Origin of the sequence: Pseudomonas sp. 22072 (genome assembly GCF_052046095.1) — a bacterium.
Classification (GTDB): Bacteria; Pseudomonadota; Gammaproteobacteria; order Pseudomonadales; family Pseudomonadaceae; genus Aquipseudomonas; species Aquipseudomonas paracarnis.
Map to the genome: position 1 here is coordinate 225,597 of NZ_JBQEQE010000005.1, position 57,671 is coordinate 283,267.

Annotated in this window: 51 protein-coding genes (2 of these 51 cut by a window edge); 27 read left to right on the plus strand and 24 right to left on the minus strand. The window is 60.7% G+C overall.

Translation table 11 applies throughout. The annotated features are described in order from the left end of the window. The 3 genes from ACTJLA_RS07700 to ACTJLA_RS07710 all read left to right on the plus strand — a co-directional run. On the plus strand, positions 1-761 hold the 3' portion of the coding sequence (locus ACTJLA_RS07700; RefSeq protein WP_034128672.1) for an L-serine ammonia-lyase. The gene continues 616 nt to the left of window position 1, outside the view; only the last 761 of its 1,377 coding nucleotides appear in the window; its start codon lies beyond the left edge, outside the window; it ends in the stop codon at positions 759-761. Positions 762-822: 61 nt separating this feature from the next. Continuing rightward, entirely contained in the window at positions 823-2,112 is a 1,290-nt protein-coding gene (locus ACTJLA_RS07705) for a serine/threonine transporter (protein WP_314547896.1), read from the plus strand. Between the two features lie 265 nt (positions 2,113-2,377). Then, positions 2,378-2,695: a DUF3509 domain-containing protein gene (locus tag ACTJLA_RS07710; RefSeq protein WP_034128674.1), complete on the plus strand. Its 318-nt coding sequence runs from the start codon at positions 2,378-2,380 to the stop codon at positions 2,693-2,695. On the opposite strand, the gene ACTJLA_RS07715 is transcribed toward ACTJLA_RS07710, so the two are convergent. Further along, positions 2,692-3,180, minus strand: a complete 489-nt coding sequence (locus tag ACTJLA_RS07715) for a phosphate-starvation-inducible protein PsiE (protein ID WP_014717052.1) — start codon at positions 3,178-3,180, stop codon at positions 2,692-2,694. The genes ACTJLA_RS07710 and ACTJLA_RS07715 overlap by 4 nt on opposite strands. Positions 3,181-3,597: 417 nt before the next feature. Between ACTJLA_RS07715 and ACTJLA_RS07720 the strand changes: the two genes are divergently transcribed. Further along, positions 3,598-3,858: a YebG family protein gene (locus tag ACTJLA_RS07720; protein ID WP_003188807.1), complete on the plus strand. Its 261-nt coding sequence runs from the start codon at positions 3,598-3,600 to the stop codon at positions 3,856-3,858. Between the two features lie 55 nt (positions 3,859-3,913). Here the strand turns inward: ACTJLA_RS07720 and ACTJLA_RS07725 are convergent, their stop codons facing one another. Further along, the gene (locus tag ACTJLA_RS07725; RefSeq protein ID WP_034128675.1) at positions 3,914-4,933 is read right to left on the minus strand and encodes a Glu/Leu/Phe/Val dehydrogenase family protein; all 1,020 of its coding nucleotides are present in this window, start codon (positions 4,931-4,933) and stop codon (positions 3,914-3,916) included. A gap of 187 nt (positions 4,934-5,120) precedes the next feature. Between ACTJLA_RS07725 and ACTJLA_RS07730 the strand changes: the two genes are divergently transcribed. Next, complete coding sequence (locus ACTJLA_RS07730; protein WP_054921083.1) at positions 5,121-5,924, plus strand: SirB1 family protein; 804 nt, start codon at positions 5,121-5,123, stop codon at positions 5,922-5,924. A 99-nt stretch (positions 5,925-6,023) separates the two neighbouring features. On the opposite strand, the gene ACTJLA_RS07735 is transcribed toward ACTJLA_RS07730, so the two are convergent. The 4 genes from ACTJLA_RS07735 to hmgA all read right to left on the minus strand — a co-directional run bounded on the left by ACTJLA_RS07735 (position 6,024) and on the right by hmgA (position 10,709). Beyond that, the gene (locus ACTJLA_RS07735; protein ID WP_252950688.1) at positions 6,024-7,340 is read right to left on the minus strand and encodes an MFS transporter; all 1,317 of its coding nucleotides are present in this window, start codon (positions 7,338-7,340) and stop codon (positions 6,024-6,026) included. 147 nt (positions 7,341-7,487) lie between these two features. Further along, the gene (maiA, locus tag ACTJLA_RS07740; protein WP_072447553.1) at positions 7,488-8,123 is read right to left on the minus strand and encodes a maleylacetoacetate isomerase; all 636 of its coding nucleotides are present in this window, start codon (positions 8,121-8,123) and stop codon (positions 7,488-7,490) included. A 12-nt stretch (positions 8,124-8,135) separates the two neighbouring features. Continuing rightward, on the minus strand, positions 8,136-9,422 hold the full coding sequence (fahA, locus tag ACTJLA_RS07745; protein WP_072447551.1) for a fumarylacetoacetase: 1,287 nt from the start codon (positions 9,420-9,422) through the stop codon (positions 8,136-8,138). 3 nt (positions 9,423-9,425) lie between these two features. Then, complete coding sequence (hmgA, locus tag ACTJLA_RS07750; RefSeq protein ID WP_054897734.1) at positions 9,426-10,709, minus strand: homogentisate 1,2-dioxygenase; 1,284 nt, start codon at positions 10,707-10,709, stop codon at positions 9,426-9,428. 120 nt (positions 10,710-10,829) lie between these two features. Between hmgA and ACTJLA_RS07755 the strand changes: the two genes are divergently transcribed. Beyond that, positions 10,830-11,609 (plus strand): IclR family transcriptional regulator, encoded by a 780-nt coding sequence (locus tag ACTJLA_RS07755; RefSeq protein WP_054897733.1) that lies wholly within the window; start codon positions 10,830-10,832, stop codon positions 11,607-11,609. A 1-nt stretch (position 11,610) separates the two neighbouring features. Here ACTJLA_RS07755 and dacB read toward each other — a convergent pair whose 3' ends face one another. From dacB to ACTJLA_RS07785, 6 genes are all read right to left on the minus strand, one after another. Further along, positions 11,611-13,068 (minus strand): D-alanyl-D-alanine carboxypeptidase/D-alanyl-D-alanine endopeptidase, encoded by a 1,458-nt coding sequence (gene dacB / locus ACTJLA_RS07760; RefSeq protein ID WP_314547880.1) that lies wholly within the window; start codon positions 13,066-13,068, stop codon positions 11,611-11,613. Positions 13,069-13,225: 157 nt separating this feature from the next. Further along, complete coding sequence (locus ACTJLA_RS07765) at positions 13,226-15,640, minus strand: TonB-dependent receptor (protein WP_314547878.1); 2,415 nt, start codon at positions 15,638-15,640, stop codon at positions 13,226-13,228. An 83-nt stretch (positions 15,641-15,723) separates the two neighbouring features. Next, positions 15,724-16,029, minus strand: coding sequence for a GIY-YIG nuclease family protein (locus ACTJLA_RS07770; protein ID WP_314547876.1), 306 nt, complete (start codon positions 16,027-16,029; stop codon positions 15,724-15,726). Positions 16,030-16,066: 37 nt separating this feature from the next. Then, a complete protein-coding gene (locus tag ACTJLA_RS07775) occupies positions 16,067-16,537 on the minus strand; it encodes a nuclear transport factor 2 family protein (RefSeq protein ID WP_314547874.1) in 471 nt (156 codons plus the stop codon). Between the two features lie 422 nt (positions 16,538-16,959). Beyond that, complete coding sequence (locus tag ACTJLA_RS07780) at positions 16,960-17,595, minus strand: response regulator transcription factor (protein ID WP_034128686.1); 636 nt, start codon at positions 17,593-17,595, stop codon at positions 16,960-16,962. Positions 17,596-17,791: 196 nt separating this feature from the next. Continuing rightward, positions 17,792-18,610: a response regulator gene (locus ACTJLA_RS07785; protein WP_314547871.1), complete on the minus strand. Its 819-nt coding sequence runs from the start codon at positions 18,608-18,610 to the stop codon at positions 17,792-17,794. A gap of 269 nt (positions 18,611-18,879) precedes the next feature. Here ACTJLA_RS07785 and ACTJLA_RS07790 point away from each other — a divergent pair, with 269 nt between their 5' ends. The 8 genes from ACTJLA_RS07790 (at position 18,880) to ACTJLA_RS07825 (ending at position 26,726) form a co-directional block, all read left to right on the plus strand. Further along, entirely contained in the window at positions 18,880-19,635 is a 756-nt protein-coding gene (locus ACTJLA_RS07790) for a DUF1120 domain-containing protein (protein WP_314547868.1), read from the plus strand. A gap of 34 nt (positions 19,636-19,669) precedes the next feature. After that, the gene (locus ACTJLA_RS07795; RefSeq protein WP_057976150.1) at positions 19,670-20,284 is read left to right on the plus strand and encodes a DUF1120 domain-containing protein; all 615 of its coding nucleotides are present in this window, start codon (positions 19,670-19,672) and stop codon (positions 20,282-20,284) included. A gap of 12 nt (positions 20,285-20,296) precedes the next feature. Next, the gene (locus ACTJLA_RS07800) at positions 20,297-20,920 is read left to right on the plus strand and encodes a DUF1120 domain-containing protein (protein WP_054897725.1); all 624 of its coding nucleotides are present in this window, start codon (positions 20,297-20,299) and stop codon (positions 20,918-20,920) included. An 80-nt stretch (positions 20,921-21,000) separates the two neighbouring features. Further along, on the plus strand, positions 21,001-21,630 hold the full coding sequence (locus tag ACTJLA_RS07805) for a DUF1120 domain-containing protein (protein WP_314547864.1): 630 nt from the start codon (positions 21,001-21,003) through the stop codon (positions 21,628-21,630). 31 nt (positions 21,631-21,661) lie between these two features. Then, positions 21,662-22,366 (plus strand): fimbria/pilus chaperone family protein, encoded by a 705-nt coding sequence (locus ACTJLA_RS07810; RefSeq protein ID WP_197901194.1) that lies wholly within the window; start codon positions 21,662-21,664, stop codon positions 22,364-22,366. 138 nt (positions 22,367-22,504) lie between these two features. After that, positions 22,505-24,919: a fimbria/pilus outer membrane usher protein gene (locus ACTJLA_RS07815; RefSeq protein ID WP_440840954.1), complete on the plus strand. Its 2,415-nt coding sequence runs from the start codon at positions 22,505-22,507 to the stop codon at positions 24,917-24,919. An 11-nt stretch (positions 24,920-24,930) separates the two neighbouring features. After that, positions 24,931-26,070 carry a DUF1120 domain-containing protein gene (locus ACTJLA_RS07820; protein WP_198848418.1) on the plus strand — a complete coding sequence of 380 codons (1,140 nt, stop codon included), beginning with the start codon at positions 24,931-24,933 and terminating at the stop codon, positions 26,068-26,070. Between the two features lie 11 nt (positions 26,071-26,081). After that, on the plus strand, positions 26,082-26,726 hold the full coding sequence (locus tag ACTJLA_RS07825) for a DUF1120 domain-containing protein (protein WP_034128692.1): 645 nt from the start codon (positions 26,082-26,084) through the stop codon (positions 26,724-26,726). Here the strand turns inward: ACTJLA_RS07825 and ACTJLA_RS07830 are convergent. Together ACTJLA_RS07830 and ACTJLA_RS07835 are read right to left on the minus strand one after the other, a co-directional pair. After that, complete coding sequence (locus ACTJLA_RS07830) at positions 26,723-27,988, minus strand: CynX/NimT family MFS transporter (RefSeq protein ID WP_057976154.1); 1,266 nt, start codon at positions 27,986-27,988, stop codon at positions 26,723-26,725. The genes ACTJLA_RS07825 and ACTJLA_RS07830 overlap by 4 nt on opposite strands. Further along, entirely contained in the window at positions 27,978-28,637 is a 660-nt protein-coding gene (locus ACTJLA_RS07835) for a FadR/GntR family transcriptional regulator (RefSeq protein WP_314547853.1), read from the minus strand. The genes ACTJLA_RS07830 and ACTJLA_RS07835 overlap by 11 nt, the downstream gene beginning before the upstream one ends. 159 nt (positions 28,638-28,796) lie before the next feature. On the opposite strand from ACTJLA_RS07835, the gene ACTJLA_RS07840 reads away from it, so the two are divergent. Beyond that, positions 28,797-29,108 carry a type II toxin-antitoxin system MqsR family toxin gene (locus tag ACTJLA_RS07840; RefSeq protein WP_054897719.1) on the plus strand — a complete coding sequence of 104 codons (312 nt, stop codon included), beginning with the start codon at positions 28,797-28,799 and terminating at the stop codon, positions 29,106-29,108. Continuing rightward, a complete protein-coding gene (locus tag ACTJLA_RS07845) occupies positions 29,105-29,593 on the plus strand; it encodes a type II toxin-antitoxin system MqsA family antitoxin (RefSeq protein WP_105225838.1) in 489 nt (162 codons plus the stop codon). Before ACTJLA_RS07840 ends, ACTJLA_RS07845 begins: the two co-directional genes overlap by 4 nt. A 61-nt stretch (positions 29,594-29,654) precedes the next feature. On the opposite strand, the gene ACTJLA_RS07850 is transcribed toward ACTJLA_RS07845, so the two are convergent. From ACTJLA_RS07850 to ACTJLA_RS07865, 4 genes are all read right to left on the minus strand, one after another. Continuing rightward, the gene (locus ACTJLA_RS07850; protein ID WP_010444394.1) at positions 29,655-30,419 is read right to left on the minus strand and encodes an amino acid ABC transporter ATP-binding protein; all 765 of its coding nucleotides are present in this window, start codon (positions 30,417-30,419) and stop codon (positions 29,655-29,657) included. A 10-nt stretch (positions 30,420-30,429) separates the two neighbouring features. Next, a complete protein-coding gene (locus ACTJLA_RS07855) occupies positions 30,430-31,527 on the minus strand; it encodes an amino acid ABC transporter permease (protein WP_314547840.1) in 1,098 nt (365 codons plus the stop codon). 10 nt (positions 31,528-31,537) lie between these two features. Beyond that, entirely contained in the window at positions 31,538-32,719 is a 1,182-nt protein-coding gene (locus ACTJLA_RS07860) for an amino acid ABC transporter permease (protein ID WP_105225837.1), read from the minus strand. Positions 32,720-32,791: 72 nt separating this feature from the next. After that, entirely contained in the window at positions 32,792-33,823 is a 1,032-nt protein-coding gene (locus ACTJLA_RS07865; RefSeq protein WP_034128697.1) for an amino acid ABC transporter substrate-binding protein, read from the minus strand. A 346-nt stretch (positions 33,824-34,169) separates the two neighbouring features. Between ACTJLA_RS07865 and ACTJLA_RS07870 the strand changes: the two genes are divergently transcribed. Further along, positions 34,170-34,826, plus strand: coding sequence for an alpha/beta hydrolase (locus tag ACTJLA_RS07870; protein ID WP_054921054.1), 657 nt, complete (start codon positions 34,170-34,172; stop codon positions 34,824-34,826). A gap of 95 nt (positions 34,827-34,921) precedes the next feature. Then, positions 34,922-36,388: an ATP-dependent RNA helicase RhlB gene (rhlB, locus tag ACTJLA_RS07875; protein ID WP_034128699.1), complete on the plus strand. Its 1,467-nt coding sequence runs from the start codon at positions 34,922-34,924 to the stop codon at positions 36,386-36,388. A 128-nt stretch (positions 36,389-36,516) separates the two neighbouring features. On the opposite strand, the gene moaE is transcribed toward rhlB, so the two are convergent. From moaE to ACTJLA_RS07905, 6 genes are all read right to left on the minus strand, one after another. Further along, positions 36,517-36,966 (minus strand): molybdopterin synthase catalytic subunit MoaE, encoded by a 450-nt coding sequence (gene moaE / locus ACTJLA_RS07880; RefSeq protein ID WP_054921052.1) that lies wholly within the window; start codon positions 36,964-36,966, stop codon positions 36,517-36,519. 2 nt (positions 36,967-36,968) lie between these two features. After that, positions 36,969-37,211 carry a molybdopterin converting factor subunit 1 gene (gene moaD, locus ACTJLA_RS07885; protein WP_032903342.1) on the minus strand — a complete coding sequence of 81 codons (243 nt, stop codon included), beginning with the start codon at positions 37,209-37,211 and terminating at the stop codon, positions 36,969-36,971. Then, on the minus strand, positions 37,208-37,681 hold the full coding sequence (gene moaC, locus ACTJLA_RS07890) for a cyclic pyranopterin monophosphate synthase MoaC (protein WP_034128701.1): 474 nt from the start codon (positions 37,679-37,681) through the stop codon (positions 37,208-37,210). The genes moaD and moaC overlap by 4 nt, the downstream gene beginning before the upstream one ends. 181 nt (positions 37,682-37,862) lie before the next feature. Next, positions 37,863-41,591, minus strand: a complete 3,729-nt coding sequence (locus ACTJLA_RS07895) for an autotransporter domain-containing protein (protein WP_314547821.1) — start codon at positions 41,589-41,591, stop codon at positions 37,863-37,865. Positions 41,592-41,887: 296 nt separating this feature from the next. After that, positions 41,888-43,282, minus strand: a complete 1,395-nt coding sequence (locus ACTJLA_RS07900; protein WP_005785025.1) for a PhoH family protein — start codon at positions 43,280-43,282, stop codon at positions 41,888-41,890. Between the two features lie 339 nt (positions 43,283-43,621). Further along, complete coding sequence (locus ACTJLA_RS07905; protein WP_181123771.1) at positions 43,622-44,746, minus strand: polysaccharide deacetylase family protein; 1,125 nt, start codon at positions 44,744-44,746, stop codon at positions 43,622-43,624. A 241-nt stretch (positions 44,747-44,987) separates the two neighbouring features. Here ACTJLA_RS07905 and yaaA point away from each other — a divergent pair, with 241 nt between their 5' ends. From yaaA to ACTJLA_RS07950, 9 genes are all read left to right on the plus strand, one after another. Further along, complete coding sequence (gene yaaA, locus ACTJLA_RS07910) at positions 44,988-45,767, plus strand: peroxide stress protein YaaA (RefSeq protein WP_314547815.1); 780 nt, start codon at positions 44,988-44,990, stop codon at positions 45,765-45,767. 862 nt (positions 45,768-46,629) lie between these two features. Next, positions 46,630-47,946, plus strand: a complete 1,317-nt coding sequence (locus ACTJLA_RS07915) for a nucleotide sugar dehydrogenase (RefSeq protein ID WP_034128705.1) — start codon at positions 46,630-46,632, stop codon at positions 47,944-47,946. Between the two features lie 103 nt (positions 47,947-48,049). Beyond that, positions 48,050-49,519, plus strand: coding sequence for a mannuronan synthase (alg8, locus tag ACTJLA_RS07920; protein WP_034128706.1), 1,470 nt, complete (start codon positions 48,050-48,052; stop codon positions 49,517-49,519). Between the two features lie 37 nt (positions 49,520-49,556). Continuing rightward, positions 49,557-50,723: an alginate biosynthesis protein Alg44 gene (locus tag ACTJLA_RS07925; RefSeq protein WP_034128707.1), complete on the plus strand. Its 1,167-nt coding sequence runs from the start codon at positions 49,557-49,559 to the stop codon at positions 50,721-50,723. Positions 50,724-50,854: 131 nt separating this feature from the next. Then, complete coding sequence (algK, locus tag ACTJLA_RS07930) at positions 50,855-52,234, plus strand: alginate biosynthesis TPR repeat lipoprotein AlgK (protein ID WP_057976185.1); 1,380 nt, start codon at positions 50,855-50,857, stop codon at positions 52,232-52,234. Further along, positions 52,231-53,721, plus strand: a complete 1,491-nt coding sequence (locus tag ACTJLA_RS07935) for an alginate export family protein (RefSeq protein ID WP_034128776.1) — start codon at positions 52,231-52,233, stop codon at positions 53,719-53,721. Before algK ends, ACTJLA_RS07935 begins: the two co-directional genes overlap by 4 nt. Further along, entirely contained in the window at positions 53,721-55,289 is a 1,569-nt protein-coding gene (gene algG / locus ACTJLA_RS07940) for a mannuronan 5-epimerase AlgG (protein ID WP_034128775.1), read from the plus strand. Before ACTJLA_RS07935 ends, algG begins: the two co-directional genes overlap by 1 nt. Before the next feature lie 11 nt (positions 55,290-55,300). Continuing rightward, the gene (locus ACTJLA_RS07945) at positions 55,301-56,749 is read left to right on the plus strand and encodes an alginate O-acetyltransferase (RefSeq protein WP_314547807.1); all 1,449 of its coding nucleotides are present in this window, start codon (positions 55,301-55,303) and stop codon (positions 56,747-56,749) included. Positions 56,750-56,757: 8 nt separating this feature from the next. After that, positions 56,758-57,671 carry the 5' portion of a mannuronate-specific alginate lyase gene (locus ACTJLA_RS07950; RefSeq protein ID WP_054898941.1) on the plus strand. Its footprint extends 196 nt past the window's final position, so 914 of the gene's 1,110 nt are visible here — the first part of the coding sequence; it begins with the start codon at positions 56,758-56,760; the stop codon falls past the right edge of the window.

Here is a 57,671-nt window from a genome sequence, read left to right on the forward strand (position 1 = left end):
AGATCCGCAGCGGCCTGCTGCATATCTGGTCGGTGATGCGCGAGTGCGTGGAACAGGGCCTGCGCGATGAAGGCATCCTGCCCGGTGGCCTGGATGTGCCCCGTCGCGCCGCGAAGTTGCATCGCAACCTGTTGGAAATCGGCAAGCCTAACGTGATCACCTCGACCTTGTCGGCGATGGAATGGGTCAACCTGTTCGCCCTCGCCGTCAACGAAGAAAACGCCGCCGGCGGGCGCATGGTCACCGCCCCGACCAATGGCGCGGCCGGAATTATCCCGGCAGTGCTGCATTACTACATGAAATTCAACGCCGACGCGTCTGACGACGACGTGGTCAATTTCTTCCTGGCCGCCGCTGCCGTCGGCATCCTCTGCAAGAAAAACGCCTCCATCTCCGGCGCCGAAGTCGGCTGCCAGGGCGAGGTGGGCTCGGCCTGCGCCATGGCCGCTGCCGGCCTGGCCGATATCCTCGGGGCCACCCCGGAGCAACTGGAAAACGCCGCCGAAATCGGCCTGGAACACAACCTCGGCCTGACCTGCGACCCGGTCGGTGGCCTGGTACAGGTGCCCTGCATCGAGCGCAATGCCATTGCGGCGGTCAAGGCGATCAACGCCACGCAGATGGCCCTGCGCGGCGACGGCAAACACTTCATCTCCCTCGACCGGGTCATCCGCACCATGCGCGATACCGGCGCCGATATGCATGACAAATACAAAGAAACTTCACGGGGCGGCCTGGCGGTCAGCTGGGTGGAGTGCTGATCGGAGCACTGCTACCCGCCCCAACGTGAGCCCGCGCAAAAATAATAACGAGGCAATACCGATGAATGATGTACGTACACCTGCTGCCGAAAATCCCGATGTCAGAGAAAGCACAGTAACCACCGGCTGGACCAAACACGATACCACCTGGATGCTCGGCCTCTATGGCACCGCCATCGGCGCGGGCACCCTGTTCCTGCCGATCAATGCCGGCGTAGGCGGCTTCTGGCCTCTGATCGTGCTGGCATTGCTGGCATTTCCGATGACCTTCTTCGCCCACCGTGGGCTGACGCGCTTTGTGCTGTCGGGCAAATCCGGCGACATCACCGAAGTGGTCGAGGAACACTTTGGTGTCGGCGCCGGCAAGCTGATCACCCTGCTGTATTTCTTTGCGATCTTCCCGATCCTGCTGGTGTACAGCGTGGCGCTGACCAACACCCTGGGCAGTTTCATGGAGCACCAATTGCACATGGCGCCGCCGCCACGGGCGATTCTGTCGCTGGTGCTGATCCTCGGCCTGATGGCCATTGTGCGCTGTGGCCAGGGCGTGATCGTCAAGGCCATGAGCGTGCTGGTGTACCCCTTCGTTGCCGCCTTGCTGCTGCTGGCATTCAGCCTGATTCCCAACTGGAACGGCGCGTTCTTCGCCTCGGCCAGCGAAGGCATGCCGCTGCCGCTGTTCTTCAAAACGCTGTGGCTGGCGATCCCGGTGATGGTGTTCTCGTTCAACCATTCGCCGATCATCTCCGCCTTTGCCGTGGACCAGAAGCGCGTCTACGGCGCCCAGGCCGAGCGCAAAAGCAGCGGCATCCTGGCCACCGCCCACGGCATGATGGTGCTGACCGTGATGTTCTTCTGCTTCAGCTGCGTGCTGGCGCTGTCACCGGCTGACCTGGCCGCTGCCAAGGCGCAGAACATCTCGATCCTGTCGTACCTGGCCAACCACTTCCAGACGCCGGTGATTGCCTACGCCGCACCGTTGATCGCGCTGGTGGCGATTACCAAGTCCTTCCTGGGTCACTACATTGGTGCCAGCGAAGGCTTCCAGGGGCTGATCGTCAAATCCCTGCGTGGGCGCAACCGTTCGATGTCGGCGAAATGGCTGGAACGCTGCACCGCGTTGTTCATGGTGCTGACCTGCTGGGCCGTGGCCACCTTCAACCCGAGCATCCTGGGCATGATCGAAACCATGGGCGGGCCGATCATCGCGTGCCTGCTGTTCCTGATGCCGATGTACGCCATCCGCCGAGTGCCATCTTTGCGCCAGTATTCAGGCCAGGCATCCAATGTATTTGTGGTGGTGATCGGGCTGATTGCGCTGTCTGCGATCGTTTTTTCCGTAATGCCCTGAATTAGCTCACGACATACATCCAATGTGGGAGCGGGCTTGCCCGCGATAGCGATCATTCAGCCAACTATTGATTGGCTGATACACCGCAATCGCGGGCAAGCCCGCTCCCAGATTTGGATTTCTGTGCCGGGTAAATCGCTGTACGGCACGGCCTTTGCTGTAGAACTTTTGAGGAAAACGGAATTTGGCCAGTGGTCAGGCGATGCGAACTAATCCCGACACCGGCCGTCAATGACTGCATGTTCTTATCAGGCGGTAACGCACCATGGACAATCCTTTTCAGATCATCACCGACACGTTCAGCCCCCAATACCGCGTCAACCTGAGCATCCAACGGCTGGACGGCAGCATCATGCTCACCCTCTCTGACGAGACTGGCGTAGTGGCCAAGCGCATGATCAGCGCCGAACAACGCAACGACCCGCAACGCCTCAGGCGCCTGGTGCAAAGCATCCAGTTCGGCATCGCCATCGAACAGGGCCACAGCGCCGTGGAAATCCTGGAGCTGATGACGGACGGCGACAGCCACAAACTCCTGCAGCGACCGCCCGCCCGTACCCTGCCCTTCAGCGTCGGGCTTTAAAGCTCGCCTTTCTCGGTCTCAAGGCTCGCTTCGCCCTTGCGACGCGGGCTTTCGACCTTCACCGAAGGGAAGGCCGACGACGCATAGCGCACCACCAGGATCGCAAACGCCAACAGCAAAATACCGCCGCACAGGTAGATGATGCCCAGGTCCGGCGGGTTGTGGTGGGACACGTTGGAGATCAGCAAACGCGTGAGCGCGGTGATTGCCACGTAGATCAGAAAGCGCACCGGCATGTGGTTGGTCTTGAAGTAAATCCCGACCATCGCGCCCAATTCCAGGTAGATGAACAACAGCAAGATGTCATCGATCTTGATGTGCCCGTTCTCCAGCATCCCCAGAAATTCCATCACCGCCGCCCAGGCGGTCACCGCACCAATGGCGAACAGCGCCAGGTAATGGAACGACTCGACAAACAGATTACCCAGCGACTCGGCCAGCCCGTGTACTTGCTGACGCAGCCTTTCGGCCCAATTGATTTTCACGATGATGCTTCCTTAGGTCGGCTCGACCGGATAATGCGGGGTGGACGTGACGGTTGTTCTGCATGCAGAAAAAAGGCCAGGGCTGGGAAATAAGATGGTGGCCGTGTGACACGAGGCACTTAAATTACCCCCCGATCGTTCCCACGCTCCGGGTGGGAACCCCGCCTGGGACGCTCCGCGTCCCTCAGACCTGCTCGTGGGTGACGCGGAGCGTCATGGGATGCATTCCCACGCGGAGCGTGGGAACGATCGACCATCGACCTCAGCGTGCCGTGCGAAATTTCCGGTTCAGCCCCCTATTTCCCAACTACATTAAAAACCTACTACCCAAACCCCGACGTTTGGCTTATCCTTTTCGCTGTATATAAATACAGTAGTCGCAAAAGACAACTATCGTGAAGGCATGTGAGGTGGTGAATGGCCGTCGAAGTGGTATACCGCAGCAGCCGAGATCTGGAGCGTTTGTTCATGGATAAAGCCGAAGCTGACCGTCATGACAAGATGCTTGAACTCGCTGAGTTGCTGGCAGAGGTGTTGCAAAAAGCCGTGCCGTCGTTGAGCGAGCAGCAGGTGGAAGAAGCCGGGATCTACATGGCGAAGAACCGTGATGTATTTGCCAAGGCGTTCAAGAGCCAACCGGACGCATTGTCCGAGTTGCTGAACCCGGCGGCGGAGTAAAGCCCGAATTGAACAGGCCCTGAATCATGGATTCAGGGCCTTTTTAATGCCTGGCCTATTTGTACAGCAAGCGTTCGGCCAGTTCATCGGCCACCCGCGCGGGGGAGCGTTTTTCGGCTTGGGCGTGGGCAAAGATTTCGGTCAGGCGGCTGCCGATGTTCGACAGGTGCGCGGTGATGCCTGGCAGGTCGGTACCGGCGTGTTTGAGGGCGACGTAGATCAGCCCGCCAGAGTTGATCACATAGTCCGGTGCGTAGAGGATGCCGCGGCCTTCCAATTGGTCGGCGATGTCCAGGTTGGTCAGTTGAGCGCTGGCCGAACCCGCCACGGCGGCGCAACGCAACTGGCCGACGCTGTTACGGTTGAATACGGCGCCCACGCCGCACGGTGCGAGGATGTCGCAGGGCGTGCTGAGCAAGGCGTCGTTGGCAATCGGGTGGGCACCCAGTTGCTCCATGGCCAGTTGCACCTTGCCGTGGTCGATGTCGCTGACCAGCAGCTCGGCACCGGCGGCGTGCAATTGTTCGGCCAGGGCATAACCGACATTCCCCAGGCCTTGCACCGCGACGCGCAGGCCCTCGAGGTTGTCGCTGCCCAGGCGCGCCATGGCGGTAGTGCGGATACCGGCAAACACCCCCATGGCAGCATGAGGTGCAGGGTCTCCGGCGGCGGTGGTGCTGGTGACAAAGCGAGTGTTCTGGGCAATGCAGTCCATGTCGGCGACCGAGGTACCGCTGTCGATCGAGGTGATGAAGCGGCCGTCGAGTTTTTCCACACAACGGCCAAACGCCTCGAACAGCGCCGCACGGCTTTCCACGTGCACGGGGCGGATGATCACCGCCGTGCCGCCGCCCACCGGCAGTCCGGCCAGCGCGGCTTTGTAGCTCATACCTTGGGCCAGCCGCGCAGCATCGGCCACGGCGGTTTCATCATTAGGGTAAGCCAGGTAGCGACAGCCACCCAACGCTGGGCCCAGGCGACTGTTGTGGATGGCGATGATCGCCTTCAAGCCGGTCACCGGATCAACGCTCAGGTGCAGCGATTCAAGGCGGGTGCTGTGCATGAGCGCAAACATCAATGGGCTCCCGAATCACTTCTGGTAGTGGGCCAAGTATAGGCTTGCGGCAGAAAACTGCTGGATTGCGCTGGAATAAGCCGCGCGTTTTCGTGGGATCTACGACATAAGAGCGTGGGATATCTCTCAAGATGCTGGACGAAAATTCGCAGCAAGGCTAAAACGGGGGCATATGCCGGAGAACTCAATGAATCCCCGCACCGCCTTTTTCGCCTGCCTGGACCGTTCACCCCCCGCGCTGTTTGAGGCCGCGCTGTGGATTGCTGCCGAGCATGACGCCAGCGTGCAGCCGGCGTTGATCCTGCACGACCTTGGCGCGCTACAACAACAGGTCAGCCTGGGCATGCCCCTGCTACCGGCGGATGAACTCGGCCAGCCGCTGCTGCGGCGCATGAATGACCTGGGGTTTGCCCAGGATGACCACACGCCGTTGCGCCCCGCCGCCGCGCTGCTGGACAAAGTGCTGCAACGCAAACGCGGGCAACCCTTGGCCATGGGCCTGATCGCACTGGAGATGGCACGGCGCCTGGATATCCCCCTGGTCGGCGTGAACTTCCCTGGGCACTTCCTGCTGCGGGTACCGGGAGCCGACCACCTGTTGGACCCTTGCGGCGGCCGGCGCCTGTACCCCAACGACTGTCGCGAGTTGCTGGCGCGCCAGTACGGGGCGAAGCTGAAATTGCAGGCCGATCACCTGCTGACCGCCGAGCCACGGGCCATCCTGCAACGGCTGTCGCGCAACCTGCGCCAACTCTACCTTGCCAACGACGAGCCACTGGCCGCCCTGGTGGACGCCGAGCGCGTACTGGAACTGGGCAACGCCAGCGCCTCCGACTACCTGGCGCGGGCCAGCCTGTATCAACGCCTGGACTGCCCCAGCGCCGAACGCTTCGACCTGGAACACGCCCTGCTGCTCAGCGACGACCCGATTCAGCGCCTGCGCCTGACCGAGCGGCTGGGGCACCTGCCGCCCAACTCAGTGGTGCACTGACCCCTGTAGGAGCGAGCTTGCTCGCGAAGAACGTGAACGATAACGCAGGCATCCTGGTTTAACGCGCTGTCCTTGCGGCCTTCGCGAGCAAGCTCGCTCCTACAGTGAAGGCGCCCGCACCTGAATAATCAACAACGCTGCAATCACCGCCGGAATCGCGCAGAAGAAGAAAATCTGCTCGACCGGTATATGCATCGCCAGCAGCAGGCTGCCAAACAGCGGTCCCAGAATCGATCCGAATCGCCCCACACCCAACGCCCAACCCGTGCCGGTGGCGCGCACGTGCGCCGGGTAGAAGTTGCTCGCGAAGGCATTGAGGGTCAGTTGCCCGCCGATGATGCAGAACCCTGCTGCAAACACGCAGGCCACCAGGTAGCGTGGGTTGTCGTGGTTCAAGCCCAGCAGGATGGTGCACAGCGCTGCCGCCGCCAGCACGCCGGACAGCAACCGCACTTTGCTTTTCAGACGGTCGGCAAACCAGGCCATGAGGATGGCGCCCAAGGTGCCAGCGAACAGGAACATGGAGGTGACCAGGTTGGCTTCGTTCAACGCCAGGCCGCTTTCGAGCAATAGCGACGGCAACCAACTGATCATGAAATACAGCAGGATCAGGCTGACAAAGAAAGTCGCCCAGATCAGCAGCGTCGGGCGCGCGTAGCCGTTGCGAAACAGCTCCACCACCGTCAGTTTGCTGCCCTGCTCCTGCAAGTTTTCAGCTTCGGTCGCCGGTGGCGGTTGCCAATCGGGCAGCATCCGCGCCGTGACTTTGCGCAAACGCAGATACGGCGGCGCATCGCGCAACAGGCGCGGCAAGGATTCGGGCAACAGCCACACCAGGAACGGGAACAGCAGCAGCGGCGTCACACCACCCGCCAGGAACACAGCCTGCCAACCAAAACCATCGATAAACCCGGCCGCCACAAAGCCGCCTGCTGCGCCGCCGAACGAGAAGCCGCAGGCCGCCAGGGTCACCATCAAGGTGCGCATCCGCGGCGGCGAGTATTCAGACATCAATGCCATGGCACTGGGCATCGCACCGCCCATGCCAATGCCGCAGATAAACCGCGCCGCCATCAACGTGGTCAGGGAATTGGCGAACACCATCAGTACCGTGAGGCTGGCGTAGATCAGCACGCATGCCAGCAGGATACGTCGCACGCCGAACCGATCCGCCAGCGGTGTCACCAACAGCGAGCCCAGGGTGAGGCCCAGCAGGTTGGCGCTGAACACGGGGCCAAACGCGGACTTTTCCAGGCCCCAATCCTGGGCCAGCGCCGGCACTACATAGCCCAGCACCTGGGCGTCATAGCCATCGGTGACCAGTAACAGTGCCAGCAGCAGGAGAATCAACCATTGGTAGCGCGACACCGGACGGGCGTCGAGTGCCGCACGAAAGCTGGCAATCTGATTGTGCATCGCTAGGTACCTGTTTTTTTATGATTGTTCCCACGCTCTGCGTGGGCATACAGCCCTGGATGCTCCGCGTCCGTTTTTAGAGCCGTGACGCAGAGCGCCACATGAGGCGTTCCCACGCTGAGCGTAGGAACGATCATTACAGGGGGTTCAGGGGGTGTCAGGTTGATTGGCGGGGTGGGCCTGCATGAAGGCTGGATGTTGGGCCGCCAACGCCGCCACCCGCCCAATGCGTGGGTATGCCGCCAAGGGCACCTTGAAGCGCTCGGCCGCATACAACTGCGGGATCAGAAACGCATCGGCCAAGCCCGGCTGCTCGCCAAAGCAAAACCCTGTGTCGCCAATCAACTGCTCCACAGCGCCCAGGCCCTGGCTGATCCAGTGCCCGATCCACTCCAGCAATTGCGCCTCATCGTGCCCCCACTTGCGCAGCAAGTTCTGGGTGCTGGAGTTATGCAACGGGTGGATATCACAGGCGATGATCGACGCCACCGCCCGCTCATGAGCCCTGGCGAGCAAATCCCTGGAGAACATCGGCACCTGGGGATAACGCTCTTCCAGGTACTCGATGATCGCCTGTGACTGGATCAACAACGCCCCTTCATCAGTACGCAACGCCGGCACGCGCCCTTGGGGGTTGATCGCCAGGTATTCAGGCTGGCGGTTGGCGCCGCCTGCCGGCACCAGCAGGTTGACCGGCAGCGCGGTGAAATCCAGGCCTTTGAGGGCCAGGGCAATACGTACTCGATACGACGCGGTGGAACGGTAGTAAGTATAGAGTTCCATGGCCCTGCCCTCTCAGCGCGCCGCGACCACGGTACCGCGGCATTCGCCGAAGCCGATGGAGGCAAAGCCCTCGCGGCTGCAACGGGCACGCAGAATGATTTCGTCGCCGTCTTCAAGGAATTTACGTACCTCGCCGGAGGCCAATTCAATCGGCTTCTTGCCGCCTTCGGTAATTTCCAACAGGCTGCCGAACTGCCCCGGCTGCGGGCCAGACAACGTGCCCGAACCAAACAGGTCACCCGCCTGCAACTGGCAGCCATTGACGCTGTGGTGCGCCACCATTTGCGCCACGGTCCAGTACATATGCTCGGTGTTGCTCAGGGTCAGGCGATGGGCGGGCAGGTTTTGCTCACGCATCGAGGCCGTGGTGAGCAGCACTTCCAGTTCGATATCAAAAGCGCCCGCGTTCTGATCGCGCTTATCCAGCAGGTAAGGCAGCGGTTGCGGATCACCTTCAGGGCGCGGCGGCTGGGCTTTGCGGAAAGGCTCCAAGGCTTCGGCAGTCACCACCCACGGCGAGATGCTGGTGATAAAGCTTTTCGACAAGAACGGCCCCAGCGGCTGGTACTCCCAGGCCTGGATATCCCGCGCCGACCAGTCGTTGAGCAGGCAGAAACCGGCGATATGCTCGGCGGCATCACCAATGGCAATCGCATCGCCCATGGCATTGCCCTGGCCGATCCAGATGCCCAGCTCCAACTCATAGTCCAGGCGCGCGCATGGGCCAAAGGTCGGCTCGGACTGACCGGCTGGCAAGGTCTGGCCCTTAGGGCGTCGCACCTCTGTACCCGAGGGACGAATGGTCGAGGCACGGCCGTGGTAACCAATCGGCACGTACTTGTAGTTCGGCAACAGCGGGTTATCGGGGCGGAACAATTTGCCGACGTTTTGCGCGTGCTCGATGCCGACGTAGAAGTCGGTGTAGTCATTGATCTTGGCCGGCAGGTGCATCTGGCAATCGGCGGCACGGTGCAGCACTTGCGCCTCGCGGGTTTGCAGCTTGCTGCCTTCGGCCAGCAGTTCCAGCAGGCGCTGGCGCAGGGCAACGCGAGGCCCACGGCCCAGTTCGAAAAACGCGTTCAACTGCCCGCCCGCAGTGGCTTCGACGGCGCGCCGGGCGTCACCGTCAAACTCATCCAGCGCGGCGTGCAGGTCGAGGATCATGTCGCCAATCGCCACGCCACTGCGCGGGGCCGAGCCGTTGATACTGAACACGCCCAGGGGCAGGTTTTGCAGGGGGAAATCCGCGTGACCATTGGCCGAGGCCACCCAGCTGCGGGTCTGCGTTGGTTGAGTCATGGGTTATCTCCGGTTCGGGTTGAAGGTGGCGGGCAGCGAGGCCCAGCACGCGTCGTAAGCAGGTTGCAGTTGGGGGCACTCCAGGGCGAACTGGGTCGGACGCAGCACTTGGCTGGTCTCGAACATGAAGGCCATGGTGTTATCGATCTTGTGCGGCGCCAGGTCCACGTTGATGGCCTTGGTGCAAGTTTCGCCATCCGGGCCGTGGGCGCTCATACAACTGTGCAGCGACGCGCCGCCCGGCAGGAAGCCTTCGGCCTTGGCATCGTAGGCGCCCTGGATCAGGCCCATGTATTCGTTCATGAGGTTGCGATGGAACCACGGCGGCCGGAAGGTGTTCTCGGCCACCATCCAGCGCGGCGGGAAGATCACGAAGTCGAGGTTGGCCAGGCCGTGCACGCTGGTGGGCGAGGTCAGCACGGTGAAGATCGACGGATCCGGATGGTCAAAACTCACCGTGCCAATGGTGTTGAAGCGACGCAGGTCGTATTTGTACGGCACGTTATTACCGTGCCAGGCGACCACGTTGAGCGGTGAGTGATCCAGCTCGCAGGCCCACAGTTCGCCGAGGAATTTCTGTACCAGCGTGGTCGGTTGCTTGAGGTCTTCGTAACGGGCGACGGGCGTGAGGAAATCGCGCGGGTTAGCCAGGCCGTTGCTGCCAATCGGCCCCAGGTCAGGCAGGCGCAGCGGGGCGCCATGGTTTTCAGCGACGTAGCCGCGGGCTTGCGCGTCCAGCAGTTCGACACGGAACTTGAGGCCACGGGGCAGCACCACGATTTCCAGCGGCTCGACATCCAGCACGCCCAGTTCGGTGGCGATGCGCAAGCGGCCCTGCTCCGGCACGATCAGCAACTCGCCGTCGGCGTTGAAGAACACGCGCTCCATGGAACGATTGGCGCGGTAGTTATAAATGCTGATGCCCGAAGGTTTTTCCGACCCCGAGTTGGCAACCATGCCGACCAGTCCATCGATAAAGTCCGTGGGTTCACTCGGAATATCCAGCGGGTTCCAGCGCAGGCGGTTGGGCGTCACCGCCCCCAGCGGGCCACCGGCCAATTGCCGCGCAAGTTTGACGAACGCCGGGTGATTGGCGGACGGCTGGATGCGGTACAACCAGGTGCGCCGGGCTTCGCTACGCGCCATGGTGAAGGCAGTGCCGGAAAACAGTTCGGTGTAGAGCCCGTAGGGGGCTTTTTGCGGCGAGTTCTGGCCGACCGGCAGCGCGCCAGGCAAGGCTTCGCTGGCGAATTCGTTGCCGAAACCCGACAGGTATTCGAGGTCCATGGATCTTCCTCTGTGCAGAAGTTGTTTTTATCGTAATCCAGTTACGCACAACGTAATTTGATCACTGTCGACCGTCAAGCTATAAAGACGCCCATTCATCTCTCGGATTCTCGCCCTTCCATGGAAAAGCCCCGCGACACCGGTAAACAGAAAGTCCGCTCGGCGGAAGTCGGCACCGATATTCTCAAGGCCCTGGCCGAACTGTCCCCGGCCACCTCGCTGTCACGCCTGGCCGAGCATGTGCAGATGCCGGCGAGCAAGGTCCACCGCTATTTGCAGGCGCTGATCGCCTCGGGTTTTGCCGAACAGAACAGCGCCACCAACCATTACGGCCTGGGCCGCGAAGCGTTGCGCGTGGGGCTGGCGGCGCTGGGCAGCATGGATGTGTTGAAAGTCGGCGCCATGCCCCTGGCCGAACTGCGCGATGAGTTGAATGAAACCTGCTTTCTGGCGGTGTGGGGCAACCAGGGCGCGACCGTGGTGCAGATTGAGCCGGCAGTGCGCGCCGTCACCGTGGTGACGCAGTTGGGCTCGGTGTTGCCGCTGCTCAGTTCGTCCACCGGGCTGGTGTTCAGCGCCTACTTGCCGTCGCGGGAAACCGTGGAGCTGCGCGAACGCGAGGTTCAAGCCGGCACCGCTCACACCTTGGCGGACGATCAGGCCTATGCCAGCGTGTGCGAGCAAATCCGCAGCCGCGGCCTGCACTTTGTACATGGCCTGCTGATGCCCGGCGTGGATGCGTTGTCGGCGCCGGTGTTCAATGCGGTCGGGCAAGTCGCGGCGGTGATGACCGTGGTCGGCCCAACCTCGCTTTTCCATGCCGATGAAGATGGCCCGGCGGCGCAGCACTTGCTGGCGGCGACCCGGGCCGTGAGTTGGCGGATGGGCTATCAGCCCTGAATCACTCGTCGCTGCGCGCCAGCGCCACGGCCACGCGATCCTCCAACGCCTTGACCTGCGCGCCGGCTACCACGTAGTTGTTGGTCAGCATCGAGAACACCAGCTTGCGCCCGCCGGCAGTGGTGATGTATCCACTCAATGACGAAACGCCGCCCATGGAGCCGGTCTTGGCGTGCAGGTTGTTTTGCGCCTGCGTGTCGCGCAAGCGATAGCGCAGGCTGCCGCCGGTCATGCGGTCGGTGTTGCCGGCAATCGGCAGCGCGTTGTACCAGGCGTCGAACCACGGCTGTTTGCTGGCGGCCAGCAGCAGGTCGGTGAGGGTTTGCGACGACACCAGGTTGCGCCGTGACAGGCCGGAGCCGTCGACCTGGTTGAACGTGGCGGTGTCCAGCCCCTGGCGCTTGAGGAACCCGGCCACCGCCACAGCGCCCGCCGCTGCCGTGCCGCTATTGGCCGTCTTGCGCCCCATGGCCTTGAGCAAGGCTTCAGACATATTGTTGTTCGAAAGCTTGAGCAGCGGTGTGATCAACGCCTGTAACGGCGCCGATTGGTGCTCGGCCAGCACCGTTACCGCCGCCGGGCTTGCCCCGCCCATCACCCGACGCCCCAGTACGGTAATGCCCTGTTGCGCCAGGGCCTGTTCAAACAGATTCGCGACCAGTTGCGTTGGCTCCCAGACGCTGACCAATTGCTGGCTCTGCTTTCCCGGCGCTACTGCGCCGCTGAGTTGCAACAGGTTGGTGCCGTGACGGCGATTGATTCCATAGCTGTTGCCCGGTCCGCTCATGGCACGGTTGCTCAGTTGCAGGTAATCAGTAGGCGGGAAAATATCGACACTCACCGGCGAGCCGTTCCGCAATGGCGCCTTGGCCGTAACCAGTACGCTGCCCGCATCAAAATCCGCATTGGGCGCCACGGTCAGCGCCGAAATCTGCGCGCCGTAGTAGGTGGTTTCATCGTCATGGGACCAATCCACCCCCAATCGCTCGGCATCGAACCAGGTGTCGTCGAACACCAGATCGCCTTGTACCTGGCGTACGCCCTGGCTGGCCAACTGCGCGGCCAGCGCCTGGTAATCGGCAAACTGAATGCTTGGGTCACCCAGGCCACGCAGGTACAGATTGCCGGTCAGGCGGTCGCCCTGGCGTATGCCGTTGCTCAGCAGTTGGGTGGCGAAGCGGTATTGCGGTCCCAGTACATCCATCGCTGCGGCAGTGGTCAGCAATTTGAGATTGGACGCCGGCACCAGCCGGGTACGAGGGTTGTGCTGATAGAGCGTGGCGCCACTGCGGGCATCGCGCACCATCAGCGAGACGGTAGCGCCGTGCAGCGCCGGGTCGCTTAACAACTTATCCAGGCTTGCCGGGGTGGAAGTCGGTGAAACGCTGGCGCAGCCGCCCAACAAGAAGCTTAAGCCGACCAGCAGAGTGCCGGTGTGTATCCATTTTCCAAAGTGCATCAGTGTGCCGTTCCCGCAAAATCAACAATAACGGCAACGCTAACACTGTAGGAGCGAGCTTGCTCGCGAAGAACGCGCAGTCACCGCGCTGAACCAGGCAGCCCGCGTGAGCGTTGACGTTTTTCGCGAGCAAGCTCGCTCCTACAAAGGGATGGCGTTAGAAGGTAAGCGTGCTGGACACCGACACCTGCCGCGCATCGCCCATGGACACAAACTGCGTATTCACCGAGGACGTGTAGTAGGTACGGTCGAACAGGTTTTTCACGTTGAGCTGGAACTTGACCTTTTGCCCCTCAAGCTTGGTGTCGTAGCTGGCGAACACATCAGCCACGGTGTAGCTGGGCAGCTCGAAACTGTTGGCCGCGTCCCCTGCCCGCTCGCCGACATAACGCGCCCCGGCGCCGACGCGCAGTTGATCACCGCCCAGGATGCTGCCGAAGTCATACACCGCTGACAGCGAGCCGGTGCTTTTTGCCACGTTCTGCAGGCGGTTGCCTTTGAGCTTGGGGTCTTCGGTGACCTCGGCATCGGTGTAGGCATAGCTGCCGATCAGGCTCCACCTATCCGTCAGCTGGCCGCTGGCATCCAACTCCAGACCACGGGAGCGCACTTTGCCGGCCACGCTGTACTCCGAGGTCAGGCCCTCGCCTACCTGCACCAACACGTTGCGTTTATCGATGGTGAACAACGCTGCGCTGGCGGTGATACGCCCCGGCAGGTCGAACTTGGTACCCAGCTCCCAGGCTTTGGATTCCTCCGGCTGCAAACTGCCATTCAACACGGTTTTATTGGCCAGTGGCGCGATGGTGGAGTTGGGTTTGAACGACTCGGTGTAGCTGCCGTAGAACGACAATTCGTCACTGTAGCGATACACCAACCCGGCCCGAGGCACCCACTTCTGGCCATTGCCGTCGGTATTGGCGGTGAACGGCACGCCTTTGCCGGCGTATTGGTCGTACATCTGGTAGCGCGCACCGCCGACCAGAATCCATTGATCGTTGAGGTGGATGGCATCCTGGAAGAACAGCGAATCGCTGCGCAAAAGATCGGTCTGGTTGCTGTCCGGCGCGCTGACTTTGGAACCGGCGACTTCGTTGCCGTATACCGGGTTGGTGTAATCAAAGCTGCCCCGCGGTGCCTGGCGGATCAGGTCGGCGCGGTAGATCTTGCGGTACTCATCGTCCAGGCCGAACACCAGGTCGTGCTGCATACCCGCGACATCTACCTTGCCTTCGAGGCTGGCGGTGGCGAAGCGGTCGGTGGTCAGCGCGCCCTGAGTGCCGTCCATGCTGCGGGTCAGGGTACCGTTGGTGTTGACCTTGACCACGCGCACCTGGCTGGCGTCGTAGGTCTCGCGGTTCCAGCTGTAACCGAAGTGGGCTTTCCAGTCGTCGTTGAGATCATGATCGACAGTCAGGCGGTACAGATCGGAGCGCCCTTCCATATTGTTGAACGGTTCATCCAGACGGCGGGTGGCGGGGATGTTCAACGGATGGTTGGTCTTGGGGTCGATGGCGGTGCCACGGTCGAACGGCGCGAGAAATTCGCGGTGCTCATAGGCCAGCAGCACTTGGGTGGTGTCGCCATACCAGGCCAGGGACGGCGCCACCAGGGTTTCGCGGTGGGTGCCGTAGTTGCGCCAGTAATCTTCGTCTTCATGGTCGACGATCAGGCGATAAGCCAGGCCGCTGTCACCCAGGGGCCCGGTGGTGTCGAGGTTGCCGCCGCTGCCGTTCTTGCCGCTGCCGAAGGTCGAACCGCGTGCGGTCAGGGAGGTGGACTGCACCAGCTCAGGCTTTTTGCTGACGATATTGACTACACCGCCTGGGTCCTGGATGCCATACAACAGCGACGACGGGCCCTTGAGCACTTCGACGCGCTCGGCTGTCGCGTTCAAGGCACGGCCCTGCACCATTGGCATACCGTCCTTCATGATCGAGCCGTTACGGTTGTCGCCAAAGCCGCGCAACATCACCGCGTCCTGGGTGCTGCCGAGGGTGTTTGTCTGGGTGATACCGCTGATATTGCCCAGCGCGTCATCCAGGTTGCGCGGTTGCTGGTCGCGCAGCACTTGAGCCTGCACTACGTTGACGGTTTGTGGGGTTTCCAACAGCAACCCATTGGAGCGCATTACCGAGCTGGTCGGCGGCGGTTGGTAGCTGGTGCTGTCCTGGGCGAGGTTGGCGCCGCTGATGGTGGTAGCGCCGAGGTTGACGGCGCCGTCGGTTGGCACCGGCTCCAGCGCCAGGGTGCGGGCATCGATCTGGCGGAACGTGAAGCCGGATCGGCTCAGCAGGCGTTGCAGCGCCTGGCTCGCCGTCATCGGCCCACTGACCGCCGGGGCATTTAGACCGTAGGGCGCTTCATCGGTATAGATCACGCTGATGCCGGTGACCCGGCTGAACTCGCTCAGGGCCTGGGGCAGTGGTTTGGCTGCCAGGGCAAAATTGAACTGGGCGCTGTGCTGCTCCTGCGCACGCGCAACGCTCAAGGGCAGCAACGCCAGCCCCGACACTGCCAAGACCGAAGCTCCCAGCCACTGTTTTACCCAACCGCCCGCCGTCGACTTCATGCTCTGAGAACCCGTGTTGAAAACGCTGTTAATGCGAATAGATCGCAGTTTCAAGCACTACACGGATGGGGCGCAGGTTTACCTCACATGGGTTCGAAACTATTTTTGTGTATGCCGCCCTCGAGGCCACTCGCGGCCAGGCACTCCTTGGCACTCTTCTTCAATTTCTTGATCAAGCGCTCCTGACGCAGCGCCTCGCCCTTGCTCGCACATTGCTCGGTATAGACCAAGGCCACGGCAGGGCTGGACAGAAAAAACCGTGCGCCCTTGCCGCTTTGGTGCGCGGCAAACCGGCGCACGGGGTCATTGCTGATACCGCAGTACAGCGAGCCATTGGCGGCACGCACCAGGTAGACGAACCAGGGTTTGGGTTCAGAGGGATCAGTCACAAGTCGATGTCGGCAAACCAGAAGAGCGCCAAGCTTATCAACGCCCGGCCTGAAATGCCTTCAAGCCTTTGAGCGCCTGGACACGTACCGCGTTTTTCAGCGCGGGCGACCAACCCAGCAACAGGCCCTTGAGGCCCAACGCCTGGCGCGACCAACGCCACAGGTCGAAGTGGTCGTGGTGTTCACAGATCTTGCCGTCACGGAACACGAACCGCGCACCGATATCGTTGACCACGGTATTGCCGGTGGCGCTGAACAAATACGTCGCCACCCAATGGGCACTGCCGGTACTGTCATCGCTGCGCACATGGTCGAACGTCAGGGAAAAATCCTTGGCCCGCGTGGTAAGCATGCGCCACATATCACCGGCGTCTCGCCCGCGCAGTTCGCCGAAAGCCGGGTCGCTGAAGACCACATCGTCGGTGTAGCAAGCGGCCATGGCCTCGGCGTCAAGGCGCTGAAAGGCCTCATAGAAGCGGTGGATCAGAGCATCGTGGGCAGCACTCATGGGCAGGTTCCGCAGCAATTATTGTCAGGCCTGCACGATAATCCGCACAGGCCGCGAAGACCATGGGCATTCATGACAAAAATAGCGCTGCCGTCGATCTGGATCTCTTCAGCGGTCGGCAGTGCGGACTTGGACACTAGCCGCGCGGCCTTGACGGCTATCAATGCAGGCGCGTTGCAACTGACCTCCGTCAGGGTCGCATCACTAACGGTCGATTAACCCGCGGTAAAACGGGCACAAGCAAGTACACCGCCCAATGGGTATTTCGTCTCAACTAATTTGACCGGGAATTTAAACAACCCTCAACTAATGCCAGCAGGCGCCAACAACAAGTTAGAGCACTTAGCGCACCAGCCCCATACAACTAATACGAATCCTGCACTTGGCCTTTAGTTAAACCACTGTCATAAAACTGCAACTTTCTAAGGCACCATCCCCGATGCACGCGCATAGGCGAACAGTTCAACATCGGTAGAGATACTCAGCCGCTGCATCGCTGTACTTTTCTGTTTGCTGATAGTGGAAATACTCCGGTGGACCTTGGCCGCGATCTGGCTGACAGTCATGCCGCTGGCCAACATACGCACCACCTCGCTCTCCTTGCCGGACAACTGCGGCTCATGGGACTGATTGCCTGTCCCCGCCTCCACCAGTTGCACCCGCAGGCATTCACTGGCGAAGGTCTGGCCCGCGCACACGGCTTTGATCGCCAGGGGCAACTCCTTGGCAGAGGCACTTTTGGCGACCACTGCCTTGGCACCATGGGCGAAGGAGGCACGCAAGGTGGCAACATTGGCGAACATCGTCACCAGGATTACCGGCACGTTCGGGTACTGACGACGCAACAGGCTCAACAGGCTGTAGCCATCAGCTTGCTGACCGCCCGGCATTGCAAAATCGGTGACCAGCACATCACATGCCGTAGTACTCAACACCCCGAGCAATTGATCGGGGCCGTCGGCTTCGCCGACCACCTTGCACTTGCCATTCGCCTCAATCACGACTCTCTGCCCGACTCGAACAATAGGGTGATCGTCAGCAATAATTACTCGAAGCATAGATACCTACGAATGGTGGCAACTTGAATCCGCGCAAAATACCTCTGTCAGCGCTCATCAACAACTACTAACAAAGACCCACTTGCAGCCGAAGCCAATGTTTAGTAGCGGCTATTTTTTGGACTACAACATAATAGGAAACCACCTACAGCAAAAACTAGACTTCCAAATAACTTAAACCCTCTGTAAACACCTTTCACAGAGTGGACAGATAATCCAGATAGGTGCGCAAGCGTGCCTGGAACGATGTCAACTCCGCCTGGTGCGCAGACACGCCATCGCGCTGAACCTGCTCGATCAACCTCACGGCACAGGACTCAAGCCCTGTTCCTCCTATAAATACCAGGCTACCCGTCAATCGATGCAGGCGTTCGGCGGTCAATGATGCGTTCAATGCGGCACAGGCACGGCCCAACAGGTCGTGATCTTGCCAAGCCTCGACCAGCAGATTTTCCAACAGTTGATTGACCACCTGTTCACTGCCAAACGTCGCGACCAGGCTCGCGCGGGCGGGCCACCCCGAAACCCGCGCAACAGGCTCCTCACCGATGGGCACGTGATCGGCATTCGGGAGCCATCGCGCCAGTACGGCACGTAATTGTTCCAGGGTCAGAGGCTTGAGCAGCCAGGCATCCATGCCCGCGTCGCGGCAGCGCTGGGGGCTGTCGTTTTGCAGGTCGGCGGTCAACGCGATGATCGGCACTCGCCTCAAGCCGACGTGGTGCTCATATTGGCGAATGGCGCGGGCCATGCTGTAACCGTCCATAACGGGCATCTGGCAATCAGTGATCACCAGGTCAAAGGGCCGACAAGCATAAGCCACTCGCCCGAGATACCCGTCGGCGACCAGCTCATGGTCCAACCCGAGTTTTCGCAGCAAGCAACCCAGCAATAGACGGTGAGCTGAATGATCCTCCGCCACCAGGACATGCAACTGCCGCCAGTGAGGCGGGGGAGTAACAGGCGATCTCGATTTGCGGCTCGCGCCTGCGGTTGAACCTGACAGCGAACCCATCAGTACCTCTTCGTAGCTATTGATACGGCAGCAACCTTCGGCACTGGCGCAATAGCCATAGAGGCCTACTTAGGCAGCAACGATCGCCACATTCCTTTGAATGCTATCGACACAAAACCAATAACCTTTTGAGTGACTTAAAGCCGATACAACAACTACGAAAAAACGCGAACTGCCCTATTCGATCCACCCTGCCAATGTCGTATTAGTTGTATTTCCCCCGCGCACGCTCCTCGCTAAATTGTGCCCCACCCCAAAAGAGGGACGGCTTGCCACTCCCCGGCAGCCGCAAAAAATATCGAGACCGTCGCACCGACAACCACCCGCCGACACCGAAGCGGGCGTTGCGTTGCACGCACCTCTATCTGCCAGCCTGCAATGGAAAAAACAGAAAAATGAAGAGCCATGTAGCCCTATTGAGCAGTGCCCTGCTGCTCGCCATGAGTTCATCGGTATTCGCTGCCAGCAGCGTGGACCTGGCCGTCAAAGGGTTGATCACGCCCAGCGCCTGTGCGCCTAGCCTTTCAAGCGGCGGGATTGTCGATCACGGGAAAATTTCGGCCAAGGATTTGAGGCCGGATGGATGGACCGTGCTTAAAAGTCACAACCTGCAACTGGGCATCACGTGCGATGCGCCAACCCTGCTAGCCCTGAAGGGCATTGATAACGTTGGTGACGCCCACGATCCGAGGAACAGCTATGGCCTGGGCTTGGTCAGCGGAAAAAAATTAGGCAGTTTCTCCCTGACCTTAAGCAATCCGATCGCCGATGGCGCAGCGATCTCCATGATTGAGTCCTCGGATAACGGCCTCACCTGGCGGGCAAGTTTCCCGGGTGACATGTGGCCAGCCTCCTACCTCGCTTCGTTTGGCGACAACACCACCGGCAGGTGGGCACCCACCCCGGTCCAGCAGGTGTTGGCAGACCTCATGGTGGCAACCATCATCGCGCCGACAGCAGGAATGGATCTGACCACAGAGGTTCCAATCAACGGGTCCGCCACGCTTGAAGTCAAATACCTATAACGCCTCTGCCCCATGCCCAAGGAGATTCACTGACATGAATGTTTTTGCATCCGGCCTGATAGGCGCCTTGCTCCTCAGCCCGACAGCATTCGCCGCCAGCAACACAGACTTGCTCGTACGCGGCAGCATCACCCCCAGCGCTTGCTCACCAGTCATCGCCGGCGGCGGGACTGTGGACTTCGGCAAGGTGTCGGTCAAGGACCTCAACACCGACACCTACACCGATCTGCCCAGAGAAACCATGCTGTTGAGTGTGCGCTGCGACGGGCCGACGTACTTCACCCTCAACACCATCGACAACCGTTCAGGCACCGCCGCCAGCCACTTCAGCTGGCATGGGCTGGGCACCACACCCAGTGATGAAAAAGTCGGCGATGCCGGGCTGGGTCTCTATATGCCCGTGGCCGACGGCGTCTCCGTGCGCACCATCACCTCAAGGGATGGCGGCGTGACCTGGATGCCTTCGGTGATGCTCAGCCATACCTTGCTGACGGCGATCGCCCACAGCGACGACGTGATACCGATTGCAGTTCAGGAACTGGACGCCGAGATCCGCCTGATCACCCACATCGCACCTGCCAACAACCTGACGTTGACCGACGAAGTCCCTATCGACGGTCACGCCACCGTACAAGTCAATTACCTTTAAGGAGTCCCTACGATGAAAACCCGATTGACCACCCTGGCCGCCGGCGTATTGCTGCTCGGCTCGGCGACAACCTTCGCTGCATCGTCCGTTGACCTGACCGTCAAGGGGCTGATCGTGCCCAGCGCTTGCACACCCAGCTTGTCCGGTGGTGGCGTGGTCGACCACGGCAAGATTTCCGCCAAGGATCTGAATCTGGACGACGCAACATATCTGGATAAACGCACCCTGACGATGACGGTCAACTGTGACGCTCCGATTCAGTTTGCCCTGCACCCGATCGATAACCGTGCAAGTTCCAGCATGGACAGCTCGTACTTTGGCCTGGGTTTTATCAACGATACCCAGAAACTGGGTTACTACTACCTCACCTTGAGCAACCCGGTCGCCGATGATGGCGTTGTAGTGCAGACGATCGGTTCCACTGACCAGGGCCAGACCTGGTTCAAAGAGAAGTTCCTGGACCCAGGCCTGTACATGTCAGTTGCCTCAATGGAGGACCTTACCCTGCCCCTGGCGGTCAAGGACTTGAGCGTTGATGTGGGTGTAAGCACTGCAATTCACCGCGCCGACGGCCTGGACCTGAGCAACGAAGTGACCATCGACGGCTCCGCCACCCTTGAAGTGAAGTACCTCTGACCCATGGCGCCCCATGCCCTCATCCTTGATGGGCATGGGCTTCGCCGTGGGCTGTGTTCACCTGTGCCAGTGATGAATCGATGACTAAGTTCACCCGTTGCCTTGCCGTGTTGTGGTTATCCCTGTGCGCTGCGGCCAAGGCCAGTGCGGGCACCGCTGTCGACCTTACGGTAACCGGTCGTGTGACACCGGATGCCTGCTATATCGAGCTGTCGGATGAAGGTTTCGTCGACCACGGAAAGATCCCCGCACACACCCTCCTTGTCGACGAATTCACCGTGCTGCCCAGCCGGCAACTCGAACTGCAGGTGCAATGCGCCAGGCCCATGCTGTTTGCGCTGGTGGGTATCGACAATCGTGCGGAGTCTTCCCTGGCACCGGATTATTTCTATGGGCTGGGCAGGAACATCCATGCACCGGACGAACGCCTCGGCTCCGTGGCGTTGTCGTACCGCAACCCAGTGGGGGACTCCCAGGCCATGCAAGTCCTGGCCTCCACCAACAGCGGCGAGAGCTGGACGCCCGAGCCCAATGGCTACCCGCGATCCTATATGGCCTTTGCCCCGACGGGCGACCGTCAACCCGACTTCATCAGCCAGTTGAGGGTCCAGCTTCAAGTGGACACCGCCATCAACTTTTCGCAGTACCTGACCCTGAATCAGGAAGTGCCCCTCGACGGCTCCATCGTTCTGGATTTGCGTTACCTCTGACCCACTCATTTCGCCTAATGGAAAACCCATCATGACGATGACATGCTCAAACACCGCGTTCGGCCTTATTGCCCTGCTGCTGATATTCGGCAACCAAGCAAAGGCTGACGGCATGGTCCCGGACACATCCGTGGTGATCGTCCACGAGGCCGATGGTGAAGCTTCCGTTTCGGTGACCAACTCCGACAATCAGCTCTCGTTGTTGCATGTGACCTTGCAGGACATTCCGGAAGACACCGAACCCCTGCTGGTGGTGACGCCGCCGCTGTCCCGAGTCGAAGCGTCCAAATCCCAGTTGGTGCGCTTTATTCTGCAAAACCAAAAACCGTTGCTCACCCAGCGGCTCAAACGCGCCGTGTTCGAAGGCATGCCCCAGGGCCGTGCAGCCACTGCCGCCGGTCATGCCCGCGTGGGCGTGACCGTGCGCCAGAACCTGCCGGTGATTGTGCATCCCAAGGGCCTGGCACCCAATCGCAGCCCCTGGACCGGCCTGACATGGACCCTGCGCGACGGCCAATTGCAGGTGCGTAATGACACGCCCTATGTGGTGCGCCTGGCCCAGGAGCTGCGGCTGTTGCCCGGCGACGGCAAGGCGATGCTGCCGCGCACCTACGTGCTGCCAGGTGAAGCCTTGAGCGTGCCTGCCAGCGGTGGCCAAGCCAAGACGGTGAGGCTGCAACCGGCCACTGTGTACGGGTTTGCGGTCAAGGCCTACGACGCCCCCATCACCCTCTGACAGAAAACCACAGGCGTCGCCAAGACCGCCGCCTGGATAACGAAGTGACGGCTTATCGACCGTCACCAGAACGCCCAAAGCCCCGAACCCAATGAGGGCTGTGCGTTCACTAAGCGAGTACCTTGCGTGAAAACAGTATTGAGTTACCGTGACGGCGAAGCCGTGCCCATTCGCCCAGCCTTGCCGCTGGTGTTGCTGCTGTATGCGCTTATGCCGGACAAGGCGTGGGCCGACGACACCAGCCCCGCAGGCTTCGACGCCCAGACCTTGCATCAGCGCGGCATCGATCCACAGTTGGCCAGCCTGCTGCTGGCAACACCGCGCTTTGCCGCCGGCCGTCATAGCGTCAACCTGCGGGTCAATGGCCTGCGCCGGGGACGCCTGGAGGTCAGTTTCGATCAACAGGGCAACCCCTGCCTGGACCGTGCGTTGCTGGACGCCGCCAACCTGGTGATACCCGCTGAACCCGTGGGTTGTCAGGATTTGCTCGTGCGGTATCCGCAAAGCCTGGTGGAACCGGACCCGTCGACACTGACGTTGGCACTGGTCGTGCCCACCGAAGCACTGCGCCCCGTGCAACAGGACATCTCGGGCTACCAGACCGGCGGGTTTGCCGGGATGCTCAACTACGACCTGAGCGGGTTCTACAACCGCTTTGGCGAAGACGCCAGCCGGTTTGGTTCAGCCAACACCGAAGTCGGCTTCAACGCCGGCGACTGGATCGTGCGCAGCCGCCAAGTGCAGACCTGGCAGGATGGCTTATCGCGCAGCACCCACTTGGAGGCCTACGCGCAACGGACCTTCGCCAGCCATCAGGCAGTGCTGCAGGCCGGGCAGATCAACCTCTATAACCCGGTGTTGTCCGGCGCACAAATCACCGGCGTCCAGGTGCTGACCGAGCACGCCCTTCAGGAGCAAGGCCAGAGCGCGCAAATCCAGGGGATCGCCAACAGCCCGGCACAGGTAGAAGTGCGCCAGAACGGCGCGCTGATTCACTCCACCGTGGTGCCTGCCGGGCCGTTTGTGCTGAACGATGTACGTCGCCTGAATACGCGCTCGGACGTCGAAGTCACGGTCAAGGAAAGTGTCGGCGGGGAACGACGTTTCACCGTACCCGCCGCCATGCTCGGTCTCGGCCTGCCTGCACCCGGCTATTCGGTCGCAGCGGGGCGCGTACGTAACGTCGGCGGGGCCGAGGCAGAGGCGCCGTGGGTGGTCAGCGCCGGTTGGACCGGGAACTTGCATCCGCAACTGACCCTGGGCAGTGGCGTGCTGGCGACCGGCGAGTATCGCTCGGCGGGCGCCAGCCTGGGCTGGCTGCCGTGGCTGGACAGTCAGATCCAGGTGTCTACCCAATTGTCCAACACCCAGTCGTGGGAAAAAGTCTCGGGCGTGCAGACCGATCTTTCCTGGTCACAGCGCCTGAGCGAGCGATGGTCGTTCAGCGCCGCCAACTCCTGGCGCAGCAGCGGCTACCGCGAACTGGAGGAAAGCACCTACGAGCGCGACGGCAGTCAGCGCAACTCACGCTATCGCGACCAACAAAGTATCAACCTGGGGTGGTCACATCCGCAGCTGGGCGCATTCAGCGCCGGCGTTTCACGTTCGAGTACCTTCGAGGGCAACAGCAGCAGCCGCGCGCTCGCAGCGTGGGGCACGAGCATTGGCGCAGTCTCGTTATCGGCCAGCGCCGAGTGGCAGATGGGCGGACGCCAGCAACAGGACAACGCGGTCTACCTCACTGTCAGCGTGCCGTTGGGCGAAAGCCGCCGGGTGCGCAGTTGGGTGCGCAACTCCGGCGGCCAAAACCGTACCGGTCTGGGCCTGACCGAACAGCTTGACGACCAACTGAGCTACCGCGTCAGCGCCGAACACGACAGCAGTGACCATGAGGTGGAAACCAGCGTGGGCATTTCGGCATTGCCACGCTATACCCAACTCGACTTGAGCTACAGCCGCTCCGATGCCGAGCGTTCGAGCTACCAGGGCGGCGCCCGCGGCGGTGTGGTCGTGCATGGCGACGGCATGACATTTACCCCCTACCCGGTGCGCGACACCTTCGCTCTGGTATCCGTCGGCGACATGAGCGGCATCAAACTCAGCACCCCCAGTGGCCCGGTCTGGACCGACTGGCAAGGCCAGGCCGTGGTGTCGCAGGTGGCCGCCTACGGGCGCAGCCCAGTGGAAGTGCAGACCCGCTCTCTACCGCGCAACGCCGATATCAACAATGGCCTGGCCATGATCTCGGCCGGGCGTGGCGCTGTCGATCGGGTCGAGTTCGGCGTGGGCCTGACCCGCCGCATGCTGCTCACCGTCAGCGACGATCATGGAAACCCCATGCCCGTGGGAGCGTCCGTTACGACGAACACAGGTGAGTTCATCACCTTGGTGCAGGACGCCAGCCAGGTGTTCCTGCCCAATGTGCTGGACCAAGGAGCGCTGTGGATCACCACCTCGCAAGGCAAACGCTGTGAATTGCGCTACCAACTGCCGGCAAAAGCCGACCCCACGGTGTATTTCGAAACCGCACCTGCTCGTTGCCACACACCATGAGGACTACTGCCATGCCCCCTGCAATCTGTTTGCGCTACGTGAGCCTGGGGTTATTGCTCGCGTTTGCCGGCACTGCTCAAGCCTTTGAGGAATGCCAATTCAACCTCAGCGAACCGCTGGTGGATTTGGGCTTGATGAGTCGCCTGGCGCAAAGCGACAGCGCGCCGCAACGCCTGCTCGGCGAGCGCCGTTTGAGCCTGACGTTCACCTGCCCCCAGGCCCAGGACCTGAGCCTGTTTTATCGCGGCACCGCCGCCTCCGCGCAACGTCTGCAATTCACTCCCAACGGCAGCTATGCCATAGAAGTCGGCAACGCCGTGCTCGACGGCCGGGCGGTGGAACTGGGCTTGTTACCCGGCGCAGGCCAGGCGCCGGTGAGCAGCGCCAGCGTGCTGGAATGGCGGCCCGACCATGGCATCGCGCCGCTGCACCAGGGCACGGTGTTGCAGGGGAAAACCCTGGCATTGCAGTTGACTCTGCGCGCCTGGGCCGACCCGGCCGCCACCCAGGTACGCGACGCCACCACCTGGGAAGTCAGCGGGATGATGTACCACAGCGCAAGCGGGCGTTACCGCGACCTCACGTTGCGCGCCCACTTCGCGCCGACCGCCTGCCAACCGACACTGTCGGACCAGGGCGTCGTGGACTACGGCACGCTGTACGCCAAGGATCTGAGTGCCACCCACGAAACACCGCTACCGACGCGCACCGTACGCCTGAGCGTGACCTGCGATGCTCCGGCCCGCTTCGGCCTGCGCATGAAAGACAATCGCGATGGCTCAGCCACCGGCGGCACCGATGAAACGGCCTATGGCCTGGACCTGGACGCCGGCAACAACAAAATCGGACGTTTCTACCTGACGGTCGACCCAGCGGAATTCAGCGCCGACAGCGTGTCCACGCTGTACCGCACCGACTCCACCAGCAATGGCGCAGCCTGGAGCAGTTCCACTGCGCGGCAGATCCCCATGGCTGCCAACAGCCTCATGGGCTTTACCGACAAGACCGGCGTGACTACGGGCCCGCTCGCCATACAGGTCCTGACCGGCACGATGCGCATCAAGACGTACCTGGCCCCCACCCAATCGCTGGATCTGCGCGATGTCGTGCGTATCAATGGGTCCGGCACCCTCGAAATCATTTACTTGTAGGAGTGCGTACCATGAAAATTCCTGCCCTTTGCAGCCTTCTATTATTGACCAGCACTCAGGCGGCGCTGGCGGCCTCGACGGTGGACCTCAGCGTCCAGGGGCTGGTCACGCCCGCCGCGTGCCTGCCGCAACTGTCAAACGGCGGCCTGATTGACTACGGCAAAATATCTCAACAAGACTTGAACCTGGAAACTCGCACCCGTCTACCCGCCAAGACCCTGTTCTTCGGCATGGCGTGTACCGGCCCGGTACGTTATGCCCTGCGCATGCAAGACAACCGCAGCGACTCGACCCTGGTCGAAAGCGAGATTTACTACGGGCTGGGGTTCGACAGCAACGGCACGCCCCTGGGCGTCTACTCCATGACCTTCGATCCTCGGCAGACCCAGGCCAGCAACAACGGGCAACTCTACGGCACCGAATCCACCACCGGGGGGCTGGCATGGCGCACGTCCAACCTCAACCCCATCGACATCGGTTCCCGCAGCTACCTGGGCTTTACGTCGATCGAGGGCAGCGTCAGCGGCCCCACCGCCATTGGCATAATAGGCAGCCACGTCACGGTGCAGACCGTGATCAATGCTCGCAAGAATCTGGACTTGAGCACGCAAACCCCGATTGACGGTTCGGCCACGCTGGAAGTGGTTTATCTCTAGACCTTCTCACAGGTGACGTGCACGTAGCGCGCACGTCCGGCGCCCAGGCCCGCCACGATGGCGCCGAGGCCGATCACTGCGAAGATCCAGCCGATGGCCGTCCAGCCGCCGGTCCAGTCATGCACCACGCCCACAGCGAAAGGGCCAAGGGACGCCAGGGTATAACCGATCCCCTGGGCCATGCTCGACAGGTTGGCGGCTACGTGAGCGTCACGCGAGCGCAGCACAATCAAGGTCAGCGCCAGGCTGAAGGTACCGCCCTGCCCCAGACCGAGCAGAATCGCCCAACCCCACAAACCGTCCAGCGGCGCATACAGGCAGCCGAACAGGCCGCCGAGGGTCAGCAGCATCACCACCACGATCGCCAGGCGCTGGTCCTTGCCACGGGTAGCCAGCCATGGCGCGGCCAGGGAACTGAACAACTGCACAATGATCGAGCCGGACAACGCCAATCCCGCCTCTGTGGCACTCAGGCCACGGCCGATCAGGATCGACGGCAACCAGCCGAACACGATGTAGGCCAGGGACGATTGCAGGCCCATGTACAAGGTCACTTGCCAGGCCAACGGGTCACGCAGTAGCCCCTTCACACGGTAAGCGACGCGGTGTGCGCCGTGCTTCTGCCCGACTTGCGGCAACCAGAACAACGCCGCCAACAGCGCTGGCAGAATCCAGAACCCCAGACCAAGGGGCCAACTGTCGCCGAAGTAATGACTCAAGGGTACCGTGGCCCCTGCCGCCAATGCGGCGCCCAAGCACAGGGCCATGGTGTAGACGCCGGTCATGGCGCCCGCGCGTGCGGCGAAGTCGCGCTTGACGATACCCGGCAGCAATACGCCGATGATGCCAATGCTGGCGCCGGCGATCAGGCTGCCGGCAAACAGGCCCACTTCCCCGAATGAACTGCGCAGGATGATCCCGCCAGCCAGGGTCAGCAAGATGCCGAACACCACCCGCTCAGCCCCAAAGCGTCGGGCCAGGATCGGCGCCATGGGCGCGAACAGGCCCAGGCACAACACCGGCAGGGTGGTCAGTAAACCGGCTTGGGCCGCCGACAGGCCCAGGCTGCTGGAGACGTCGGCCAACAGCGGCGACAGGCTCGACAAGGCCGGGCGCAAGTTGAGCGCCACCAGGATCAGGCCCAGCAAAAGCAACCAGGGCCGGCTCACCAGCGGGTGGTTGTGTTGCACCACGTCATCATCGGCCTCGGCGTCAATCAACAACTCTTCAAGTTCGGGTGTGTGTTGGGTTTCAGGGTTCATTGATCAACTGCCGGCAGAGGGATTTGGCACGTTCGGGGTCTTGCTGTTCCACGGCGTCAAGCAGGGCAACGTGCAAGTCGAACACGGCCTGGCGACGCGGTGAAAGGTTCAGGGTCTGGCGCAACTGCGCGCCGACGATAGCGGAGAAATACTGATACAGCTCACTCAAGGCCGGGTTGTGTGCGGCGTCCACCAAGCGTTGGTGAAACGCCAGGTCGGTGCTGATATAGGCCTCGAGGTCGCCCTGATACAGCGCGGCGCTGGTATCCAGCGCTGTGCGCAATGCTCGCAGGTCACTTGCAGTACGGCGTTGAGCAGCAAGGCCGATGGCCTCCACTTCCAGAATCTGCCGCGTCTCCTGCGCCTGCCCCAGGGTGCAATGAGACAACGCACGCATCGTGCCCAACGGGTCGGTCATCGAGCGCAAATAACTGCCGTCGCCCTGGCGGATTTCGATCAACCCGGAGAATGCCAACACGCGCATGGCTTCACGCACGGTGTTACGGCTGATCCCCAGTTCGGCGCACAGTTCGGGCTCGGTGGGCAGGCGTTCGCCAACGGCCCACGCACCCTGGGCAATGCGCAGACGCAGTTGTTCCAGCGCCTGGTCAACCAGGGAGCGTTTGATCAGCGGGGCAATGTCTGTCATGGGCTTTACGTTTTCGTCCAATCATAGGATGAATTTTCCTACAGCCTATTAGGAGTCGCCTACAAAGGCAACGCACTAGGGTTTTTAGGCAGGGAAAGGAGCAGTATTTTCGATTGGTAAAATTACCCTCAGAGGGTAATTATTGGACTCAGGTGTCTTATGGAAAAGTACACACCTCATTACGATCTGGCCTTGATCAAGGCGCAAGTCATCCGGCTGGGCCACAGAGCCTTTACGGCAACTGCGCGGGAGAGCGCTCGTCAACTTGAATTGAGCATCGGCCAGATGCGGTTGGCGGTCTGCGCCCTTGAAACGCGAATGTTGTACAAATCGATGACAACCTATGCAGACCACCGGATATGGCAGGACGTCTATCTGATCAAGATGTACGGTACGGAGATTTACATCAAGGTGACTCACCGCCCAGGCGGCGAAGCTCCCGTAATCTCCTTCAAGGAGAAAACCTTATGAAAACCCAACAATGCGTAAATTGCGGAACCCATGATGGAATGCAGTATTTCGCAGGTCGCACCTTCACCATCAACACACGCGGCATGATGCGCGACATTCCAAACATCGCGGGCTGGGAATGCCAGGTTTGTAAGGAAATCGAATTCGATCATGACGATGACAGCGCAGAGCGTTATTCCGATGCCAGTGACCAATTATTGATTGATGGCAGAAAAGTCATCGCGGCTGAAATGAAGCGAATCCGTCGCAAACTGCACCTCACTCAGAAGGAGGCAGTGAAGCTGTTGACTGTGCGCGGGCAAAACTCATTTTCTCGCTACGAAAGGGCTGAGGTTTTCCCTCCTGAACCATTGTTTACACTCATGCGCCTACTGGATAAGCATCCGCATCTGCTGGCCGAGATCGAGGCGCTCAATGTCGGAGAAGACCTCAATCGCCTGCTCATTGCAAAAGATCAGCAACAACGTGCGGCCCAAGCATCCTGATGCAGATCAACAGGCAAAAAACAAACCCGGCTCCAGGCCGGGTTTGTTTTTTAACCTTCCATCAATGCAGTATCTGGCTCAAGAACAACTTGGTCCGCTCATTCTGCGGGTTATCAAAGAAGTCATTCGGCGCCGCCTGCTCGACGATCTCGCCCTTGTCCATGAAGATCACGCGATTGGCCACTGTGCGGGCAAAGCCCATTTCGTGGGTCACGCACAACATGGTCATGCCGTCTTCGGCCAGGCCGATCATGGTGTCCAGTACCTCTTTGACCATCTCCGGGTCCAGCGCCGATGTCGGCTCGTCGAACAACATGATTTTGGGCTTCATGCACAGCGCGCGGGCAATCGCCACACGCTGTTGCTGACCACCTGAAAGCTGCCCGGGAAACTTGTGGGCCTGCTCCGGAATGCGCACACGCTCCAGGTAGTGCATGGCTATTTCCTCGGCCTTGCGCTTGGGCATCTTGCGCACCCACATCGGCGCCAGCGTGCAGTTTTGCAGGATGGTCAAATGCGGGAACAGATTGAAGTGCTGGAACACCATACCGACTTCGCGGCGGATCGCTTCGATCTGCTTGAGGTCGTTGGTCAGCTCCACCCCATCGACCACAATGCGGCCTTGCTGGTGCTCTTCCAGGCGGTTGAGGCAGCGGATGGTGGTGGACTTGCCCGAGCCCGACGGGCCGCACAGCACGATACGCTCGCCCTGCTTGACGTTGAGGTTGATGTCTTTCAACACGTGGAACTGGCCGTACCACTTGTTGACGCCCTGCATCTGGATAATGCCTTCAGGGCTCACAGGCTGTTTGATTGCTTCGCTCATCAAAAAACTCCTAACGCTTGTGGCCAGTGTCGAGCTTGCGTTCCAGATGCATGGAATAGCGCGACATACCAAAACAGAAAATCCAGAACACCAGGGCGGCGAACACATAGCCTTCGGTAGCCATGCCCAGCCATTTTGGGTCGGCGGCGGCTTGCTTGACGCTGTTGAGCAGGTCGAACAGGCCGATGATGATCACAAGGCTGGTGTCCTTGAACAGGGCAATGAAGGTGTTGACGATCCCAGGGATCACCATCTTCAAGGCTTGCGGCAGGATCACCAGGCCCATGCTGCGCCAGTAGCCCAGACCCATCGCCGCAGCGGCTTCGTATTGGCCCTTGGGAATCGCCTGCAAACCACCGCGCACCACTTCGGCCACATAGGCCGACTGGAACAGGATCACACCGATCAGCGCCCGCAGCAGCTTGTCGAAGTTCATGCCTTCAGGCAGGAACAGCGGCAGCATCACCGAAGACATGAACAGCACGGTGATCAACGGCACGCCGCGCCAGAACTCGATGAAGGTCACGCAGACCACCCGAATGGCCGGCATGTTCGAACGCCGCCCCAGCGCCAGCACAATGCCCAGCGGCAAGGCGCCGGCGATGCCCACCGTGGCGATAACCAGGGTCAGCATCAAGCCGCCCCATTGGCTGGTCGCCACGTTGCTCAGCCCGAACACGCCGCCATGCAGCAAGCAGTAGGCAATGATCGGGTACAGCACCAAAAAGCCCAGGCCATAGATCGCCTTGCGTGGGAAACGCGAGATGAACAACGGCGCCACGCCCACGATGGCCAGCCATACCGTCATGTCCACGCGCCAGCGCAGCTCGACGGGGTAATAGCCATACATGAACTGCCCGAAGCGCTGTTGGATAAATACCCAACAGGCGCCCTCCTTGGTGCAATCGGCGCGGGTGGTGCCCACCCAGTTGGCATCGAGGATGGCCCAGTGCAGGATCGGTGGCACCACCAGGTACACCAGGTAGATCGCCAGCAAGGTCAGCAGTGTATTGAGCCAGCTCGAGAACAAGTTGGCGCGCATCCAGGCCACCGGCCCGAAGACTTTGCTCGGCGGTGGCATGTCAGGTTTGAACGTATGCGTAGTCATGGGTGTGTCCTCACCGCTCGATCAGCGCAATGCGCTTGTTGTACCAGTTCATCAGCAGGGAAATGCTGATGCTGATCGCCAGGTACACGCTCATGGTGATGGCAATGACTTCAATGGCCTGGCCGGTCTGGTTGAGCACCGTGCCGGCAAACAGCGAAACCATTTCCGGATAACCGATACCGGCGGCCAACGACGAGTTTTTCGCCAGGTTGAGGTATTGGCTGGTCAGCGGCGGAATGATCACGCGCAACGCTTGCGGGATGATGACCTTGCGCAGCGTCGGCCCCGGGCGCAGGCCCAGTGAACGTGCCGCTTCGGTCTGGCCATGGCTCACGGACTTGATGCCCGAGCGCACGATCTCGGCAATAAATGCCGCCGTGTACACCGTCAGCGCCAAGGTCAACGCCAGCAGTTCCGGGATCAGCACCCAGCCACCGACAAAATTGAAGCCCGCAAGCTTGGGCATTTCCCAATGCAATGGCGTACCGAAGATCAACACGCACAACGCCGGGATCACCACCAGCAGCGCCAGGCCCGCCCAGAATTTATGGAAAGGAACCCCCGTCGCTTCAAAGCGCTTGTTGGCCCAGCGGGTCATCAGCACGATGGCAACGATGGCGACCGCCAGGCTGGCGACAAACGGCCAGAACCCATCGGACGCCAGCGCTGCCGGCATGTTCAAGCCACGGCTGCTGACAAAGAAGGTGTCACCGAAGTTATGGCTGTTGCGCGGCCCTGGCATGGTCAGGAACACCGCGAAGTACCAGAACAGGATTTGCAACAGCGGCGGAATGTTGCGGAATACCTCCACGTACACCGTCGCCAGCTTGTTGATCATCCAGTTGGGCGACAAGCGTGCCACGCCGATGATGAAGCCGAGCAGGGTTGCCAGCACCACACCGATGACAGTCACCAGCAAAGTGTTGAGCAGGCCGATGACAAACACCCGGGCATAGCTGTCCGATTCGGTGTAGTCGATCAAGTGCTGCGCGATGCCGAAACCGGCACTGCGCTCAAGAAAGTCGAAACCCGAGGTGATGCCCCGGTGTTGCAGGTTGGTCTGGGTGTTATGGAACAGGTACCAGCCCAGCGAGACCACCGCCACGATCGTGATGATCTGGAACAGCCACGCACGCACTTTGGGGTCGCTGAAGCTGAGCTTCTGCTTGGGTGCGCCGATTTGATTTTGCATGAAGTGCCCCGAAAATAATGGAACAGAACATCACCCGGCAGTTGGCCTACCGGGTGACAGAACCATCAGCGATCAGCGCACAGGGGGTGCGTATTGAATGCCGCCGTTGTTCCACAGGGCGTTCAGGCCACGGTCGATTTCCAGCGGCGTGCTCTTGCCCAGGTTGCGCTCGAACATCTCGCCGTAGTTACCCACTTGCTTGACGATCTGTACCACCCAGTCCTTCTTCACTTTCAGGTCTTTACCGTATTCGCCGTCGGCACCGAGCAGACGCGCAACGTCCGGGTTCTTGGTGGCCTTGGCTTCAGCTTCGACGTTCTTGGAGGTCACACCGGCCTCTTCAGCGTTGAGCATGGCGTAGCCAACCCAGCGCACGATGGCCAGCCACTCATCATCACCGTTACGCACGACCGGGCCCAGGGGCTCCTTGGAAATGGTTTCCGGCAGCACCACGTAGTCTTTCGGCGAAGCCAGCTTGCTGCGCTGGGCGAACAGCTGGGATTTGTCGGACGTCAGCACGTCGCAACGCCCGGACTCCAGCGACTTGGCGCTTTCATCGGAGGTGTCGAAGGTGATCGGGGTGTATTTGAGGTTGTTGGCGCGGAAATAGTCGGAAACGTTCAGCTCGGTGGTGGTACCGGCCTGGATGCAGATGGTCGCACCGTCCAGTTCCTTGGCGCTCTTGACGCCCAGCTTGTTGTTCACCAGAAAGCCGATGCCGTCGTAGTAGGTAATGAAGCCCGGGAATTTCAGGCCCATGCCCGCATCGCGGGAGCTGGTCATGGTGGTGTTGCGCGACAAGATGTCGACTTCGCCTGACTGAAGCGCGGTGAAACGCTCCTTGGCGTTCAACTGGCTGAACTTGACCTTGGTGGCATCGCCAAATACGGCAGCCGCCACAGCGCGGCAATAGTCAGCGTCGATCCCGAGGATCTTGCCGCTGGCATCCGGCACCGAGAAACCCGGCAGGCCGTCACTCACACCGCACTGCACAAAGCCTTTCTTCTGCACGGCGTCCAGGGTGGCGCCCGCCTGGGCAAAACCACTGACACCCAGTACAGCCGCCGCAGAGACGATGGCCAGGGTGGATTTCAATACCTTCATTACAAACCTCCAATTGCTCTTGTTGTGTCGGAGCTCCAACCTCAGCGCACCCTTATGAGGCGATATCGACCCGTGTTGGTTTTTTTTGGGGCCAAGCAGCATGAGGTTTTTGCGGTAATTCCAGTTGCTTTCCCACGAGCGGCAGTCACTGATAGTGTTACCGCCCTGGGAGAGTTCTGACATCGAGCTACACATAGCAAGGCGCGTACCAGAGTCTTGGCCGAGTGGCTGTAACTGCGCTTCGATGGCAAAAGATTCAACCTTGCGACATTCTCTTAACAGATCAACCTGTCGCGCACCGTTCCGACGCACCTCATCGGAGCGCCCGCACATCTATGGAGCAGACATGACCGAACCCTTGATTCTTCAGCCCGCCAAGCCCGCAGACGCCTGCGTTATCTGGTTGCATGGCCTGGGCGCCGATCGCTACGACTTCCTGCCGGTGGCCGAAGCCCTGCAGGAAACCCTGCTGACCACCCGCTTCGTTTTGCCCCAGGCGCCCACGCGTCCGGTGACGATTAACGGTGGCTACGAGATGCCGAGCTGGTACGACATCAAGGCCATGAGCCCGGCCCGTTCGATCAGCCTGGAAGAACTGGAAGCGTCGGCAAAAATGGTCACAGACCTGATTGAGGCGCAACAGAGAACCGGAATAGACACCTCGCGAATTTTCCTCGCCGGTTTTTCTCAAGGTGGCGCGGTGGTTTTCCACACCGCGTTCAAGAAATGGGAGGGGCCCTTGGGCGGTGTGATCGCCCTCTCCACCTATGCGCCAACCTTCGATAATGACCTGGAATTATCCGCCAGCCAGCAACGCATCCCCACGCTCTGCCTGCATGGCCAGTACGACGAAGTGGTGCAGAACGCCATGGGCCGCAGCGCCTACGAGCATTTGAAGGGCCGTGGTGTCACCGTGACATGGCAGGAATACCCAATGGGCCACGAAGTGTTACCCCAAGAGATACACGATATAGGCACCTGGCTGACTGAACGCCTGCGCTGAATCCCGTGTTTATGTAGCCGTATGACAGACGCACTACGCCGCGCCCGATTCTTGCATTACACTGGCCGGCGTACATTCCTTAATCAATTAATGAGATGACCGTGCTCAAAGCACTCAAGAAGATGTTCGGCAAAAGCGAGGCTGAGCCGCTCGCGCCTGTTCCCAGTGCTCCTGCCCCCAAGCCCGGCAACCGCAATGACGGTCAACAGCCCGGCCGGAACGCGCCCGCCGCCTCACCGAACAAAACCACGGTGACGCCGCCTGAACAGGTAAAGCCTGCCGCACCCGCCCCGGCGCCTGTGGCCAAGCCCCGTCGCGAACGTGCGCCCAAACCGCCCGTGACCCCCTGGAAACTCGAAGACTTCGTCGTCGAACCCCAGGAAGGCAAAACCCGCTTCCACGATTTCAAACTGGCCCCGGAACTGATGCACGCCATCCAGGACCTGGGTTTCCCGTACTGCACGCCCATCCAGGCACAAGTGCTGGGCTTCACCCTCGCGGGCAAAGACGCCATCGGCCGTGCCCAGACCGGCACCGGCAAGACCGCCGCGTTCCTGATCTCGATCATCACCCAGCTGTTGCAAACGCCGCCGCCCAAGGAACGCTACATGGGTGAACCGCGCGCGCTGATCATCGCCCCGACCCGGGAGCTGGTGGTGCAGATCGCCAAGGACGCCGCCGACCTGACCAAGTACACCGGCCTCAACGTCATGACGTTTGTGGGCGGCATGGACTTCGACAAGCAACTCAAGCACCTCGAAGCCCGTCATTGCGACATCCTCGTCGCCACCCCGGGCCGCCTGCTCGACTTCAATCAGCGTGGCGACGTGCACCTGGACATGGTCGAAGTGATGGTGCTGGACGAAGCCGACCGCATGCTCGACATGGGCTTTATCCCGCAAGTACGCCAGATCATTCGTCAGACGCCGCCGAAAACCGAGCGCCAGACCCTGCTGTTCTCCGCGACTTTCACCGAAGACGTGATGAACCTCGCCAAGCAGTGGACCACCGACCCATCCATCGTCGAGATCGAAGCACTCAACGTTGCCAGCGAAAACGTCGAGCAGCATATCTACGCCGTCGCCGGTGCCGACAAGTACAAGCTGCTCTACAACCTCGTCAACGACAACGGTTGGGAGCGCGTGATGGTATTCGCCAACCGCAAGGACGAAGTGCGCCGCATCGAAGAACGCCTGGTGCGCGACGGCGTCAACGCTGCGCAACTGTCGGGTGATGTGCCGCAGCACAAGCGCATCAAGACCCTGGAAGGCTTCCGTGAAGGCAAGATCCGCGTGCTGGTGGCTACCGATGTAGCCGGTCGCGGTATTCACATCGACGGCATCAGCCACGTGATCAACTTCACCCTGCCGGAAGTACCGGACGACTACGTGCACCGCATCGGCCGTACCGGGCGTGCTGGGGCTGCGGGTGTGTCGATCAGCTTTGCGGGCGAAGATGACTCGTACCAGTTGCCGTCCATCGAGGCGTTGCTGGGGCGCAAGATCAGCTGTGAGACGCCGCCGACGCATTTGTTGCGCGCTGTAGAACGCAAACGCCCTTGAGCTGAAATGCGGTAAAAAATGTGGGAGCGGGCTTGTGTGGGAGCTGGCTTGCCTGCGNTTTTCAGTCACGCCGAGGTGATGCTATCGCAGGCAAGCCAGCTCCCACATGGGTTTCAGCGTCTGGCTGGCTACTTCCAACGATCCGCTGCGGCGTGGTCACTGCTGCGCCCTTCTACCCAACGCGGCCCCTCACTGGTGTTTTCCTTCTTCCAGAACGGCGCCCGCGTCTTCAAGTAATCCATCACAAATGCACAGGCATCAAACGCTGCCTGCCGATGCGCACTGGCCGCGCCGACAAACACAATCGGCTCGCCCGGCTCCAGCGCGCCGATACGGTGCAGCACCTCCAGCTTGAGCAACGGCCAACGCTGCTCGGCTTCCACAGCGATCTTGCCCAGGGCCTTTTCGGTCATGCCGGGGTAGTGTTCCAGGAACATCCCTGACACGTCGCGCCCCTCATTGAAGTCGCGTACATAGCCGACAAAGCTCACCACCGCGCCCACGCCCACGTTGGCCGCGTGCATGGCGTTGACTTCGGCACCGGGATCAAAGGCTTCGACCTGCACACGAATGGCCATGGTCAGCCTCCGGTCACGGGTGGGAAGAAGGCGACTTCATCGCCGGCTTGCACCGGCTCGTCCAGGCTGCACAACTCCTCGTTGCGCGCACACATCAGGCTCGCTTCGTTGAGCACGGCGAATTCCGGGTCAGCAGCTAGCGCGAGGCGCACGGCATCAACACTGGCAAACTCACCTTCCATCTCCAGCGAGTCGAAACCCACCGCTTCGGCGTAGCGCGCAAAAAACAGTACGTTGATACTCATTGTTCATCCGCCTTGAAATGCCCGCTCTTACCGCCCAGTTTTTCCAGCAGGCGAATACTCTCAATGGTCATGCCGCGATCCACCGCCTTGCACATGTCGTAGATCGTCAGTGCCGCGACGCTGGCGGCGGTCAGGGCTTCCATCTCAACGCCGGTCTGGCCGGAGAGCTTGCAGCGCGCGAGGATATGCACAGCGTCTACGCCGTCGGCGCGCAGCTCCACCTTGACGCCGGTCAGCATCAACGGATGGCATAAGGGGATCAAGTCGCTGGTTTTTTTCGCCGCCTGAATCCCGGCAATGCGGGCCACGGCAAACACGTCGCCCTTGGGGTGGGCGCCGTCAACAATCATTTGCAGAGTGGCGGGCAACATGCGCACCCGCGCTTCGGCCACCGCCTCACGGAACGTCACGGCTTTTTCGGTGACGTCGACCATATGGGCGCGACCTTGGGAATCGAGATGAGTCAGCACAGGGATACTCCTGATCAGGAGCAGCGATTGTAAACCTGTGGGTCAAAATTTGCGCAGGGCTGTTTATCCCATCCTGTAGGAGCGAGCTTGCTCGCGAAAAACTCTCAGGCGCCGCGTTTACCCAGGGTGCACGCGTTATCGTTGACATTTTTCGCGAGCAAGCTCGCTCCTACATTCAAGGTTAGAACCGGAAGCTAAACCCGGCATTGATCCCGTTGTTGTTGCCCCGGTTGGAGAGCAAGCCGCTGTAGTTCAACGACACCAGGGTGTCCTTGGTCAACGCCATTTGCGCACTGGCCTTGATCACCGCGCCATCCCTGGCCACAGGCACGCTGTTGACGGCGAAGGCCGTGTCACTGCCGGCAAACTTCAGAGAAGCTTCACGATCGGTATCACCAAACTGATGCTCCCAACCCAACTCACCGCGCAGGGTCACCGCCGAGGTGGACGTGAGCGGCAACTGAGTGTGGCCACGCACGCCCAGGGTGGAGAGCGTCGCGTCCTGGCCTTGCTTGCTGGCATGCAGGGCTGCGGCACCGCCTTTTTCCTTGAACGAGTCGCTTTGATAGTTCAGGTACGTGAGGTTGGCGAAGGGTTCAAGCAGGGTCCATTGGGTGTAACCGATCTCGGCAAACACTTGGTCGGTACGCGCGTTGTAGTCGGCCTTGGCATGGTCTGACTGATTGGCATAGGCCACCCGTCGCGAAGTGTCCAGGCGGTGCCAGGTGCTGGCACCGCCCAGGCGCAGGGCAATCGCCTCGAAGCGTTTGCCACCATAGACCGACAGGTGATAGTTGTCGCTGTCCGCCGACGCCGACTGGCCGTTGAGGTGGCTTTGGGTATAACCGGTGGCTGCGCCCACGCGCCAGCCGTCGTTCACCTCGGTGTCCAGGCCCAGCAGTACGCCACTGGTGGACGAGGAGTAACCGCTGGCGTTGTTGTCACCACTGACGTTGTTGCGTCCACCGAGTAACTGTACCCAGCCGCCGTTATCGCTGGCCTGGATCTGCGCGCTGGAATCCAACGCCTGGGCCTGTTGCAAACGAGCGTTGACCGCTTCACGCAGGTAGCGGCTGTCGGCCATTTGCGCTGCGGCCACGTCCGAATGCAATTGCCCTGAAAGTTGCTTGAAGCCCTCCCGCGCCTGGGCGGCGGAATCCGATGACAGCAGGCTTTCGTAGACCGGGCTGCCAGCACCCAGTGTCTCGGCCACCGTCGCCACCGCACGCTCGTTGCGGGTTTGCGCGACACTGGCGAAGGTGGTCTGGTTGCGGGCTATCGCCAGGGTCAACTGGTTCGGTTGATAGTTGGGCGCAATGCCAATGAACAGGTAGTTGGGGGCGAACGCCGCAAACTGCCCCTGGATGCCTTGGCTGGCGCTGAGGATAGTGAACTGCTGGCCCAGCAAGCTGCGCGCCTCGGTGGCGGTCAACAGATTGGGGCTGTTCTCCAGGGACACGCTCACCACACCGCCATTGAGGGTCGCCGCGCCATTGCTCTGGAGCTGGTCGCTCTGACCATTGGCGCCGACTTCGACGGCATACACCGAACCCGGATTGAACGTAACATCGCCGGTGCGCAGCGTGCCTATCGAATGCCCCGGGGCCACTCGCCCGCCGTTGTTGACGGTCAAGGCACCCACCGTGCCGTTGCCGGCCAGGGTGCCGCCCAGTGTGGTCATCACGCCGTTATCGGCATTGCGCATGCCAACGGCGCTGCCGTCTACCGTCACGGCAGAGGTCAACGCGCCGTCCACCGACAATTTGCCACCGCGTACCCAAGTGCTGCCCGAATAGCTGTTCTGGCCTTCCAGCACCAACTCGCCATCCCCGGACTTGACCAGGCTACCGACGTAGGTGCTGCCGGTGAGCACGTCCTGGCCGCGGGTGAGTGTTGCCTGCTCCCGGGCGTGACCGATGTCGTATTCAAACTGATCGTCGGCCGAGGCATTGGCGGGCAGGCCATTGAGCCAGCCTTTTTGCTGCTTGGTGGCGGCCCAGGTCGCCTGCTCGGCAGCGTCTTCTACGCGGCGGGCGCGAATGGCTTCATCGGAAATCGGGTTGGCCCAGATATCGCGGGTACCGCTGGGCAACGCCACTGCCACCGCACCGAGGAACTGCCCCGGCCCTTGCATGGCTTTTTGCAGGTTGGGCAAGCCCCAGCCACTGACCACGCCCGGCACTTGCGGCACACCCGGCGCGGCATCGTGCACCGGTTGCAGGTTGTCGTAGGTGCGGCCTCCGGTCAGCTCGCCAACCGGCGTGTCCGGGCCATCCGGCGCCTGCAGGCTGGAGGTGGTCAGCAACACGTCCCGCGCCTGGCTGGGCGTCATATAGGGGAAGCGCTGCATAACCAACGCCAGGGCTCCGGAAACGCTCGGCGCGGCGGCCGAGGTGCCGTTGGCATTCGGGATAATTTCGCCCTCGGGGCCGGCAGACGGAATGCCCGACACGCCCATCACGCACCACCACTTGGAGGTACCGCAACGGTTGTAGACCTGGGCGCTGGTCTCGTCGTAGCCCGTGATGGAGAGGAACCTGCCTTCGATATCCGGCTTGAAAAACGGCAGGTTCGCATTGGTGTCCGGGTTGGCACCGTGGCTGTCGTTGCCCGCCGAGATGATCTGGATGAACGTGTTTTGCCGGGCCGCATCGGCCATGGCGTCCATCCAGGTTTTGTGCCCGGCGTGGGCCTTGTCCCAGAATGGGCGATAGGCGGCGGTCATGTCCTGCAGGTTTTGCGCGGCGCTGTCGCCGACGTTGCCGAAGTGGTTCTCCACGTCATCGCGCGAGCTCTGCCCCCAACTCTGGTTGACGATCGCCACGTTCTTCGCCGCCAGGGCGTTGTAGCTGGCCATGAATGCGTTGTAGTCGAGGTCGTTGGAGCCTTGGTAGCGGTCGTTGTCGCTGCCGCCAGTGTTGGCGACAAAAAGATTGGCGTCGAAGGCAATGCCGTGCATACCAGTGCCGTTGCGGTTGGCAGCCAGCACCCCGGACATTTCCGTGCCATGCCCGTCGTTGAACTCCGGGTCGTATTCCCCAGGGATACTGAAAGGCTCCCCCTGCTTGAACTCGCCGCTGGGTACTTCAAGGCGGTAGCGCGGATGGGTGGCGTAGTACTCGCCCGTGGAGGTCACCGCCTGCACCCGGTCCTGGCCCTGGGCATTTTTGCCCTGGAACTCGGAGTGTTCGGTGAGGATGCCCGAGTCGAGTACGCCGACATTCACCCCCTTGCCGGTGATGCCCAAGGCATAGGCGTAATACGCGTTGGTGCGGTCCAGGCCGGAATTGACCTGAGCTTCCGGGGTCTTCCAGGTTTGCGCGTTGGCACTCCAGTCACGGGTTGCGCCAGCCCAGGACTGGCCTGCGTTCAATTGCCCGCTCAGGTTGCTGCTCACGCCCGGCTCGACGTAGGTGAAAGGCTTGGCGGCCGGCAGGTTGGCGATAATGGCCTTGGAGAAGTCCAGAATATTGGTGGTGTAGCGGCCGCTGTTGCTGAACAGCCGGCTGCGGTAGTAATCCAGGCGCGAAGCGTAGTCCAGTGGCCGACGGGTGTCGCCGAGCATGGCGCCAATGGTCAGGTTCTCGGGTTGCAGCTCATAGTTTTGCTTGAGGGCCGAATCGAACTTGCCGGACTGGGCCGCGAAGTCCTTGGCCGCAAGATCGACAATATCCGCGTAGGCAAACCTGAGGTTTTTGTACACGGCAGTCTCAGGACCGAATGAGGCGACGGCTGTCCTGAACGCCGATTCCAATACCTGCGGGGTGTAGGGGTTGTCGTCTGCCCTGGCCACGGAACCGTGGCCCAGCCATAAGGCCAGGCCGAGTGCTATGGGTGTGAGGGGTGTGGTCTTGAAACGGGGGGTGCGATTGCGTTGCGACACAATGAAGCCATTACCTGCTACGTCCATTTTCCTTTCCCTTTGGATATGTGCGTCATCAATGAGCGATGTTTCGGGCTTTTGTAATAGGCAGGGTCACGGTGAAAACCCTGGACAGGTTTTCTAAACGTTCGTCGAATCAAGGAGGTGGTGTTCCGACGGGGTCTTGCAGTGTTCTTATAGTTTTTATCGCAAGAAAAAATGTAACAAAATAATTACAGAGACCACAAGCACCCGGGACGCGTTAACGCAGGCAAATGTCGCACAAAACAAAAACCCCGGACTTCGTGAAAAATCCGGGGCTTTTCGTCGCAGGTTCGCTGCAGTTAAAGATGGGACTCGGCGTATTCAGCCAGAATCGAACGCGGTACCCCTTGCAGCGCAATGTGCACGCCGTTCGGGAAGTCCTTGAAGCGTTCCGTCAGGTAAGTCAGCCCGGAGCTGGTCGCGGACAGGTAAGGGGTGTCGATCTGCGCCAGGTTGCCCAGGCACACCACTTTGGAACCGGCGCCAGCACGGGTGATGATGGTTTTCATCTGGTGCGGCGTAAGGTTCTGGCATTCATCAATCAGAATCAGGCTCTGCTGGAAGCTGCGACCTCGGATGTAGTTGAGGGATTTGAACTGCAACGGCACTTTGCTGAGGATGTAGTCGACGCTGCCATGGGTGTTTTCGTCATCCATGTGCAAGGCTTCGAGGTTGTCGGTAATCGCCCCCAGCCACGGCTCCATTTTTTCCGCCTCGGTACCGGGCAGGAAACCGATTTCCTGGTCCAGGCCCTGCACGCTGCGGGTGGCGATGATGCGGCGATAGCGTTTGGTCACCATGGTCTGTTCGATGGCGGCGGCCAGGGCGAGGATGGTTTTACCCGAACCTGCGGCGCCGGTCAGGTTGACCAGGTGGATGTCCGGGTCAAGCAGCGCGTAGAGCGCCAGGCTTTGGTAGATATCACGCGGTTTCAGGCCCCAGGCTTCCTGGTGCAACAGGGGCTCCTGATGCAGGTCGAGGATCAGCAGCTTGTCGACCTGGATCTCTTTGATCCAGCCCACGAAGCCCTGTTCATCGACAATGAACTCATTGATATGCACGGCCGGCAGGTTGTCGATCAGCTGTACCTGGTGCCAGGTGCGGCCGTGGTCCTGACGGGTTTCGACCTTGCTGACACGGTCCCAGAATGAGCCGGTCATCATGTGATAACCACGCGAGAGCATCGACACGTCGTCGACCAGTTGGTCGGTGCTGTAGTCCTCGGCAGCGATCCCACACGCTCGTGCCTTGAGGCGCATATTGATGTCTTTGGTCACCAGCACCACGCGCAGGTCCTTGTCGCGGGCGTGCAGGTCGATCAATTGGTTGATGATTTTGTTGTCGTTCAGGTTTTCCGGCAGCAGGCTGTTGGGCTCGCTGCGCTTGCTCATCAGGATCGACAGCAAGCCCTTGGGCCCGCTCTTGCCACGCTGGATGGGCACGCCAACCTCGACGTCCTCGGGCGAAGCTTCACCCAGGGTCTTGTCGATCAGGCGGATGGCCTGGCGGCATTCGGCGGCAACGCTGTGGTGGCCGCTTTTGAGTTTGTCGAGCTCCTCAAGCACGATCATCGGGATGGCGACGTGGTGTTCTTCGAAGTTCAGCAGTGCATTTGGATCGTGGATCAATACGTTGGTATCAAGCACATAAAGGATTGGCTGGTCGGAAGAAGGGTTACGTCCATGATCATCCATACTCGGTCACCTTTGTGGGAGCCATTCGACGCAATACCTGGGCGGTGCTGCGCCTCGATTCGACCACCGAGTGCACCTGAGGGACGTCAAGTGCAGTGCCCACATGCGGAGTCTTGGAAGACGCCACCTGTGTTGCAGGTTTCGGCGGTCTGACTTCGTAATACCGCAAAACCCATGACAGGAAAAAGCACTTTGACGCTTTTTTGAAGTTTATTTTTCAGGATGACGAATAGCACTAGCCGAGTGCCATGTACCCCGTTAAAGTCGGAAGTCCGCCTGCATCGAAATGTCGCAGCAAATCGCCCCGAAAACACCCCGCCCCCAGCAAAGCCGGGCACTTCATCGAAATGCCTCGCGACACTCCTGCCAACCCAAGCCACTCTGCGCCGTAGCCTGCAACACCATCGGCAATGCCACCCGCGCCTTGTCCTGGGTGTCGTGAAACACGATCACGCCTTTGCGCCACAGCAGCATCAATGTCAGCACCCGTTGCGCCGACTCATCGGCCTTGAGCTTGCCCGGCTCGTCCTGGGAGTCGATGTCCCATAACGCCACTTGCAGGCCCTGTTGCTGGAAGAAGCCCTGGCTGTCCGCGCGGCGCTGCCCATACGGCGGGCGGAACAAGGGCACATAGTTTTCCGGCATCAGGTTCTGTACCAGCCCGGCACTGCGGGTGATGGAGCTTTGCCAGTCGACCCAATGGCTGTGGGAGCGGTACTGCCAGCCCTGAAGCCCCACGCACTGCCCTTGGTACAGCGCCTGCACATCGGCGGCGGAACTGCGCTCCACACGGGTTTGCAAGCTGCTGCCAAGGACAAAGAACGTCGCGTTCATCTTTTGCTTGCGCAGGTAATCGGTGAGCCAGTCGGTATTGCCGCTGACAGGTGCAGGGCCACCGTCGAAGGTCAGTAAAAACATCCGGTCATTGAGTTCATCACCGTTGCGCTCATGATCGCCAAAGCGCGCCACTTCACTGCTGATCTGCGGAAACAGCGCGGCCTTGCGCAACAACTCGTCCAGATAGCGTTCGTGAAAGTGCCGGCTGGGGGCGGCCCAGCCTATATAGAAAGAGTTGTCACTGACCTCGAACTTGCCGGCCTGCTCACGCAGGTCGTCCATGTTTTCCACCAAGTAGCAGAACGAGGCGTCTTCTTCGCAGCTCTGCTGGGCGAATGTGTAGTTCTCCAACAGCCGTTTCCAGAGCTGGCGACGCAGGTCGCCGATGGCGGCCAGGTTGATGATCTTCAGCCCCAGGCGTTGCTTGAGCGCCGCGTCGTCCAGGGCTTCGCTGGCGAGCAGGCCGTGGGCGAACATCAGGATCTCCGCACGCGAAGCCACATCGAACAGCGCCGGGCTGGCGAGTTTTTCCGGCCAGGTACTACGGTCCAGGCTGGCGACATCCACCGGCGCGGCCTGGGCATTCAGGCACAGCAGGCAAGCGGACAATAAAAGCGCTAATCGCACACGAGGTCTCCCTCTACAGAGTTACCGCCCATCATAGCGGACTGGTCCGCCCTTTTTGTGTAGGAGCGAGCTCGCTCGCGAAAAACGTCCGGGCACCGCGTCTATTCAGTCTGCCAGCATTCTCGTTGACGACTTTCGCGAGCAAGCTCGCTCCTACAAAAACCGGGGCCTATCGGCTTGATAGGTGGAGTCGAACGCTCCAACCCCCTAGAATCCCCCCACGATTCCAGGAGCCAACTTCATGCTGATGGTGATTTCCCCCGCCAAAACCCTCGACTTCGAGTCCAAGCCGGTCACTGCGCGCTTCACCCAGCCGCAGTACCTGGACCACTCCCAGGAACTGATCAAGCAACTGCGCGAACTGAGCCCGGCGCAAATCAGTGAGTTGATGCACGTCTCCGACAAGATCGGTGGCCTCAACGCCGCGCGTTTCGGCAGTTGGACGCCGGCCTTCACTCCGGCCAACGCCAAGCAGGCGCTGCTGGCGTTCAAGGGCGATGTGTATACCGGCCTGAATGCCGAGACTTTCAGCGAGGCCGATTTCAGCTATGCCCAGGACCATCTGCGTATGCTCTCGGGCCTCTACGGCCTGCTGCGCCCGCTGGACCTGATGATGCCGTATCGCCTGGAGATGGGCACCAAGCTGGCCAACGCCCGCGGCAAGGACCTTTACGCGTTCTGGGGCACACGCATCAGCGAATGGTTGAATGAAGCCCTGGCCGAGCAAGGCGACGATGTGCTGCTCAACCTGGCGTCCAATGAGTATTTTTCGGCGGTCAAGCGCACGGCCTTGAACGCGCGGATCATCAATACCGAGTTCAAGGACCTGAAGAACGGCCAGTACAAGATCATCAGCTTCTACGCGAAAAAAGCTCGGGGCATGATGAGCCGGTTTGTGATTGAAGAACGCATCAACGATCCGGCCCAGCTCAAGCAGTTCGATGTACAGGGCTATCGCTTCAATGCGGAGCAGTCCAAGCCGGATAACCTGGTGTTTTTGCGCGATCACGCACCGGAATAAGGCCTGTACAGCCACCAACATCAACTGTGGGAGCTGGCTTGCCTGCGATAGCGGAGGGTCAGCCGACTCACATGTCGCTNGGCAAGCCAGCTCCCACATTTTTTGCCTGCATTTCACCCCACCAATCGTCATTTATTTGACGTCAAAAAATATCAAGACACATCTCTAACAATTTCTTCACTCGACACTCGTCGGTTTTTTTCGTAGTGGCACCACTTTTTTTTAACGGTAGTGGCACAAAACTATCCTCTCGCACCAACTCCCCATAACTACTGGCCTAAATAGCAAGTGCTATCAATATAGTACTAGTGCCATCTTTTCTAATATTTCAAAAAATTTCCGGAAAGGGGATGAGCGGCCCGGAACTTCGTCTTGAAGCACCGCTCATACCACCGGTAACGAAATTCTCTGTTTACGTAAGAGATGACTTACATACCGACCAATGGAAGTAGCCAAGTTGTCATAAAGCACTTTGGCTCGAGGGTCATATCATCAACTGATTGAGTTGAGGGCGGCGATAAGGACTCATTGCCAACCCCTAAAGGCCAAGGCAGCGCTGACCTAAATGAGCCAGTGTTAACACCCAAGGCGTTGATATAAAAAGGCTTCTTGCCTGTATCAAAGCCCTGCGGCACTGGCGCCGGCCCCTTCCGCCATGGAAAACCGGCTGCATTTCAGGGCAAGCCCCAATAACAAGGCCACGTTGCGCACAACTTGAGTGCAATAGTTAGTCACTCGCTATTTAACATGCCTGCACGCGGTAAGTCGGCGTCTATTCGCCTAACTTTCGCGGCATCAGTGACGCTTGCAAACATGAACTCCGGCCATCTAATGGCATGATTTAAACATAGAGGTAATTGCGATGCGCATCAGCATATTTGGTTTGGGTTACGTTGGCGCCGTGTGTGCCGGTTGCCTGTCTGCCCGTGGCCATGAAGTGGTCGGCGTAGACATCTCCAAGGACAAGATCGACCTGATCAATGCGGGTAAATCCCCCATCGTTGAACCGGGTCTGGGCGAACTGTTGAGCCAAGGCATCGCAACCGGTCGACTGCGCGGTACCACCAACTTCGCCGAAGCCATCCGCGACACCGACCTGTCGATGATCTGCGTCGGTACGCCGAGCAAGAAGAACGGCGACCTGGAACTGAACTACATCGAGTCGGTATGCCGCGAGATCGGTTTTGTACTGCGTGACAAGACCACCCGCCACACCGTCGTGGTGCGCAGCACCGTACTGCCGGGCACCGTGGCCAACGTGGTAATCCCGATCCTCGAAGACTGCTCCGGCAAGAAAGCCGGTGTTGATTTCGGCGTCGCGGTCAACCCGGAATTCCTGCGTGAATCCACCGCCATCGCCGACTACGACCTGCCACCGATGACCGTTATCGGCGAGTTCGACAAAGCCTCCGGCGACGTCCTGCAGTCGCTGTACGAAGAACTCGACGCGCCGATCATCCGCAAGGACATCGCCGTTGCCGAGATGATCAAGTACACCTGCAACGTATGGCACGCCACCAAAGTCACCTTCGCCAACGAGATCGGCAACATCGCCAAGGCCGTCGGCGTTGACGGTCGTGAAGTGATGGAAGTGGTCTGCCAGGACAAGACCCTCAACCTGTCCCAGTACTACATGCGCCCAGGCTTCGCTTTCGGCGGTTCGTGCCTGCCAAAAGACGTGCGTGCCCTGACCTACCGCGCCGGCTCCCTGGACGTGGAAGCACCGTTGCTCAACTCGCTGATGCGCAGCAACGAATCCCAGGTGCAGAACGCCTTCGACATCGTCTCCAGCCACGACAAGCGCAAAGTCGCCCTGCTGGGCCTGAGCTTCAAGGCCGGTACCGATGACCTGCGTGAAAGCCCATTGGTAGAACTGGCGGAAATGCTGATCGGCAAGGGCTACGACCTGAGCATCTATGACAGCAACGTCGAGTACGCCCGTATGCACGGCGCGAACAAGGACTACATCGAAGGCAAGATCCCGCACGTGTCGTCCCTGCTCAACTCGGACTTCGACGAAGTGATCAACAACTCCGACGTGATCATCCTCGGTAACCGTGACGAGAAGTTCCGCGCCCTTGCGCACGAAGCCCCGCACGGCAAGCAAGTGGTCGACCTGGTGGGCTTCATGTCCAAGGCCACCAGCGTGAGCGGCCGTACCGAAGGTATTTGTTGGTAAGGAGCAGCGGCTAGTTTCAAGCGGCAAGCTGCAAGTTAGAAGCGCTGGTTTTCGGCTTGTAGCTTGTGGCTTGCCGCCCGACTTCTCTGTGACGGACGCGAATATGCAACGGTTAAACCAAGCGACTGGCTGGCTACTATTTCTGGGGCTTTTAGCGCTTCTAGCTCTGGCTCTGCCAGCCAGCACCTTCGATTCGCAATCGAAGAATTTTATTTTCCTGATTGGTGCCGTGGGTATCTGGCGCTACTCGATGGGTGCGACGCATTTCTTTCGCGGCATGCTGTTCCTGTACGTGGTGTACCCGCACCTGCGCCGCAAAGTGCGCAAGCTGGGCAAGGCCGCCGACCCGTCCCATGTGTTCCTGATGGTCACCAGTTTTCGTATCGATGCGCTGACCACCGCCCAGGTCTACAGCTCGGTGATTCGCGAAGCCATCGACTGCGGCTTCCCCACCACCGTGGTGTGCTCGCTGGTGGAAATGTCCGATGAGCTGCTGGTGAAAAGCCTCTGGGAAAAGATGAACCCGCCGGCTCACGTCAAGCTCGACTTCGTGCGTATCGCCGGTACCGGCAAGCGTGACGGCCTGGCCTTCGGTTTTCGCGCCATCTCGCGTCACCTGCCGGACGACCGCGCCGTGGTTGCCGTGATCGATGGCGACACCGTGCTGGCCGAAGGCGTAGTGCGCAAGACCGTGCCGTGGTTCCAGCTGTTCGGCAATGTCGGCGGCCTGACCACCAACGAATTCTGCGAAGTGCGCGGCGGCTACATCATGAGCGAATGGCACAAACTGCGCTTCGCCCAACGCCACATCAACATGTGCTCCATGGCCCTGTCCAAGCGCGTGCTGACCATGACCGGGCGCATGTCGGTATTCCGCGCCAGCGTAGTGACTGACCCGGGCTTTATCGCCGACGTGGAAAGCGACTCGCTGCAACACTGGCGCCTGGGCCGTTTCAAGTTCCTCACCGGGGATGACAAGTCCAGCTGGTTCAGCCTGATGCGCCTGGGCTACGACACTTTCTACGTGCCGGACGCCGCCATCAACACCGTGGAACACCCGCCGGAAAAGAGCTTTATCAAGGCCAGCCGCAAGCTGATGTTCCGCTGGTACGGCAACAACCTGCGCCAGAACTCCCGTGCCTTGGGCCTGGGCGTGCGTCGCCTCGGCCTGTTCACCAGCGTGGTGCTGTTCGACCAGCGCGTATCGATGTGGACCTCCCTGCTCGGCCTGACCGTGGCCATGATCGCCACCTTCAAGTACGGCGGCGCGTTCATCCTCGCCTACCTGCTATGGATCGGCATTACCCGCCTGATCCTCACCCTGCTGTTGTCGTGCTCCGGCCACAAGATCGGCCCGGCCTACCCGCTGATTCTCTATTACAACCAGATCATGGGCGCGTTGGTGAAGATCTACGTGTTCTTCCGCCTTGATCAACAGTCCTGGACCCGCCAGGACACCAAACTGACCCGCGATTTGGCCAGCTTTCAACGTTGGTTCAACACCTGGTCGTCTCGGACCATGACCTTCTCCGCCGGCAGCATCTTCGTTGCCGTGTTGCTGATGATGGTCTGACCCTGCCAAGCCTGAATTAACCTAGGAATTACACCCGATGAATAGCCAAGTAAACGCCAACGTTGTCCACGAATCCGAAGCCCAGCGCCAACACGCCCGGGTGAAAATCCCGGCCAAGCTGCGCTTCTTCAACAGCGACCGCACGCCGACCGAAGCAAAGGTTATCGACCTGTCCGCCGGCGGCCTGGCTTTCACCGCCACCCAGCCGCTCACCATCGGCCAAGTGCACAAGGGCCGCCTGCAGTTCGTGATCGATAACCTCGGCCTGGCCATGGACGTGGAGCTGCAGATTCGCTCCTACGACCGCCAGACCGGCCGCACCGGTTGCCAGTTCCAGAACCTCGATGCCCAGGATATTTCCACCCTGCGCCACCTGATCACCTCGCACCTGTCCGGTGACATCGTGACCATGGGCGACGTACTCGCGACCCTGCAACGCGACAACTTCACCAAGGCACGCAAGGTCAAGGACGGCGGCAGCGGCATGACTGCGTTCGGTCGCCTGCGCGCCGTGACCTTCAGCCTGGCGATCTTTTTGGTCGGCCTGGCGGCCTTCGGTTTTGTGGTCAAGTCGCTCTACGGCATGTACTTCGTCAGCCACGCCCAGGCCGGCCTCGTCAGCGTACCGGGCATGAACGTGACCATGCCCCGTGACGGCACCGTGCAGAGCCTGCTCAAAGGTGATTCGGTTGCGGCCAAGGGCGCGCCACTGGCGACGTTCAGCACCAGCATGCTCGACGTGCTCAAGGGCCACCTGGACGAAGACCAGTTGCAACCGGCCAAGGTCGAAGAACTGTTTGGCAAGCAAATGACCGGCACCCTGACTTCGCCGTGCGATTGCGTGGTGGCCCAGCAACTGGTCGCCGACGGCCAGTACGCCAGCAAGGGCGATGTGATCTTCCAACTGGTGCCACGTGGCAGCCAGGCTAATGTTGAAGCCCGCTTCACCTACCGCCAGTTTGGCGATGTACGCCCAGGTACGCCGGTGAGCTTTCAGGTCGCCGATGAAGAACAGGTTCGCACCGGCACCATCGTCAGCAGCACCAGCCTGAACAGCGCCGACCTGTCCTCCGACATCCGCGTGCAGATCAAGCCTGATGCACCGCTGGACAGCACCTACGCCGGCCGCCCGGTGGAAGTCACCAGCGACCGTGGCCCATCGCTGAACTGGCTGATCGACAAAGCCATGGCTCACGGTCTGTAAGCGAGGACATGCCTGTGATGACTCTCTCAAAAACACCACAATCCCTGTGGGAGCGGGCTTGCTGTGGCGAGGGAGCTTGCTCCCGCTCNCCCAGCGGGAGCAAGCTCCCTCGCCACAAAGGCAGTGCCCACATTGGTTCGGTAGCGTTGATCGCCCTAGCAATCAGCCTGGCCGGTTGCGCCGGCCTGCCCGACCAGCGCCTGGCCAACGAAGCCCTCAAGCGCGGCGACACCGTCACCGCGCAGCAGAATTACCAGCAACTGGCAGACCTGGGCTACAGCGAGGCCCAGGTGGGCCTGGCCGATATCCAGGTCGGCACCCGTGACCCGGCGCAAATCAAACAGGCCGAAGCCACCTACCGTGCGGCGGCAGATACGTCGCCGCGTGCCCAGGCACGCCTGGGTCGCCTGTTGGCGGCCAAGCCCGGCGCCACTGAGGCCGAACACCATGAAGCCGAAAGCCTACTGAAAAAAGCCTTTGCCAATGGTGAAGGCAATACCTTGATCCCGCTGGCAATGCTGTACCTGCAATACCCCCACAGCTTTCCCAACGTGAATGCCCAACAGCAGATCAGCCAATGGCAGGCGGCGGGTTACCCGGAGGCCGGCCTGGCCCAGGTGCTGCTGTATCGCACCCAGGATACCTACGATCAGCACCTGGATGATGTGGAGCGCATCTGCAAAGCCGCGCTGAACACCACCGATATCTGCTACGTCGAACTGGCCACGGTCTATCAGAAAAAACAGCAGCCGGAACAACAGGCCGAACTGCTCAAGCAAATGGAAGCAGGCGTAAGCCGTGGCACCGTGACTGCGCAGCGCGTCGACAGCGTGGCCCGCGTACTCGGCGATGCCACCCTCGGTACCCCGGACGAAAAAACTGCCCAGGCATTGCTGGAAAAAATCGCCCCTGGCTACCCGGCGTCCTGGGTCAGCCTGGCGCAACTGCTCTACGACTTCCCCGAACTGGGCGATGTCGACCAGATGATGAAGTACCTCGACAACGGCCGTGCCGCCGACCAGCCACGCGCCGAATTGCTGCTGGGCAAGCTCTACTACGAAGGCAAGTGGGTGCCGGCCGATGCCAAGGCTGCCGAGGCGCATTTCGAGAAAGCCGTGGGCCGTGAAGTGGCCGCCGATTACTACCTCGGCCAGATTTACCGCCGTGGCTACCTGGGCAAGGTCTACCCGCAAAAAGCCCTCGACCACCTGCTGACCGCAGCGCGCAACGGCCAGAACAGCGCCGACTTCGCCATTGCCCAACTGTTTTCCCAAGGCAAGGGCACCAAGCCCGACCCGTTGAACGCCTATGTCTTCAGCCAACTGGCCAAGGCCCAGGACACGCCAGAGGCCAATGACCTGGCCACCCAGCTCGAAGCGCCGCTGACGCCTGAGCAACGCGCCGAAGGCCAACGCCTGGTGCAACAGGAACTGGCCGCCCGCGGCACCCTGGCCCAAAGCACGCTGCAACTGCACGCCCTGCAAGAAGAAGACGGCGAGGAATCCCTATGAAGCTCAACCCATTCGTCAAGGCCGGTATCGGCCTGACCTTCGCCCTGCTGTGGTCGTGCCCGACCCTGGCCGCGCTCACCGAAGCCAAGAACTTCGGCCTGGAAGTCAAAGCCACCGCGCAGTCTGAAGATGACCGCGACCTCGGCACCCAGAAAGGCGGTGACGTCAACGGCATCGGCCTCGACCTGCGCCCCTGGATCTACGGCGAAAGCGGCGCATGGAGTGCCTACGCCATGGGCCAGGCAGTGGTTTCCAGCGATATCATCGAGACCGACACCCTGCAACAGTCGGCCGATGACACCACCGAGCAGCAGTCGAGCAACGACGACCGCAAGGCCAAGAAAAACTACCTGGCCCTGCGTGAGTTCTGGGTCGGCTACAGCGGCTTCACGCCCTACCCCGGCGAGATCCTCAAGTTCGGCCGCCAGCGCCTGCGCAATGACGACGGCCAATGGCGCGACACCAACATCGAAGCGTTGAACTGGACCTTCGACACCACCTTGCTCAAGGCCAATGTCGGCGCTGCCGAACGTTTCAGCGAATACCGCACCGACCTCAAGGAACTGTCGCCGGTCGACAAGGACCGCCAGCACTTCTACGCCGACGCTGCCTACCAGTGGACGCCGGGCCAGTGGATCGGCGTGCGCGGCCACCACACCCATGACGACGGCAAGCTCGACTACGCCGAACCGGGTGTCGCCAACGACCCGTTGGACAAGCGCGAAAACGGCGACCTGACCTGGCTGGGCATCGAAGCCAACAGCGACGCCTACAACTGGCGCAACACCAACACCGTCAACTACTGGGCAAGCATCACCGGCATGCGCGGCGACCGCGACAAGGTCAACGCCTTGAACGCCGACGGCACACGCCCCACCAGCGCCAAGCGCAGCGATGACCTGAGCGGCTGGGCCACCGATATCGGCGTGCGCCTGCGCCTGGATCCGCAGTGGCAAGTGGGTGCCGCGTACTCGCGCGCCAGTGCCGAGTACGAACAGAACGGCCTGCAAAGCAACCGTTCGAACTGGACCGGCACCCAGTCCCGCGTGCATCGCTTCGGTGAAGCGTTTCGCGGCGAGATGAACAACATGCAGTCCATGAGCCTGTTCGGTTCCTGGCAACTGCGCGAGGACTACGACGCCAGCCTGGTGTACCACAAGTTCTGGCGCGTGGACGGCAACAAGCCGGTGGGCAGCAACGGCATCGACGCGGTGCAGAACAACACCGATGACGTCACCGGCGCGATCCTCTCCAGCACCTCCCTGCCCCTTGAAGACGGCAAGAAAGACCTCGGCCAAGAAATGGACCTGGTGGTCACCAAGTACTTCAAGAAAGGCTTGCTGCCAGCCGCGCTGAGCCAGTCGATCGACGAGCCTTCAGCCCTGGTGCGTTTGCGTGCCGGTGTGTTCAAGCCCGGCGATGCCTATGGCAGCCAGGTCGACTCCTACATGCACCGCGCGTTTGTCGACGTGGTCTGGAAATTCTGATGGGAGCCTGCGCCATGAATGCTCAAAGCCTACTCGTCGCGGCGATGCTGATGGCCAGCGCCACAGCGTTTGCCGATACGGCGGCCAAGGCGCCGATCATCGCCAAGGAACTGCAACAGGCCAAAACCTACACCATCTCCAGCCCGCCCACCGCGCCGCTGGAAATGGCCAAGCCGGCGCTGCCCGACCTGTCGGGCTACACCGCGCAGGCGATGGAAAAGAAAATCGTCAAGGCCAAAGCCGGCAAAATCAGCATCCGCCGCATGATGCAGGAAGACGCACTCAAGGACTTTATCGGCGGCGATAACAAGATGGCCGAATGGGTAGTGCGCCAACACGGCATTCCCCAGGCGATCTTTGTCGACGACGGCTACATGAACCTCAAGGACCTGCTGGGCAAGGTGCCCAAGCAGTACTTCAGCGAAACGTCGCCGGGCGTGTTCCTGGCCAAGTTGCCGATCGTGGTGGGCCGTAAAGGCATCCTCGATATCGACAAAAACACCCAGGAACTGCGCCTGTCCCAGCAAGCCGGCTCATTTTTGATCAATGACGGCCAGCTGTTCGTGCGTGACACCAAGGTCACCGGCTGGGATGAAAAAACCAACGGCCCGGCGCTGTTCAAGTCGGCCAAGGAATTCCGCCCGTTCCTGCTGGCCTGGGGCGGCACCGAGACCTATATCTCCAAGACCAAGATGGCCAGCTTCGGCTACGCCAACAGTAAGTCGTACGGGGTGAGTATTTCCCAGTACACGCCGAACATGGCCAAGGTGCTCAAGCGCCCCGAGCCGACCGGCTGGATCATTGACTCCGAGTTCTCGGACATGTGGTACGGCTTCTACTGCTACGAGACCACAGGCTTTGTGATCAAGGGCAATACCTACAAAGACAACATCGTCTACGGCATCGACCCCCATGACCGTTCCCACGGCCTGATCATCGCGGACAACACCGTGTACGGCACCAAAAAGAAACACGGCATCATCATTTCCCGGGAAGTGAACGACAGCTTCATCTTCAACAACCGCAGCTACGACAACAAGCTTTCGGGCCTGGTGATCGACCGTAACAGCGTGAATAACCTGATCGCCGACAACGAGATCTACCGCAACCACACCGACGGCATCACCCTCTATGAGAGCGGTGACAACCTGCTGTGGGGCAACAAGGTGATCAGCAACCGTCGCCACGGGATCCGCGTGCGTAACAGCGTGAACATCAAGCTCTACGAAAACACCTCGATGGCCAACGGGCTGACCGGCGTGTACGGCCACATCAAGGATTTGACCGACACCGACCGCGACATCGCCCTCGACCCGTTCGATGCCAAGGTGTCGCTGATCGTGGTCGGCGGTGAACTGGCGGGTAACGGCAGCGGGCCGCTGTCCATCGACTCGCCGTTGAGTATCGAGTTGTATCGCGTGTCGATGCTGGCGCCGACCAAATCCAGCGGCATCAGCTTCTCCGGCATCCTGGGTGACCGCCAGGAAGAAATTCTCGACCTGCTGGTGCGCCAGCAGAAAGCCGTGCTGATCGACCCCGTCGAACGCCAGACCGAATTGCAGGACTGAGGATGACCCTTATGCACCCACACATGATCAAATTGCTGAGCCTCTCGGGTCTGACCCTCGGCCTGCTGGCGGCCAGCCAGGGCGTACGCGCCGAAGAAGTCAAAGCCCCGACCTTCACCGCCGAACCGTGCTGCAGCCTGTGCCCGGCCGCCCATGACGCGAAGAACTACACCACGCGCTACCAGCAGAACTTCACCACCCTGGTGCAAGCTCAGGGCGACTGGCTGTTCCGTACCCAGGAAGACCTGCGCACCGAATTCGACACCACCCCGGCCGGCTACAAGCGCATGCAGCAGTTGCACGATGCGTTCAAGAGCAAGGGCGTGGAACTGGTGGTGGTCTACCAGCCAACCCGTGGCCTGGTGAACCGCAACAAGCTCAACCCGGCGGAGAAAGCTTCGTTCGACTTCGACAAAGCCCTGGGCAACTACAAGACCATGCTCGGCCGCTTCGCCAAGATGGGTTACGTGGTGCCAGACCTGTCGCCGCTGACCAACGAGCAACTGCCGGATGAGTTGCCAGCCCACGACTTCTACTTCCGTGGCGACCAGCACTGGACCCCGTACGGCGCCCAGCGCACCGCAAAAATCGTCGCGGCCAAGGTCAAGCAAATGCCGGAGTACGCCGAGATTCCCAAGCGTGAATTCGAGACCAAGCGCTCGGGCCGCATGGGCAAGACCGGCACCCTGCATAACATGGCCGGGCAACTGTGCGGCACCAGCTACGCGATCCAGTACATGGACCAGTTCACCACCGAGCCCAAGGGCGAAGCCGGTGACGGCGACCTGTTCGGCGATTCGGGCAACCCGCAGATCACCCTGGTGGGCACCAGCCACAGCGGCAAGAACTACAACTTCGCCGGCTTCCTGGAAGAAGAAATCGGCGCTGACATCCTCAACGTCGCCTTTCCCGGCGGTGGCCTGGAAGGCTCGATGCTGCAGTACCTGGGCAGCGATGAATTCCAGAAGAGCCCACCGAAGATCCTGATCTGGGAATTCTCGCCGCTGTACCGCCTCGACCAGGAAACCATCTACCGCCAGATGATGGCGCTGCTGGACAACGGCTGCGAAGGCAAGACCGCGCAGATGTCGGCCAGCACCACGCTCAAACCGGGCAAAAACGAACTGATGGTCAACAGCGCGAACAAAGACCTGCGCAACGCCAACCATCAGGTCGATATCCGCTTCGCCGATCCGTCGGTGAAAACCTTGCAAGCCACCCTCTGGTACATGAACGGGCGCCACGAGGACATCAAGATCGAGAAACCCGAAACATCCGATACAGACGGGCGTTTCGCCTTTGAACTGCGCACCGATGAAGACTGGGCCTCGCAGAACTTGCTGGCCGTGGAAGTGCAGGGCCCCGAAGCGGGCACTGCGGCGCAGAAGGTTGAAGCGAAAATTTGCACACGCAACGTATTCCCAAGCGGTGGTCAGCAGACCGCCCAACTCGGGAAGTGAGGTTACTTATGCAAAAGTTATTGCTCCCTACCCTGCTGGGCCTGGCCGTGTTTGCCGGCTCCGTGAATGCGGCCGCGCCGTTGCGCCCGCCCCAGGGCTATTTCGCACCGATCGAAGCGTTCAAGACCGGCGACTTCAAGAATGATTGCGACAGCATGCCAACGCCCTACACCGGGCCATTGCAGTTTCGCAGCAAGTACGAAGGCTCCGACAAGGCCCGTTCGACGCTGAATGTGCAGTCGGAAAAAGCCTTTCGCGACAGCACCGCCGACATCACCAAGCTGGAAAAAGACACCAGCAAGCGCGTGATGCAGTTCATGCGCGACGGCCGTCCACAGCAGCTCGAATGCACCCTGAACTGGCTGGTGTCATGGGCCAAGGCCGATGCGTTGATGTCCAAGGACTTCAACCACACCGGCAAGTCCATGCGCAAATGGGCATTGGGCAGCATGGCCTCGGCCTATGTGCGCTTGAAGTTCTCCGAGTCGCAGCCGCTGGCCAAGCACCCGCAGGAAGCCCAGCAAATCGAAGCCTGGTTCAACAAGCTGGCCGACCAGGTGGTGAGCGACTGGGACAACCTGCCCCTGGAAAAAACCAACAACCACTCTTACTGGGCAGCCTGGTCGGTGATGGCAACGTCCATCGCTACCAACCGCCGCGACCTGTTTGATTGGGCGGTGAAGGAATACAAGGTCGGCGTGAACCAGGTCGATGACCAGGGCTTCCTGCCGAACGAATTGAAGCGCCAGCAACGCGCCCTGTCGTACCACAACTACGCCCTGCCGCCGCTGTCGATGATCGCCAGCTTTGCCCTGGTCAACGGCGTGGACCTGCGCCAGGAAAACAACAGCGCGCTCAAACGCCTGGGCGACAAGGTGCTGGCCGGCGTGAAAGACCCGGACATCTTCGAGCAGAAGAACGG

Coding starts and splice junctions, on each gene's coding strand:
- ACTJLA_RS07705 (WP_314547896.1), top strand. CDS start 823: ATGAATGATGTACGTACACCTGCTGCCGAAAATCCCGATGTCAGAGAA.
- ACTJLA_RS07710 (WP_034128674.1), top strand. CDS start 2,378: ATGGACAATCCTTTTCAGATCATCACCGACACGTTCAGCCCCCAATAC.
- ACTJLA_RS07720 (WP_003188807.1), top strand. CDS start 3,598: ATGGCCGTCGAAGTGGTATACCGCAGCAGCCGAGATCTGGAGCGTTTG.
- ACTJLA_RS07725 (WP_034128675.1), bottom strand. CDS start 4,933: ATGTTTGCGCTCATGCACAGCACCCGCCTTGAATCGCTGCACCTGAGC.
- ACTJLA_RS07730 (WP_054921083.1), top strand. CDS start 5,121: ATGAATCCCCGCACCGCCTTTTTCGCCTGCCTGGACCGTTCACCCCCC.
- ACTJLA_RS07735 (WP_252950688.1), bottom strand. CDS start 7,340: ATGCACAATCAGATTGCCAGCTTTCGTGCGGCACTCGACGCCCGTCCG.
- maiA (WP_072447553.1), bottom strand. CDS start 8,123: ATGGAACTCTATACTTACTACCGTTCCACCGCGTCGTATCGAGTACGT.
- fahA (WP_072447551.1), bottom strand. CDS start 9,422: ATGACTCAACCAACGCAGACCCGCAGCTGGGTGGCCTCGGCCAATGGT.
- hmgA (WP_054897734.1), bottom strand. CDS start 10,709: ATGGACCTCGAATACCTGTCGGGTTTCGGCAACGAATTCGCCAGCGAA.
- ACTJLA_RS07755 (WP_054897733.1), top strand. CDS start 10,830: ATGGAAAAGCCCCGCGACACCGGTAAACAGAAAGTCCGCTCGGCGGAA.
- dacB (WP_314547880.1), bottom strand. CDS start 13,068: ATGCACTTTGGAAAATGGATACACACCGGCACTCTGCTGGTCGGCTTA.
- ACTJLA_RS07765 (WP_314547878.1), bottom strand. CDS start 15,640: ATGAAGTCGACGGCGGGCGGTTGGGTAAAACAGTGGCTGGGAGCTTCG.
- ACTJLA_RS07775 (WP_314547874.1), bottom strand. CDS start 16,537: ATGAGTGCTGCCCACGATGCTCTGATCCACCGCTTCTATGAGGCCTTT.
- ACTJLA_RS07780 (WP_034128686.1), bottom strand. CDS start 17,595: ATGCTTCGAGTAATTATTGCTGACGATCACCCTATTGTTCGAGTCGGG.
- ACTJLA_RS07785 (WP_314547871.1), bottom strand. CDS start 18,610: ATGGGTTCGCTGTCAGGTTCAACCGCAGGCGCGAGCCGCAAATCGAGA.
- ACTJLA_RS07795 (WP_057976150.1), top strand. CDS start 19,670: ATGAATGTTTTTGCATCCGGCCTGATAGGCGCCTTGCTCCTCAGCCCG.
- ACTJLA_RS07800 (WP_054897725.1), top strand. CDS start 20,297: ATGAAAACCCGATTGACCACCCTGGCCGCCGGCGTATTGCTGCTCGGC.
- ACTJLA_RS07805 (WP_314547864.1), top strand. CDS start 21,001: ATGACTAAGTTCACCCGTTGCCTTGCCGTGTTGTGGTTATCCCTGTGC.
- ACTJLA_RS07810 (WP_197901194.1), top strand. CDS start 21,662: ATGACGATGACATGCTCAAACACCGCGTTCGGCCTTATTGCCCTGCTG.
- ACTJLA_RS07820 (WP_198848418.1), top strand. CDS start 24,931: ATGCCCCCTGCAATCTGTTTGCGCTACGTGAGCCTGGGGTTATTGCTC.
- ACTJLA_RS07825 (WP_034128692.1), top strand. CDS start 26,082: ATGAAAATTCCTGCCCTTTGCAGCCTTCTATTATTGACCAGCACTCAG.
- ACTJLA_RS07830 (WP_057976154.1), bottom strand. CDS start 27,988: ATGAACCCTGAAACCCAACACACACCCGAACTTGAAGAGTTGTTGATT.
- ACTJLA_RS07835 (WP_314547853.1), bottom strand. CDS start 28,637: ATGACAGACATTGCCCCGCTGATCAAACGCTCCCTGGTTGACCAGGCG.
- ACTJLA_RS07840 (WP_054897719.1), top strand. CDS start 28,797: ATGGAAAAGTACACACCTCATTACGATCTGGCCTTGATCAAGGCGCAA.
- ACTJLA_RS07845 (WP_105225838.1), top strand. CDS start 29,105: ATGAAAACCCAACAATGCGTAAATTGCGGAACCCATGATGGAATGCAG.
- ACTJLA_RS07850 (WP_010444394.1), bottom strand. CDS start 30,419: ATGAGCGAAGCAATCAAACAGCCTGTGAGCCCTGAAGGCATTATCCAG.
- ACTJLA_RS07855 (WP_314547840.1), bottom strand. CDS start 31,527: ATGACTACGCATACGTTCAAACCTGACATGCCACCGCCGAGCAAAGTC.
- ACTJLA_RS07860 (WP_105225837.1), bottom strand. CDS start 32,719: ATGCAAAATCAAATCGGCGCACCCAAGCAGAAGCTCAGCTTCAGCGAC.
- ACTJLA_RS07865 (WP_034128697.1), bottom strand. CDS start 33,823: ATGAAGGTATTGAAATCCACCCTGGCCATCGTCTCTGCGGCGGCTGTA.
- ACTJLA_RS07870 (WP_054921054.1), top strand. CDS start 34,170: ATGACCGAACCCTTGATTCTTCAGCCCGCCAAGCCCGCAGACGCCTGC.
- rhlB (WP_034128699.1), top strand. CDS start 34,922: ATGACCGTGCTCAAAGCACTCAAGAAGATGTTCGGCAAAAGCGAGGCT.
- moaE (WP_054921052.1), bottom strand. CDS start 36,966: ATGGCCATTCGTGTGCAGGTCGAAGCCTTTGATCCCGGTGCCGAAGTC.
- moaD (WP_032903342.1), bottom strand. CDS start 37,211: ATGAGTATCAACGTACTGTTTTTTGCGCGCTACGCCGAAGCGGTGGGT.
- ACTJLA_RS07895 (WP_314547821.1), bottom strand. CDS start 41,591: ATGGACGTAGCAGGTAATGGCTTCATTGTGTCGCAACGCAATCGCACC.
- ACTJLA_RS07900 (WP_005785025.1), bottom strand. CDS start 43,282: ATGGATGATCATGGACGTAACCCTTCTTCCGACCAGCCAATCCTTTAT.
- yaaA (WP_314547815.1), top strand. CDS start 44,988: ATGCTGATGGTGATTTCCCCCGCCAAAACCCTCGACTTCGAGTCCAAG.
- ACTJLA_RS07915 (WP_034128705.1), top strand. CDS start 46,630: ATGCGCATCAGCATATTTGGTTTGGGTTACGTTGGCGCCGTGTGTGCC.
- alg8 (WP_034128706.1), top strand. CDS start 48,050: ATGCAACGGTTAAACCAAGCGACTGGCTGGCTACTATTTCTGGGGCTT.
- ACTJLA_RS07925 (WP_034128707.1), top strand. CDS start 49,557: ATGAATAGCCAAGTAAACGCCAACGTTGTCCACGAATCCGAAGCCCAG.
- ACTJLA_RS07935 (WP_034128776.1), top strand. CDS start 52,231: ATGAAGCTCAACCCATTCGTCAAGGCCGGTATCGGCCTGACCTTCGCC.
- algG (WP_034128775.1), top strand. CDS start 53,721: ATGGGAGCCTGCGCCATGAATGCTCAAAGCCTACTCGTCGCGGCGATG.
- ACTJLA_RS07945 (WP_314547807.1), top strand. CDS start 55,301: ATGCACCCACACATGATCAAATTGCTGAGCCTCTCGGGTCTGACCCTC.